This is a genomic window from Shewanella indica, from assembly GCF_002836975.1.
In the GTDB taxonomy this organism is placed as follows: domain Bacteria; phylum Pseudomonadota; class Gammaproteobacteria; order Enterobacterales; family Shewanellaceae; genus Shewanella; species Shewanella indica.
Window position 1 is genome coordinate 57290 of sequence record NZ_NIJK01000007.1, and the last position, 42154, is coordinate 99443.

Annotated in this window: 40 protein-coding genes and 2 tRNA genes (1 of these 42 only partly in view); 27 read left to right on the top strand and 15 right to left on the bottom strand. The window is 51.2% G+C overall.

Annotated features, from left to right (window positions below):
• A protein-coding gene (locus CX650_RS01935; RefSeq protein WP_101094891.1) for a M28 family metallopeptidase crosses the window boundary here: on the top strand, positions 1-598 show its end. The gene continues 992 nt to the left of window position 1, outside the view; the window shows 598 of its 1590 coding nt (coding positions 993-1590); its start codon lies beyond the left edge, outside the window; it ends in the stop codon at positions 596-598.
• Positions 599-686: 88 nt separating this feature from the next.
• On the opposite strand, the gene CX650_RS01940 is transcribed toward CX650_RS01935, so the two are convergent.
• The 4 genes from CX650_RS01940 to CX650_RS01955 all read right to left on the bottom strand — a co-directional run bounded on the left by CX650_RS01940 (position 687) and on the right by CX650_RS01955 (position 4430).
• A complete protein-coding gene (locus tag CX650_RS01940) occupies positions 687-1538 on the bottom strand; it encodes a class I SAM-dependent methyltransferase (protein ID WP_045283748.1) in 852 nt (283 codons plus the stop codon).
• A gap of 310 nt (positions 1539-1848) precedes the next feature.
• On the bottom strand, positions 1849-2700 hold the full coding sequence (locus CX650_RS01945; protein WP_229799972.1) for an outer membrane beta-barrel protein: 852 nt from the start codon (positions 2698-2700) through the stop codon (positions 1849-1851).
• A gap of 327 nt (positions 2701-3027) precedes the next feature.
• Positions 3028-3975 (bottom strand): ATP-grasp domain-containing protein, encoded by a 948-nt coding sequence (locus tag CX650_RS01950; RefSeq protein WP_101094893.1) that lies wholly within the window; start codon positions 3973-3975, stop codon positions 3028-3030.
• 20 nt (positions 3976-3995) lie between these two features.
• Positions 3996-4430 (bottom strand): MaoP family protein, encoded by a 435-nt coding sequence (locus CX650_RS01955; RefSeq protein WP_039033298.1) that lies wholly within the window; start codon positions 4428-4430, stop codon positions 3996-3998.
• Positions 4431-4540: 110 nt separating this feature from the next.
• On the opposite strand from CX650_RS01955, the gene hdfR reads away from it, so the two are divergent.
• Positions 4541-5386, top strand: coding sequence for an HTH-type transcriptional regulator HdfR (hdfR, locus tag CX650_RS01960; RefSeq protein ID WP_039033336.1), 846 nt, complete (start codon positions 4541-4543; stop codon positions 5384-5386).
• Between the two features lie 93 nt (positions 5387-5479).
• Here the strand turns inward: hdfR and CX650_RS01965 are convergent, their stop codons facing one another.
• The gene (locus CX650_RS01965) at positions 5480-5851 is read right to left on the bottom strand and encodes a diacylglycerol kinase (protein WP_071476182.1); all 372 of its coding nucleotides are present in this window, start codon (positions 5849-5851) and stop codon (positions 5480-5482) included.
• 434 nt (positions 5852-6285) lie between these two features.
• Here CX650_RS01965 and CX650_RS01975 point away from each other — a divergent pair, with 434 nt between their 5' ends.
• Positions 6286-7275, top strand: a complete 990-nt coding sequence (locus tag CX650_RS01975) for a DNA ligase (RefSeq protein WP_229799974.1) — start codon at positions 6286-6288, stop codon at positions 7273-7275.
• Between the two features lie 55 nt (positions 7276-7330).
• Positions 7331-7801, top strand: coding sequence for a low molecular weight protein-tyrosine-phosphatase (locus tag CX650_RS01980; protein ID WP_101094913.1), 471 nt, complete (start codon positions 7331-7333; stop codon positions 7799-7801).
• A gap of 128 nt (positions 7802-7929) precedes the next feature.
• Here CX650_RS01980 and ylqF read toward each other — a convergent pair whose 3' ends face one another.
• Together ylqF and CX650_RS01990 are read right to left on the bottom strand one after the other, a co-directional pair.
• Complete coding sequence (ylqF, locus tag CX650_RS01985) at positions 7930-8871, bottom strand: ribosome biogenesis GTPase YlqF (protein ID WP_039033296.1); 942 nt, start codon at positions 8869-8871, stop codon at positions 7930-7932.
• Between the two features lie 76 nt (positions 8872-8947).
• Positions 8948-9787: an isopenicillin N synthase family dioxygenase gene (locus CX650_RS01990; protein WP_039033333.1), complete on the bottom strand. Its 840-nt coding sequence runs from the start codon at positions 9785-9787 to the stop codon at positions 8948-8950.
• 218 nt (positions 9788-10005) lie between these two features.
• Between CX650_RS01990 and CX650_RS01995 the strand changes: the two genes are divergently transcribed.
• Positions 10006-10923 carry a bifunctional methionine sulfoxide reductase B/A protein gene (locus tag CX650_RS01995; RefSeq protein WP_101094897.1) on the top strand — a complete coding sequence of 306 codons (918 nt, stop codon included), beginning with the start codon at positions 10006-10008 and terminating at the stop codon, positions 10921-10923.
• A 58-nt stretch (positions 10924-10981) separates the two neighbouring features.
• On the opposite strand, the gene CX650_RS02000 is transcribed toward CX650_RS01995, so the two are convergent.
• Both CX650_RS02000 and rne read right to left on the bottom strand, forming a co-directional pair.
• Positions 10982-12541 (bottom strand): SulP family inorganic anion transporter, encoded by a 1560-nt coding sequence (locus CX650_RS02000; RefSeq protein ID WP_039033294.1) that lies wholly within the window; start codon positions 12539-12541, stop codon positions 10982-10984.
• A 139-nt stretch (positions 12542-12680) separates the two neighbouring features.
• Positions 12681-16172 carry a ribonuclease E gene (rne, locus tag CX650_RS02005; RefSeq protein WP_101094898.1) on the bottom strand — a complete coding sequence of 1164 codons (3492 nt, stop codon included), beginning with the start codon at positions 16170-16172 and terminating at the stop codon, positions 12681-12683.
• 588 nt (positions 16173-16760) lie between these two features.
• Between rne and rluC the strand changes: the two genes are divergently transcribed.
• Both rluC and CX650_RS02015 read left to right on the top strand, forming a co-directional pair.
• A complete protein-coding gene (rluC, locus tag CX650_RS02010; RefSeq protein WP_039033292.1) occupies positions 16761-17726 on the top strand; it encodes a 23S rRNA pseudouridine(955/2504/2580) synthase RluC in 966 nt (321 codons plus the stop codon).
• A gap of 21 nt (positions 17727-17747) precedes the next feature.
• Positions 17748-18392: an HAD-IA family hydrolase gene (locus CX650_RS02015; RefSeq protein WP_101094899.1), complete on the top strand. Its 645-nt coding sequence runs from the start codon at positions 17748-17750 to the stop codon at positions 18390-18392.
• 95 nt (positions 18393-18487) lie between these two features.
• Here the strand turns inward: CX650_RS02015 and CX650_RS02020 are convergent, their stop codons facing one another.
• Positions 18488-19486, bottom strand: a complete 999-nt coding sequence (locus CX650_RS02020) for a PAS domain-containing protein (RefSeq protein WP_101094900.1) — start codon at positions 19484-19486, stop codon at positions 18488-18490.
• Between the two features lie 215 nt (positions 19487-19701).
• Positions 19702-20349 carry a Maf family protein gene (locus tag CX650_RS02025; protein ID WP_052247969.1) on the bottom strand — a complete coding sequence of 216 codons (648 nt, stop codon included), beginning with the start codon at positions 20347-20349 and terminating at the stop codon, positions 19702-19704.
• Between the two features lie 275 nt (positions 20350-20624).
• Here CX650_RS02025 and yceD point away from each other — a divergent pair, with 275 nt between their 5' ends.
• From yceD to CX650_RS02080, 11 genes are all read left to right on the top strand, one after another.
• Complete coding sequence (yceD, locus tag CX650_RS02030; RefSeq protein ID WP_039033290.1) at positions 20625-21149, top strand: 23S rRNA accumulation protein YceD; 525 nt, start codon at positions 20625-20627, stop codon at positions 21147-21149.
• A 16-nt stretch (positions 21150-21165) separates the two neighbouring features.
• Positions 21166-21336: a 50S ribosomal protein L32 gene (gene rpmF / locus CX650_RS02035; protein ID WP_025009546.1), complete on the top strand. Its 171-nt coding sequence runs from the start codon at positions 21166-21168 to the stop codon at positions 21334-21336.
• 15 nt (positions 21337-21351) lie between these two features.
• Positions 21352-22380 (top strand): phosphate acyltransferase PlsX, encoded by a 1029-nt coding sequence (gene plsX / locus CX650_RS02040; RefSeq protein ID WP_039033289.1) that lies wholly within the window; start codon positions 21352-21354, stop codon positions 22378-22380.
• Between the two features lie 9 nt (positions 22381-22389).
• Positions 22390-23349 (top strand): beta-ketoacyl-ACP synthase III, encoded by a 960-nt coding sequence (locus CX650_RS02045; protein ID WP_039033288.1) that lies wholly within the window; start codon positions 22390-22392, stop codon positions 23347-23349.
• A 129-nt stretch (positions 23350-23478) separates the two neighbouring features.
• Complete coding sequence (gene fabD / locus CX650_RS02050) at positions 23479-24405, top strand: ACP S-malonyltransferase (protein WP_101094901.1); 927 nt, start codon at positions 23479-23481, stop codon at positions 24403-24405.
• Positions 24406-24415: 10 nt separating this feature from the next.
• Positions 24416-25162 carry a 3-oxoacyl-ACP reductase FabG gene (gene fabG / locus CX650_RS02055; protein ID WP_039033287.1) on the top strand — a complete coding sequence of 249 codons (747 nt, stop codon included), beginning with the start codon at positions 24416-24418 and terminating at the stop codon, positions 25160-25162.
• Positions 25163-25325: 163 nt separating this feature from the next.
• Positions 25326-25559, top strand: coding sequence for an acyl carrier protein (acpP, locus tag CX650_RS02060; protein ID WP_006081231.1), 234 nt, complete (start codon positions 25326-25328; stop codon positions 25557-25559).
• 192 nt (positions 25560-25751) lie between these two features.
• Positions 25752-26990, top strand: coding sequence for a beta-ketoacyl-ACP synthase II (gene fabF, locus CX650_RS02065; protein ID WP_039033286.1), 1239 nt, complete (start codon positions 25752-25754; stop codon positions 26988-26990).
• Positions 26991-27148: 158 nt separating this feature from the next.
• Positions 27149-27517 (top strand): hypothetical protein, encoded by a 369-nt coding sequence (locus CX650_RS02070; protein ID WP_101094902.1) that lies wholly within the window; start codon positions 27149-27151, stop codon positions 27515-27517.
• A gap of 70 nt (positions 27518-27587) precedes the next feature.
• Complete coding sequence (locus CX650_RS02075) at positions 27588-28067, top strand: acyl-CoA thioesterase (protein WP_039033284.1); 480 nt, start codon at positions 27588-27590, stop codon at positions 28065-28067.
• Between the two features lie 210 nt (positions 28068-28277).
• A complete protein-coding gene (locus CX650_RS02080; RefSeq protein WP_101094914.1) occupies positions 28278-29156 on the top strand; it encodes an NAD(P)-dependent oxidoreductase in 879 nt (292 codons plus the stop codon).
• Between the two features lie 80 nt (positions 29157-29236).
• Here the strand turns inward: CX650_RS02080 and CX650_RS02085 are convergent, their stop codons facing one another.
• Together CX650_RS02085 and CX650_RS02090 are read right to left on the bottom strand one after the other, a co-directional pair.
• Positions 29237-32545: a DUF748 domain-containing protein gene (locus CX650_RS02085; RefSeq protein WP_101094903.1), complete on the bottom strand. Its 3309-nt coding sequence runs from the start codon at positions 32543-32545 to the stop codon at positions 29237-29239.
• A gap of 279 nt (positions 32546-32824) precedes the next feature.
• On the bottom strand, positions 32825-33211 hold the full coding sequence (locus CX650_RS02090) for a VOC family protein (RefSeq protein WP_039033283.1): 387 nt from the start codon (positions 33209-33211) through the stop codon (positions 32825-32827).
• 558 nt (positions 33212-33769) lie between these two features.
• Between CX650_RS02090 and abiEi the strand changes: the two genes are divergently transcribed.
• The 6 genes from abiEi (at position 33770) to CX650_RS02120 (ending at position 38144) form a co-directional block, all read left to right on the top strand.
• Positions 33770-34294, top strand: coding sequence for a type IV toxin-antitoxin system AbiEi family antitoxin (gene abiEi / locus CX650_RS02095; RefSeq protein WP_101094904.1), 525 nt, complete (start codon positions 33770-33772; stop codon positions 34292-34294).
• Between the two features lie 254 nt (positions 34295-34548).
• Positions 34549-35193 carry a UvrY/SirA/GacA family response regulator transcription factor gene (gene uvrY / locus CX650_RS02100; protein ID WP_025009635.1) on the top strand — a complete coding sequence of 215 codons (645 nt, stop codon included), beginning with the start codon at positions 34549-34551 and terminating at the stop codon, positions 35191-35193.
• A gap of 90 nt (positions 35194-35283) precedes the next feature.
• Positions 35284-37113: an excinuclease ABC subunit UvrC gene (gene uvrC, locus CX650_RS02105; protein WP_101094905.1), complete on the top strand. Its 1830-nt coding sequence runs from the start codon at positions 35284-35286 to the stop codon at positions 37111-37113.
• A gap of 47 nt (positions 37114-37160) precedes the next feature.
• Positions 37161-37709 (top strand): CDP-diacylglycerol--glycerol-3-phosphate 3-phosphatidyltransferase, encoded by a 549-nt coding sequence (gene pgsA, locus CX650_RS02110; RefSeq protein ID WP_039033280.1) that lies wholly within the window; start codon positions 37161-37163, stop codon positions 37707-37709.
• A gap of 163 nt (positions 37710-37872) precedes the next feature.
• Positions 37873-37948: transfer RNA gene (locus CX650_RS02115), tRNA-Gly, on the top strand.
• Between the two features lie 122 nt (positions 37949-38070).
• Positions 38071-38144, top strand: a tRNA-Cys gene (locus tag CX650_RS02120).
• A 210-nt stretch (positions 38145-38354) separates the two neighbouring features.
• Here CX650_RS02120 and CX650_RS02125 read toward each other — a convergent pair.
• Positions 38355-38651, bottom strand: coding sequence for an HU family DNA-binding protein (locus CX650_RS02125; protein ID WP_268248559.1), 297 nt, complete (start codon positions 38649-38651; stop codon positions 38355-38357).
• 197 nt (positions 38652-38848) lie between these two features.
• On the opposite strand from CX650_RS02125, the gene CX650_RS02130 reads away from it, so the two are divergent.
• Positions 38849-40303, top strand: a complete 1455-nt coding sequence (locus CX650_RS02130; RefSeq protein WP_229799976.1) for a L,D-transpeptidase family protein — start codon at positions 38849-38851, stop codon at positions 40301-40303.
• A gap of 213 nt (positions 40304-40516) precedes the next feature.
• Positions 40517-41065 carry a peptidoglycan L,D-endopeptidase MepK gene (mepK, locus tag CX650_RS02135; RefSeq protein ID WP_083399778.1) on the top strand — a complete coding sequence of 183 codons (549 nt, stop codon included), beginning with the start codon at positions 40517-40519 and terminating at the stop codon, positions 41063-41065.
• Here the strand turns inward: mepK and CX650_RS20120 are convergent.
• On the bottom strand, positions 40953-41456 hold the full coding sequence (locus CX650_RS20120) for a hypothetical protein (RefSeq protein ID WP_167388621.1): 504 nt from the start codon (positions 41454-41456) through the stop codon (positions 40953-40955). The genes mepK and CX650_RS20120 overlap by 113 nt on opposite strands.
• Positions 41457-41753: 297 nt before the next feature.
• Between CX650_RS20120 and rplY the strand changes: the two genes are divergently transcribed.
• Positions 41754-42041, top strand: coding sequence for a 50S ribosomal protein L25 (rplY, locus tag CX650_RS02140; RefSeq protein ID WP_039033277.1), 288 nt, complete (start codon positions 41754-41756; stop codon positions 42039-42041).
• The last annotated feature ends 113 nt before the right edge of the window (positions 42042-42154 follow it).

Consider the following 42154-nt stretch of genomic DNA (forward strand, 5'->3'; position numbering starts at 1 on the left):
TAACGCCTCAGGTGTGGCCGGTGTTCTGGCACTGGCAAAGCACTTCAAACAGCAAAAGGGCATTGATGCCCCGAAACGCTCGATTCTGTTCAGCGCCTTTACTGCCGAGGAAACCGGACTCATTGGCGCCCAGTACTTTGCCGAAAATCCCCCGGTTCCCACCAAGCAGCTGGTGGCATTTCTCAATATAGACGGCATGAATATGGGTAAAGGCGTGGATTACATCCTGCGTTATGGTGAGGGTGTGTCAGAGCTGGAGCAGTATTTGAATGATGCCGCCAAAGGGCAGGGACGCAGCGTCAAGGCCGATCCCCGACCGCAAAATGGCTTGATGTTCCGCTCGGACCATTTCGCTCTGGCCAAGGAAGGGGTACCCGGCTTGCTGTTTATGAGTTTGGGGGATACAGACCCGGATTATATTGCCCACAAATATCATAAGGCAGCCGATGATTATGACCCAAGCTGGAGTCTGGATGGGGTTCAGCAGGACTTGGCCTTGATAAGCGATATCCTGGCGCGGTTGGCCAATGACAATGATTGGCCCAAATGGCTTGAAGATTCGGACTTCAAGAAGCGCCGGGCTCAGGATCAGCGCTGAGTTTGGTGGCAGGTGTGACTCAAAAAGGGTTACACCTGTCCATGCTTCTTGTCACTTGAAAGCGTAATTAATGGAAAGCCTTTGTTTTTCATGGCTGCTCGACACAGGCATGCACCAGAAAGCTGGAGTGGAAGTATTTGGGTATGTATTTGGACAGCAGATAATTGAAGAAACCTACTCGTTTCCACTCTTTGAAATCGGCGTAATGCGCGACTGAAATCACCTTTAGCTTTCCATGCCATTGCTCAATCTCCCGTGGCGAGTCGAGCGCCAACTTAAAACCGGCACCGGCATATTTTACGCTGTCGTGGTTATCTGAATTGTCCCTCATCCAGCGACTGATACCGTCGAATAGAATATGGCAACCAGGAAAGCGGCTGGCCAGTTCTTGAAGCAACTGTTGTACCTGACAATTGTCGAAGTACATCAGCAGGCCTTCGGCAATAAAAACAAAGGTTGCGCCCTGATGACGGGCATTGAGTTCATCCATCCAATCGCTATCAAATACAGAAGCACTGATGCATGTCTCACAACTGTCCGCAGGAAGGAGCTGCTCTCTGAGGGCAATCACTTCAGGCAGATCCAGGTTGTAAAACCAGGACTTGTCTTCCATCGTGTTTCCCATCAGCTTTTGAATCCTCTGAAAGCGGGTATCGAGCCCGGCTCCGAGGTTGACTACAACACAGGACTGCGCCGCAGCGATAATATCCGCCGTGAGTCTGTCAAAGTAACCCGCGCGGATGGCGACCCCTACTGAGCTCAATACAGATTGGTCAAAACTTGAAAAGTCATAATCAAATCGTTCGATAAGCGCGCAGGCCCAAGGATCTGAGAAGAAGGCATCTTTCAGTTTGGATTGGCATGACTTCATATAGAGCGGGATAAAAAGTGTTTGGGCGATAGGATCATTTAGCCCTGTGACTGCCAGCTTGTTACTCATCTTTGCCTACTCCATCACCTCTTTTGCTAAATGATAATCATTATCAGATGCGTAACTGTGAGCAAGAGTGGATTTTTATCAAACTCACTTTTTGAGAGGCTTGGCAGGCGAGAGGACTGGAATACTTGGTGATTGTCGGCAAAAGATAGTGGATGACAGCTTTGACTCGAGCTGCCAATAAGCGACTATGGTCAGGGAAAGGGGGCAGGAAAAAGCGTCAGGAAAAAGCGTCAGGAAAAAGCGTCAGGAAAAAGCGTCAGGAAAAAGCGTCAGCAAAAAGCGTGATTGTACCGTCAAGCGGAGAACAAGTTCAGAAACGGTAGCTGATCGATAACATGGGGCCGATAAAACTATAGTAGAGGTTGTAGTCGGCCACTTTTACCGCGGCGTCCGAAGCGCTCTGACGCACATCTACATCCACTTTATAATAGTTATAGGCCAAGGTGATGTCCCAACGATCACTCAGGGTGGTTTTCATGCCGGCTCTGATATCGACCAGTGAGCCCTTGAGATCATCAAGGCGCACGGAAAAATATTGGGCATGTAGATTAAATTGCCAACTGGGTGCCAGCTCATAGTCACCAAAGAGGCCAATATTCGGCAAAGGTGCGGTAACGCTTTCATCCACCAGTCTGGGAATGGGCTGGGCGCTGCAGATATTGCCGCTGAGCTCTGAGGTGGCACAGGCTCCGATTGAACCTTCGAAGCTGCTTTCAATGAACATGGTATGCAGCCCTACACTGACCCCTATGTTATAGCCGTTGCCTTGAAACAGATCATAGCCATAGCCGATGCGGGCGATATCGATATTGAGCGTGGTGCCCAGCTGGCCACCGGCCTTGACGTCATAGACGGTATCGTCAATCTGGATCTGAAATGGCCGACTGACCGCTTGAGTTTCAGCGCTGCGGTGCAGTTGTTTCCAGTCAAAATAGATGTGGTGCCTATCGTTGAAACGGTATCCCAATTCAAACAGAGGCAGAAACTCGTTTTCCGCCAACTGCAGATCAGACTCAAAATCCAGATCGAAATCATTGCCGACCAAGGGATCGGTAACTTGCATATTGGTGTCGGACTGGGAATAGAAACCACCTATATTCAGACTCCACTCGCCGGCCTGAGCACAGTTGGCCGCACAGCAGAGCAGGAGTAGTGTCAACACCAGTCTTGAACCCGAAATGTTAATTGAATGTGTTATCAACAATGGGGTGATCTCTTTTTATTACTCAGATAGTCCAAGTGCCTTCTCAGAGATTCCTTTTCCGGGGTAATTCGGCACATGCGCGGTTTGAGTGCTTTTGGGTTCGCTCTTGGGGCGACACTTCTTGTATTTTCGGATGCTGAAAATCCGCGCGGTTGCAGAGAGTCTAAACCAGAACAGTGCTTTGTGTGAATAAAATGTTTGTAAAGTTATCGATTTTTATGATCCGCAACAAAAAAGCGCTCCGTAATGGAGCGCTTCAGTCTGATATTAAAGCTTGTGTTCGGATCAGGCCTCGGACTCGCTGCTGTCGCTTTTCTTGGAGTCCTTGTTGAACATCCCCAAACGGATACGGATAAAGTGCAGTATTTGTGCTGCAATATCCAGATTGAGGCAGGATTCCAGTCCTTCAAAGCCCGGCGAGGAGTTGGCCTCGCAAATCTTGTAGTGACCATTATCGAACAGCAGATCGATTCCGGCGACATCCAGATCCAAAATATTGGCGGTCTGGGTTGCCAGCCACTCTATTTCAGGCGTCACCGCAAAGGGGCTGGCGGAGCCACCGGCACTGACATTGGCTTTGAAACTGTCCTCTTGGCCGCGTCTCTCATAGCATCCCGCTACCCGGCCACCTATGGTGAAGACTCGCAAGTCCCGACCGTGACTGTTGGAGATAAACTCCTGCAGAATAATGTTGGCATTCTTGTTGGTGGCCTCGATAAGCTGCATCAGATCATCGAACTCGCGCGCCTTATGCGACAGAAACACACCGCTGCCTTGCGAGCCGGACAGTGTCTTGATCACTACAGGAAAACCCAAGTGACGTTCAACCAGGTCAACATCCACCGGGAATTTCACCAGCATGGTCTTGGGAGTTGGCAGATTCTTTTCGGCCAACAGTTGCTGGGAAAACAGCTTGTCTTTAACGGTTTCTATCGCCTTGGAAGAGTTAAGGCAATAAACGCCAAGACGTTCCAGGTGGCGGATAATCGCCAAGGCAAAATAGGTGGTACCCGAGCCCATACGGGGAATAATAAAATCGGGCAACTCGACTGGTTGCCCGTTCAGTAAAATACTCTTGTTGTCCTCTCGGGTCACTGTGAGGTCAAACTCATCGGGAGCATAGACCTCAAGTTCGATATTGTCGGCCTTGGCAGCCTCCAACAATCGGTTAATTTCATACAATTCAGGTTTTAGCTGAGTCGCGGTCTCTTTATATAAAATCCAACCACGCATTTAGTCGCAAACCCTAATTTTCATTGGTCATCCTCTAGTTCAGGCTCATCCTGAACATCGTCATCTATCATATCGTCAAGATACTCAGCATCGGCCTTTTTCACCAAATTGGTGCCGACAACTGCGTAGAAAGGCTTCCCAGAAGCCAACTTGACATACTTTACCCAGATCTTTTCCAACAAGCTACCGGGAGCGGAATTTCCGCGGACAACTTCAACAAAATGACTCTCCTCCGGATTTCGGGGGGCTTGGCGTCCTTCCGCCAGAGCCTGCATGGCAACGCCATGTTTTTCGAGTAATTCTGCTTCGTTGTAAGTAAAATCCCCGCTGCGGCGAAAGCCTTTGGGGAAGTTCTTGTCGTCATAGAAACGGCGTTCGCTGACGAAACTCTCATTGGCGGCTTGTTGCATAGATGCACTCTGCAGTGCCGATGGTGAAGGAGTCGTGGTCAACATGGCGATATTCCTTACAAAATGGTTCTTGAGGAGATTTGCAAGCAGAGTATTGGCTAGTATGATTGATTTATAAATCAAAAAAATTTGTCTATGACGATAAAGAATTTTTTATGGACACGGATTTACTCAAAACATTTCTGGAAGTTTCCCATACCCGCCATTTTGGGAAGGCCGCCGAGAACCTCTATCTGACCCGCAGTGCAGTATCTTTCAGGGTAAAGCAGTTGGAGAGTATTCTCGGCGTTGAGCTGTTTGAGCGGCAGCGAAACAACATACAACCGACCCCGGCCGGGGTGCGGATGCTGGCGCATGCCGAAGCGGTACTGACCGCCTGGGAGCGGGCCAAACAGGATATCTCCTTGAGTGAGCACCAGTCGGTACAATTGGTTATCGGCGCGGCGCCCAATATTTGGGACGCATATCTACAGGGATATATGCAGGGTTTACATCAGGGGCTTGCCGGAGTGGCGCTGCGCACCGAAATTCTGGCGTCGGCGGCGATGACCAAACAGCTGATGGACCGGACGCTGGATCTGGCCATTGCCTTTGATCCCCCTAAGCTGGACGAGTTTGAACTGTTGCAGATAGGGGAGGTGTCACTGCATCTGGTGAGCACTGCTGCGGCGTCCTCAGTGACTGAGTTGGCAGGCAGGCATTACATCAAGGTCGATTGGGGCACGGCGTTTAATATTCAACATGCCAGAGACTATGCCGAGTTACCCATTCCCGTGCTGCATACCGGCTCGGCCCGTATTGCGCTGGACTTTCTGCTCAATAATGGCGGCAGTGCATTTTTGCCGCAAAACATGATAGAACCTTATCTGGCGAAAGGGGAGCTGTTTGTGATTGATGATAAAACACCGCTCAGACGTAATGTCTATGTAGCCTACTTGCCGGGCAATGACCGCCTGGAGCAGATACTGCAAGCGGTCAACTACCTCAGAAGTCAGTTCTAAACTTGACCGGGCATTGAGCGTTTTGCCTTGATGCCCGGTTTCCTTACTGAAGCACTCAAAATACCAAAGCGTGCATCAACATAGCAAAGCGCTTTAGAACACCAGAGGCCAGATAACCACGGCCCAGGTCAGGCCGCATAAACACAGGCTGATAAAGACCGCTGCCGAGGCAATATCTTTGGCCTGGCCGCTCAAGGGATGAATTTCATCGCCCACTCTGTCGACTACGGCTTCAATGGCAGAATTCAACAGTTCGGTAATAATGACGATAAATACCGTTGCTATCAGCAGTAATTTTTCTGTCTTGGCCACATCCAGATATACCGCCAGCGGGATCATTAACAATGCCAGTACGGCTTCCTGACGAAAGGCGGCTTCATGTTTCCAGGCTGAGTTCAGTCCTTTCATGGAAAAGCCGGTGGCGCGGAAAATGCGTTTCAGTCCGTGGTTGTTGGCGGGTTTCATATTCTCTCAATTCTTGATCTGTGGCTATGGCCGGTTGCTGTATAAAGACCCGCTGAACCGTGAAAGGTTCCTGGGTTAATGGGGTTGCAACTTGTCGCTTCCTTTATTGACCTCACGTTAGTCACTCGTGACTAGTTTGGCTATTAGTGCAGTGGCGCTGAGGTTTCCAAGGTGCGGCGGCATTATAGCAGCTCATCTTGCCGCTGATATAACAGTTACTGCACCTATCAAGGGTGTTTGGCCGTTATTATGCCAAGGCGGAAGGTTTGGCAAAGGGGGAGGGTCGTTTCGATAATCGTTACACTAGTTATCACCATAACCGCCAACGACTTTCTATACTCTTTATAGTTTTGGTCTTTATAGTTTTGATCCTTGTAGTTATGGACTCTGCTATAGGATGTAGCAGGCAATTGGCCGATAGCCAGGGAGGGCTTATGCAATATCCGCAATCTTTACCGACAACAGCATACCTTAAGCGTTTTTCGGCCATGCTGTTACTGCTGCAAACTTTTCTGCTGGCCTTGTCTTTTCTGATCTCGTTTCCGGCGGGCGCCGATAGAGAATTGCCGGCCCCGGAGCTGGCCGGTCGTTGGCAACAACAAAAGGCCGAAATCAAGGATTTCCTTGTCAGTGAAAAACTCGATGGTGTCCGTGCCAGATGGGACGGCAGGCGTTTGCTGAGCCGCTCGGGCAGAGTGATTCCTGCACCAGTTTGGTTTGTGAAAGACTTTCCTGCAGTGGCACTCGAAGGAGAACTTTGGGGCGGCTATCACAGCTTTGATACTGCATCATTGCTGGCCAGAGGTTTAGGCGAAGCAGACTCCTGGCGCCAGCTGGGCTTTTATCTGTTCGATGCCCCCGGGCTGACAATGGCGTTTGCCGAACGTTATCAGGCGTTCAAGCAGTATCACCAACTGACCCCTTATCTCTATGTCATTGAGCAGCGGCGTCTGAGCAGCACGCAAGAGTTACATCTGTGGTTACAACAGGTGGTGGCCAAAGGGGGCGAAGGCCTGATGGCGCACCGCATCGATGCCATGTATCTGGCGGGGCGCAGTGACGCCTTGTTAAAACTCAAACCTGTGGAAGATGCCGAGGCGAAAGTGCTGGCGATACTTCCGGGAAAGGGCAAGTATCAAGGCATGATGGGCGCCTTGCTGGTGGAAACCGAGGCTGGGGTAAGCTTTCGCTTGGGAACAGGTTTCACCGATGCCGAGAGGGCTTCACCGCCACTTCCCGGAACCTGGGTGACTTTTGCTTTCTCCGGGCTGACCTCGGGCGGCAAGCCTAGGTTTGCCCGCTTCCTTAGGGTAAGATCCGACTATCGACTCAGTTTCCCGGCAGAGGTTATTGAGGCAAAAGTCTCTGTCGCCGACCCGGCTGCGGAACGCAATCCTGCCGAGTCAGCCAATAAGGAACCTTAAGGTGGAATTTCAAAGCGTGCCAAGTGTCAATGAGGGTGAAATCAACCGTATCTTAATGGTTTGTATGGGCAATATCTGCCGTTCACCAAGCGCTGAAGCTGTGGCCCGGGCCAAGGCTCAGGCCATGGGGCTGACACTGGAGTTGGATTCTGCCGGCACCATAGGTTACCACTCAGGGGAGTCGCCGGACAGGCGCGCCCGCGCCGCCGGTGAGCGGCGCGGGCTGGACTTTTCAGGGCTCAAAGCCAGGCAGGTGTGCGCACAGGACTTTGCTCATTTCGATCTTATTCTGGCGGCCGATCGTGAGAACCTTCAGGCCTTATATGAGGCTTGTCCGCAGATTTACAAACACAAGCTGGCCTTGATGCTGGACTTTGCCGATACCCCCATCAGGGAAGTCCCGGATCCTTACTATGGTGGCGACAGCGGATTTGAGCAGGTTTTGGATCTGTTGGAGTTGAGCATTGCCGGACTGTTTGCCCGGATCCAGGCCGCCAGACAGAAGATTATCCCGCCTGTGCGGTGAGCGGTTCTGCAAAGGACTAACATTAAGCTTATGCGGAATTTAGTTGGATAATTGGTCGGATAAGTGACAAACAAAAACAGGCCACGATTTGTGGCCCGTTTCTGTTAAGCTTGCTTCTTGAGGGAAGCTTAACCCTGATGGCGTTTGCCGGCGCGCTTCAGCTTGTCGGCTTCTTTCTTTGCCTGCTTCATGGCCTCTTTCTCTGCCAGCAGCTTGGCCACTTCCGCCTCTTCTGCCTGGGCCATTTCCGGCGTTTCCAGTGACAGCTGGCCGATTTTCCCAGAGCGGAATTCATGCAGCAGCAGTTCCGAGGCCTTGTGCAAATCGATATGACCGCCGCTTCTGAGGGCGCCGCGCCTGCGGCCTATCTCTTCGAGCAATTCGATATCGGTGGCGGGCAGGGAGGTCAGCTTATAACGCTCCATCATCGCCTCCGGGTAAGCATGCAGGAAATAAGCTGCAGCAAACAGGGCCACATCCTCATATTCCATGGCGGTGTCCTTGATGGCACCTGTGACCGCCAGACGATAACCCGAGGCTTCATTGTCCACCTTGGGCCAAAGGATCCCCGGCGTGTCGGACAGCACTATGCCGTTTTTGAGGTTGATCCTTTGCTGCGCCTTGGTCACCGCAGGTTCATTACCTGTTTTGGCAATCACCCGGCCGGCCAGGGTGTTGATGATGGTGGACTTGCCCACATTGGGGATGCCCATGATCATGGTGCGAATATCCTTGAGCGCACCTTCGCTCACGGGAACCAGTTTGCGGCACAGCTCGGGGATCTTTCTGACCATGGCAGGTTGCAGGGTAGTGATGGCTTGTGCCCGCACTCCTTGTTCCTGCTCCAGGTACTCAATCCAACGATTGGTTATCTCGGGATCGGCCAGATCAGACTTATTCAGCAACTTGATACAAGGCTTGTCCTGGCGCAGCTTGGCCACCATGGGGTTTTCACTGCTGTAAGGTATTCGGGCGTCCAGCACTTCGATCACCAGATCTATCTGAGGCATCACCTCTTCTATCTCTTTGCGGGCCTTGTGCATGTGTCCCGGATACCATTGAATCGCCATCTATTGCTTATCCTGCTGAAAACTGAAAAAAGAGCGCTATTGTAGCATTCCGAACTGAAAAAAGCGCCCGCAGGCGCTAGATAACCCCAAGTTCGCGCAGGCGCTCCATCAGGTAGCTGTCGGCGGTATAGCGCTCTGACAGCACAACGTCGGGACGAGGATGCAGGAACAGCGGCAGTGAGATCCGCGACTTGCTCATATCGGCGCCTTCCGGGTTGATCACCCTATGAGTGGTCGATGGGAAGTAACCGGCGGAAGCCTCCTGGAGCATATCGCCTATGTTAATGATAAGGTTGCCAAAATCGCTGGGAACATCCAACCATTCTCCGTCGAGGCTCTTCACTTGCAGCCCGGGCTCGTTGGCGGCGGGCAATACCGTGAGCAGGTTGATATCCTCATGGGCAGCGGCACGAATGGCGCCTGGGGTCTCATCGCCAGTCATCGGCGGATAATGCAGTACCCGCAGCAGCGTCTTGTGGCTATTGGCTATCATTTGCGACAGCGCTGTGCGGTAGTTGGCTGCCACCTCGGCAGGCGAGTGCACCTCGACCCAGTCCAGAAGCTCGGCGGCCAGCGCATTGGCTTCTTGGTAGTAGGTGAGGATATTGTCCTGCAATTGCTCAGGAATGCGGCCCCAGGGGTAGACGTGAAAGTACTCTTTGATGTCTTTGACCGTATGGCCTTTGGCGGTTTCTGAAATGCTCGCCGGAAAGAAACCATCCTGGGTTTCCGGCTTGAACATGAAGGCCTGCTTCTCTTCACTGTTGAAGAACTCCTGCCAGTCGCGGTAGATATCCTGCACCAAGTGTTGTGAAATAGGGTGGTTGCTCAACACGCCAAAGCCTGTGCTGCGCAGGGATTCTACAAAGCGCTCGGCAGCATCTGCGGCGCGATAGTCTATGGTTTCCAGTTTCATCATCATCTTTCTTGGTTATTTTTTATTGACCCGATACTTGTGTCTCTATGGACATTTTGTTGGCAGTCGGGTGACCCGGGCGCAAGTCTACCTTGATGTCTTTATAGGGGCAACGTAAAGTGATCCAAGTCACTTTTATGGCTCTGTGTAACTAGAGTGAAGGGTAACCGCTGCAATTTGGGTCTTATGGGTTACGCAGAGTAATCGAGGAGCGTTAAATGAAACCCCTGAACGAGTTTGAGCGTTATGTCATCGAGGAAAAAGGCACAGAGCGCCCTTTCAGTGGAGAGCTGTATCAACACAATGCCAAGGGGCGATATCTTTGCCGCAAATGCGGCGCCCCATTGTATTTGTCCGAGCATAAATTCAATGCCCATTGTGGCTGGCCCGCCTTTGACGATGAAATTTTTGGTGCTGTCACCCGGATACCCGACGCCGATGGTCGCAGAACCGAAATTGTCTGCAGTCAATGTGGTGGTCATCTGGGACATGTGTTTGAAGGAGAGGGGTTAACCGCCAAGAATTTGCGACATTGCGTCAATTCTGTCTCCATGGTCTTTGAGGCCGTAGATGATGCCGAGGCTTTGCAGCCGGCAACTGAAAAGCGTTTGGAGACAGCCACCCTGGGCGGCGGCTGTTTCTGGTGCTCAGAGGCGGTATTTTTAAGCTTGGCCGGGGTTACGCAAGTGACTTCCGGCTATGCCGGCGGCGCGGCAAAAGATGCCAACTACAAGGCGGTATGCAGCGGCGCAACCGGCCATGCCGAAGTGGTGCAGATAGTTTTTGACCCCACAGTCATCAGCTATGCCGAGCTGTTGGAGGTGTTCTTTGCCAGCCATGATCCCACCACCTTGAATCGCCAGGGTAACGACGTGGGGCCTCAGTATCGTTCGGTGATTTTCGCGCACTCGGATAAGCAGCTTGAGGTGGCGTCCTCCATGATTAAAGCGCTGGATGAGGAAGGCTTATTCGGCGCACCTATAGTGACAGAGTTGACCGCCTTTGATGGTTTCTATCCGGCGGAGGACTATCATAACGACTATTTTGCGCTTCATGGTGAGCAGCCTTATTGTGCCTTGGTGATCAAACCCAAGCTGGATAAGGTACGACGGCGTTTCAGTGCCAAGCTGAAGTAGAATAGAAAAAACGGCAAGCCTCAGCTTGCCGTTTTTTTAAGGTCTGGACAGTGTTAAATTATGAGTCCAACTTGTCGTCGGCAATCTTGTATCTGGGATCTTCAATCAGATTGACTTCCACCAGATCGCCGGCCTTGTGCAGCAACTGTTTGCAGTCGTTGGAAAGATGACGAAGATGCAGGCGTTTGCCTTGATTCACATAGCGCTCGGCCAAGGTGTCTATGGCATCCAGAGCCGAGTGGTCACAGACCCGGGATGACTGGAAGTCGACCACGACATCCTTGGGGTCATTGTTGGCATCGAACAACTCAAGGAACGAAGCCGCTGAGCCGAAAAACAGTGGGCCATTGAGACGGTAAACCGCCCAACCGTTGGCATCTATGCTCTTTTGAGCACTGATTTGTTTGGCATGCTCCCAGGCAAATACCAGCGCAGATACTATCACCCCGACAAATACCGCAATCGCCAGATCGGTAAATACCGTCACCACAGTCACCAGCACAATAACAAAGGCATCGTGCTTGGGCACCTTACGCATCACTTTAAAGCTGGCCCACTCAAAGGTTCCCAGCACCACCATAAACATGACCCCGACCAAGGCGGCCAGCGGGATCATCTCGATAAAGGCGGCGGCAAACAGAATAAAGCACAGCAAGGTGAGAGCGGCGGTGATCCCGGAAAGACGACCGCGGCCCCCTGAGTTGATGTTAATCATCGACTGACCAATCATGGCGCAGCCACCCATGGCACCGAAAAAGCCACTGGTGACGTTACCCACGCCTTGGCCGACACATTCCTTGTTGCCACGGCCGCGGGTCTGGGTCATCTCATCGACCACAGTCAGAGTCAGCAGAGACTCAATCAGGCCAACAGCAGCCAGGATAACGGCATAGGGCGCTATGATATAAAGGGTTTCCAGGTTGAAGGGCACGGCCGGAATGGCAAAGCTTGGCAGTGTGCCGGCGATAGTTGCCTCAGGATTACCGCTCATATTGCGCAAATAATCAAGCACGTTGCGGGTATCCAAATCCAGGCCTACCACCAGAGCGGTTACTGCCAGTATGGCCACCAGGGATGAAGGCACGGCTGTGGTCAGTTTAGGCAGAAAATGTATGATGGCCATCGTCATGGCTATCAGCGCCAGCATCAGCCAGATATCTGCACCGGGCAACCAGGCCATCTCCTCTTCGCCGACTTTGACTTGAAATTGCCCCAGTTGCGCCAGGAATATCACTATGGCTAGGCCGTTGACGAAGCCTATCATCACAGGATAAGGCACTATGCGGATGAACTTGCCAAGACGCAGTGCTCCGGCGGTAATTTGAATTACCCCGGCCAGCACCACGGCAGCAAACAGATAGCTGACGCCGTGAGACACCACCAGGCTGGTCATGACCACGGCCATCGCGCCGGTGGCGCCTGAGATCATGCCGGGACGGCCGCCGATGAGGGCCGTGATCAGTCCCATGATAAAGGCGGCATAAAGGCCCACCATAGGTTCTACTTTAGCAACGAAGGCAAAGGCTACCGCTTCGGGCACCAGCGCCATAGCAACCGTTAGGCCGGAGAGTATATCCGCCTTGTGACTGCTGGTTTTATGGCGTATCAGTTCAAACATTCAGCTTGGGATCCCATCTTGAGGGTTAAAAACAAAGTTGCGCATACTAGCAAAATTTCTGTTGTGACAGAAGTGTGAAGCAGATCAAAATAAAAAAACCATGCCCGAGGGCATGGTTTTTTCTCAGCAACACTTAGGTTCAGGGACGGGCCATATCTGACTCGGCGCTGTTACCATGGCTCTTGCGTGGCGCGGTTTCGCCATTGGCCAGATACTCTCGGCCTTTGGGCACTTCAACGTGAGCACGTTGATCCACCTGTGGCTTGGTTGTATCTGAGCCAACCATGGTGCTGAAGCGACTGACTCTTGGTGCGGCACTTGCCTGGGTTGTTGCAGGTGCTGCTGCCGGGCTTTCCTTGGCTTCATTGCTTGCCTGACGCGCAGGGCGGCTGATAGCAGCCGGCTTGGCCATAGGGGCTGAGGCGGCGACGCTTGCCGATGCAGTTTCTGCTTTGGGCTTGGCTGCTGCGACTTCAACAGTTTTAGCCTTGGGTGCTTCGCTCGCTTTCTCTACCGCCTTTGATGGCGCAGCTTCGACGGGCTCAGCTTTTGCAACTTCAGCTTTTTCAGCTTTGGCTTCAGGCGCTGGTTCGGCTTCTGCTGTTTTGGGCTCAGCCTTTACCTCTACTTCGGCGGCTTTTGCATCGGCAACGGCTTCTACCTTGGCAGCGACCTCGGCTTGAGGCTTTGTCTCAACCTGAGCTTCGGCTTTGGTTTCCGCTTTGGCTTCAACCTGAGGAGCCGGCTTGGCTTCAACCTGAGGAGTCGGCTTGGCAACAACTTGAGGTTCAGCTTGTGCTGGCTCTTGAGCTTTGTCGGCAGGCTTTGCTTGCTCGGCATCGACTTCAACGGCAGCAGTCGGCGCTGATGCCTCGGTAACAACCACTTCTTTAGCGTTATTTGCTGCTTCAGTGGCTGCTTTTTCAGTGCTTACCTTTTCAGGGCTTTCGGACTCTTCGCCTTCCTGTTCGGTACGGCGGCGACGCTGACCGGCAGCACGCAAATGACGAGGGCTGCGGCGGCTACGGCGTTGTCCTTCGCGCTTGGGCTTATCGTCTTCTTCAGCGCTCTCGATGGCTTCGGCATTACTTTGAACACCACTATCTTGAACACTGGTTTCAGCGATTTGCTCAGCATTGACAACAGGGCTGACTTCGGCGCTTGCCTGAATGTCTTGTGAAACCTCTGTACCTTGGGCTTTAGTGGCAACCTGAGTTGACTCTTCACCCTTCAGCTCGGTAGTGGTCTCGTTCTTGGCTTCAGACTTGGCTTCAACTTTGGCCTGAACTTCCATTTCCTTGGACTCAGCCTGAGCTGCGGCAGGCTTACGGCGGCTGCGACGTGGTTTGTCGGCTTGCTCGGCGTTATCCTTGTTACCTGTCTCTTTGGCGCGAGTCGGCTTGGTCTCGGTTTTTGTCTCGACCTTTACTTCAGGTTTGGCCTGGGCGCTAGCTTTCACTTCGGCGCTGGTTGCCTCTGCTGTGTTATCAACGGCTTCCTGTGCATCGTTGGCCTCAATGCGCACTTTACGACGCAGGTTGCGACGTTGGCGACGCTCACGGGCGGCTTCCTGTTTTGGTTCCTGCTCGCTTTCGTCACGGGCCTTGCTGCGGCTCTTGCGTTCATCCAAAGCTTCAGACTTGGGAGCCTTGTCGCTACGGTCATTACGGGTTGGTTTACCGGAGTCGTTTGCCTGGCGCTTGTTGCCTTGTTCGTCCTTATCACGGGCAGGGCGCTCGTTAGCGGCCGATTTGCGGTTGCGGCTGCGTGAATCGCGGTTAGCGTCTTTGTCATCACCACTCTTGCGACGTCTGTCGTTGCGGTCATTGCGACGGTTACGGCGGTTGTTCTGGCCGTTGCTTTCCTGATTGTCTTTAGTGCTCTTTTCCTGCTTCTTGTCGGCTTGTGCCTCGGAAGAGGAGAAGAGGGCACCCAAGGCGGCAAAGAAACGGGAAATTATCCCGGGCTTGGCCGCTTCAGTCGCTGCGGCTTTGACCGCTGGTTTGGCTGTCTGCGGTGCTTCGGCAGTTTCCTGCTTGAGAGGTGTAGCAAAACCACTCAGTGCTGGCTTGGGTGCAGCAGCACGTTCCAGTTTACGTGGTTCATACAGTTTGTTCTCCGGCTCTTCCACACGCTGGTAGCTGACTTCAGAGATCTGGTCGTCCTTGCGATGACGCACCACACGGTAGTTCGGGGTCATCATATGTGGATCCGGGATCACATAGACTTCAACTTCATGGCGCTGCTCTGTGATGCGTATGGCCTTGCGCTTTTCGTTCAGCAGGTAAGCTGCGACATCCACGGGCACTATGGCCTCAATCTGAGAGGTATTTTCCTTGATGGCTTCTTCTTCCATCAGGCGCAGAATCGACAGTGCCAGTGACTCGGTACCACGAATGGTGCCCTGACCGTTACAACGAGGGCAGATGTGAGCGGCTGACTCTTCCAGAGACGGACGCAGACGCTGACGGGACATTTCCATCAGACCGAAGCGGGAAATACGGCCCAATTGCACTCGGGCACGGTCATGGTGAACGGCATCACGCAGACGGTTTTCCACTTCGCGTTGGTGTCTGACCGGAGTCATATCGATGAAGTCGATAACCACCAGGCCGCCCAAGTCGCGCAGACGCAGCTGACGGGCAATCTCGTCGGCGGCTTCCAGATTGGTATTCAGTGCGGTTTCTTCGATATCGCCGCCCTTGGTGGCTCTGGCTGAGTTGATATCGATAGAGGTCAGCGCTTCGGTGGGGTCGATAACGATAGAACCGCCGGAAGGCAGTCTGACTTCGCGCTGGAATGCAGATTCTATCTGTGACTCAATCTGATAGTGGGTAAAGAGCGGCACTTCAGAAGAGTAAGGTTTGACTCTGTCGACAAAATCAGGACGTACCAGGGCGATATGCTGCTTGGCATCGGCATAAATTTGTGGGTGATCGATTAGAATTTCGCCTACATCACGGCGCAGGTAATCACGGATGGCGCGAACGATAACATTGCTTTCCTGATGAATAAGGAAAGGAGCAGGGCGACTCTCGGCCGCTTCCTGAATCGCTGTCCAATGGTGCAGCAATACCTTCAAGTCCCACTGCAGATCGGCGGCAGCCTTGCCAACACCTGCGGTGCGAACAATCAGCCCCATACCGTTGGGCACTTCCAGGTTTTCCATGGCCGCTTTCAGCTCGGTGCGCTCATCACCTTCAATCCGGCGGGAGATACCACCGGCGCGAGGGTTATTGGGCATGAGTACCAGGTACGACCCGGCCAGACTGATAAAGGTGGTCAAGGCAGCGCCTTTGTTGCCACGTTCCTCTTTATCTATCTGAACTATGACTTCCTGGCCTTCGCTGACCACTTCTTTAATACTGGGACGCCCCTGGAAGGAATAACCTTTAGGGAAGTATTCTCGGGCGATCTCTTTCAGTGGCAGAAAACCATGACGCTCGGCGCCATAGTCAACAAATGCCGCTTCCAGAGAGGGTTCTACGCGGGTGATTTTACCTTTATAAATATTGGCTTTTTTCTGCTCATGGCCTGGGCTTTCGATATCCAGATCATAAAGCTGTTGCCCATCAACCAGGGCAACGCGCAACTCCTCGGATTGAGTCGCATTGATTAACATCCGTTTCATGATGACGTAATTCTTCTTAATAAGAGGTCATCAAACGTACAGGTCGCTGCATTACGGGCCTGGTCTCATTCGGGCGACGCCTCTCGGCGTTCCTCCAGGCAGGGAGGTGCGCATTGCTGTTAGACGCATTCGCTGCGTGTCGCATCCTATTTATGGCTTATTTTTCAATGATTACAAAAACAAGGAATTCGTTGTAAAACATCAACCAACCCCATAAATTCTTCAATAATAATCCGGTAATGCCGAAGTCGAGCCTTGTCGTTTGATGACGAGTTAACATTAACTTTCGAAAACAGCATAGTGGCGGCTTGAAAGTGGTCTGAATTTCGTGTTTCCGTCCAGGTTTAACCGTAAAAACAATTTTTTCAGTAGTGTTCTTTTATATACAGTTTGCAAATCAATTATTTGCGACCTCGGAGGTCAGACATCGCTCAAGCGCTTTCCACCGTTCGAACCGTTCATAGATTGAGCAAAGGCTCATCAATACGCAGGGTTCGCCGCTGAAATATAGCCGAATTCAAAAAAATCGGCAATCAAAAGCCTCAACATGTTGTACAATAGCGCGCCCCGAACCGCAACATAAGTGTTATGAATACCGAGACGCCATCACCCAATCAGCAAGTTCGCCTGGTGACCATTGATGAAGACAATGTTGGCCAGCGCATTGACAATTTTTTGCTCAGCAAACTCAAGGGCGTGCCCAAGAGCATGATCTATCGCATAGTGCGCAAGGGCGAAGTCAGGGTCAACAAGAAGCGGATAAAGCCCGAATATAAGTTGGCCGAAGGGGACCAGGTACGCATTCCACCGGTTCGGGTCAGTGAAGATAACTATCGCACTGCGCCTTCTGCCAATCTGGAGCGGGTATCGCGCCTAGAAGACAGAATTCTGTTTGAAGACAAGCATATTCTGGTACTGAACAAACCTGCCGGCATCGCCGTACACGGTGGCAGTGGTGTCGATTACGGCGTGATTGAAGCGCTGAGATCGCTGCGACCGCAGCAAAAGTTTCTTGAGTTGGTGCACCGTTTGGATAAAGACACCTCAGGAGTGCTTTTGGTTGCCAAGAAGCGCAGCGCGCTAAAGCACCTGCATGACCAACTCAGACATAAGCAGATGCAAAAAGACTATCAGGCGCTGGTTCGCGGTGAGTGGCAAAAGCACGACAAGGTGGTTAAGGCACCATTGCTGAAGTTGACACTTAAGTCGGGTGAACGCATTGTACGGGTGAATACCGAAGGCAAGGCCTCGGAAACCCGTTTCAAAATTTTGCAGCGTTATGATGGTGCGACACTGGTGCAGGCGAGTCCGGTAACCGGCCGTACTCATCAGATCCGGGTGCACTGCCAGTATGCCGGTCACCCCATCGCCTGTGACGAAAAGTACAGTGAGCAAAAGTTTGATGACAGTATGCGGGCACTTGGGTTGAATCGCCTGTTTCTGCATGCGGCGCAACTTAAGTTCACTCATCCTGACACAGAGACTGAAATGACAGTGCAGGCCCCCCTGGATCCTGTACTGCTTGAGTTGTTGGACAAACTCACTCGGGTATAGAAAGAAATAAGGAAACCGCCCATGAAGGCATATGAGCTACTGATATTCGATTGGGACGGTACCCTGATGGACTCGATAGGCAAGATTGTCCGCTGCATGGAAAATACGGCAAGGGCTATGGCATTGCCTATCCCCTCGGAGCAGGCTGTACGTGACATTATTGGTCTGTCTATGACAGAGGCCTTACAATGCCTCTATCCAGCGGGAAGCGTTGGCGAATATCAGGCGCTCAGAGAGGAATATAAGCAGCAGTTCCTGATGCTTGATACCACGCCGACACCGCTTTTCAGTGAAACTCCGGCACTGTTGTCACAGCTTCGCAGTGAGAAGTATCTGCTGGCGGTGGCGACAGGTAAGGCAAGGGCAGGTCTTGAACGTGTACTGCGGGAAACCGGACTTGGACATTTCTTTCATGCCAGTCGTAGCGCCGATGAGGCGAGAAGTAAACCCCACCCGGATATGCTGCAACAGTTATTGGTTGAATTAAAGATAGCGCCTGAAAGGGCCCTGATGGTGGGGGACTCGGTGCACGATCTCAATATGGCTACCGGTGCCGGTATGGATGCCATTGGGGTCAGTTATGGCGCCCATAGCCGCGAACGCTTACATGAAGCGGCGCCAAAGGCCATTATCGATAGTCCATTGGGGCTGTTGCACCATCTGTGATTTTCATTGGAACCTTTCCCTAAGCACATCCTTGAAAGGCCTGCAGATGCAGGCCTTTTGCTTGCTGTATTCTGTTAAAAACGTGGCGTGCAATTTCAGGAATTGGCGGTTTTTAACTCAGGGCATAATTTTGGGCTCAGGTTCTCTGCGTTTAGGTTCTCAGGGCTTAGGTTCTCAGGGCTTAGGTTCTTTGTACTAAGGCTCCCGGTGTTAAGGTTCAATGCTTCAGTGCCCAGACTGGACAATGCCAGCGCCGACAGGCGGGTGATGTCGTGGCACGAGACTATGACGCCGCAAATTTCGCCAGCATCATTGATGCAGGGTGAGTGTCGTACACTCATCAGCAGCGGCGCTGTTAGATGCGGTGGATGCAACCAATGATTGGCTTCCGGTGTTTCGCCGTTAAAGGCCCGTTCAAGTAGTGGTCGGATCTTCTTCTCAAATGTCTTTACACCATGTAGCTCAGCTATCTGCTTACCTATTATCTCCTCTTGGGTGCGGTTGAAAAGCTGCTCATACCCTTTGGAGACCATATGGTAGCAGTAGTCTGTACCGATAAATGCCAGCAGATGATCTGTGGTGGCTATCATCTGCTTGTGCATGGTGAGCTCGCGACTGACCAACATCCTGTGATATTCGAGACCGATACGTTGGGCCAAGATCCGAAAAAACTCTTTTGACTTTGCACTTTCGGCCTGGGGCAGGGTATCTAGCACAAAAATATGGCCGACCGGTTTGCCATCGCTGCCGAGGATCAGCTCGGCCTGATAACTCTGGGCGCCTATCTCGCGGAACAGGCTAAAGTGGGGAAAACGTTTTTGCAGATCACGGGCGTGGAGTAGATGAGTGCAGATTTCCTGTTGTTGATAGAGAGACTCACAGGGAGAACCCGCCAGTTCATAATCAAACCCAGGGAGGGACTGTTTGTTGTCACAAAAGGCAATGACCTCACCTTGTGCGGCGTTTTTAAGTCGGCCAAAACCTGCCCAGCGACATTGGGTCACCAAGGCGAGTGCGCGCAGTGCCCGTTGAAAAAAACGCTTATCTGTACAGGGAGCAGCCAGTAGAGCCAAGGCTTCTTCGGTATCTGTCATCTTTTCACTCTACAGGGGGTCATCAAAAGAAATATGTTGATTAATTGTTATTATAGTAGAGTGAAAGCCCCGTGGTCGCACGTAAATTTACCTTGTTGAGATAAGATTCAGACGCATCCGACATCTATATCATATTGTTTCAATATGGCGCATGTATCTTGGCGAGCGAGCTACAAGCAAAGAGAAGCAAGAGTGCAATTCAGTGTTTGAATGCTTTAGCTTCCGGACGATGCTGTATCTCCCAATACTTTAATCCCCTGACGGGAGAGCATTTCGATAAGCAGGATTAAGGGTAAACCTATTAGTGTATTGGGATCCCGTCCTTCGAGGGCTCGGAACAGGGCGATGCCCAAGCCTTCACACTTAAAGCTGCCGGCACACCAGAGTGGTTGCTCGCGGCGAACATAATCGACGATTTCATCTTGGCTCAGGTTTCTGAAATGCACAATGAAAGGTTCGACTTCCACCTGAGTTCGGTCGCTGCGGCTGTCATAGAGTGCCAGCCCGGTATAAAAGGTAATACTTTTCCCCGAGGCGGCCTGCAATTGCTGGCAGGCTTTCTCTTCAGTCAGTGGCTTGCCGACGATTTGACCATCAATCACGGCAACCTGATCTGAACCTATCACCAGTGCGTTGCTTAGCTGCTTTGCCCCGGCCTGTGCTTTGACTGCTGCCAGACGTCTGACCAAATCAAAGGCGGTTTCATCAGGCCGGGGCGTTTCATCTACTTCGGGAGCCACACACTCAAACGCCAAACCTAATTTTGCCAATAGTGCCTTTCGATAGCTTGAGGTTGAGGCTAAAATCAACTGAGGTTCTGTGGGGGAAACCGCAGCCTTGGTATTGTCATCTTGGTGGGTCATATCTTGGGTTCCAAAGCGTTGTGAGAGCCGGATATTGTCGCCAAATTTGCCAATGCCTGGCAAGAGTGGCTTTGAGATGAGATGACTGGCTTTATTTTGCGCGGCAACGGCTTGTGAAGAGTCCTGTGCTTGGGTAGAATTCGGCGTCCGTCAATTTCGAACCCGTTGGAACAGGCCTATGATGGCGAGGACTGCACAGGTTTTATTTCCTTTGCGAGCCACATCATCATTTTTCCTTTGACTCCGGCGGTTTCAAACTATAATATGCGCGCCTTATGCAAACAGTAAAGATACCGGTTTCAATTGATCCCATTCGTGCTGCGACCAGTCGCCTTAGCTATCAAGGTGTTGTTCCTGGTACGCAACTGAAGCGATTGAATGAATTATGTGCCGGCGACTGTTCCGATGTGACAGTGTCAATTGAGTGTGGTGTGGATTTACAGGGGATAGTCTACCTGAAAGGGAAGGCTGTGACGGAGCTCACTCTGCTATGTCAACGCTGCATGACACTATTTACCACAGAGGTTACGGTCGAGTTTAGTTTCAGTCCTTGCCGGAATGAAGCTGAAATCGATGAGCTCCCGGATGCGTATGACCCTATTGAGTACAATGAAATTGGCGAAGTTCGTCTGCATCAATTGATTGAAGATGAATTGATACTGGCTATGCCCTTGATACCGACCCATGACATAGATAAATGTTATACAGGTTCCAAGGATGTGGCCATAGGCGAGATTGAAGCCGCTCAAGAGGAGCGTCCAAATCCGTTTGCAGTGTTAGAAAAACTGAAGAGCAAGTAATCCAGGAGACAGATCAATGGCTGTACAACAGAATAAAAAATCTCGTTCAAAGCGCGGTATGCGCCGTTCACACGATGCACTGAGCACTGCTCAGCTGTCTGTAGACGCTACCAGCGGTGAACTGCATCGTCGTCATAATGTGACTGCTGACGGTTTCTACCGTGGCAAAAAGGTAATCAACAAGTAAGTTGTTGATTGTCTTATGACGAGTCTGACGCTTGCGTTAGATGCGATGGGTGGCGACCATGGCCCCCACGTGACTGTGCCTGCAGCCCTGCAGGCACTTAAATTATATCCGGATCTCAGGTTTATTCTGGTTGGTGATCAAGACCAGATACAACCATACCTGGCCCAATGCGGGCAAGACATTACCGATAGAATTGAACTTAGACATACCACTGAAGTGGTCAGTATGTCTGACAGGCCAGTGCATGCTTTGCGTTGTCGGCGTGACAGCTCCATGCGTCGGGCGCTGGATGCTGTGCATAAAGGTGAGGCTCAGGCGTGTGTCAGCGCAGGTAACACCGGCGCGCTGATGGCGATGGCCAAGGTGGTACTAAAGACGCTGCCGGGCATAGACAGACCCGCGTTGGTCAGTTGTCTTCCCACCATCAACCATAAGCCAGTCTATCTGCTGGATCTCGGGGCCAATGTGTCTTGTGATTCAGATACTTTGTTCCAGTTTTCCGTCATGGGTTCAGTACTCTGCGAAGCCGTGACCAAACAACCCAGACCCAAGGTCGCGCTGCTCAATGTCGGCAGCGAAGAGATCAAAGGCAACGACCAGGTGCAGCAGGCTGCCCAGTTGTTGCAACATACTCCTCAAATCAATTATCAAGGTTTTATCGAAGGGGATGAGATTTACCGCGGCAAAGTCGATGTGATTGTCTGCGACGGTTTTGTCGGTAATATTACCCTGAAAACTTCAGAAGGCATTGCCAGACTGTTGATCCATCAGCTTAAGGAAGGGCTGACCCGAGGCTTTTTTGTACGCATGTTGGCCAAATTATTGGCTCCCAGTATTCAAAGCGTGCTCAAACAGATGAACCCCGACCACTATAACGGAGCAAGTCTGATAGGATTGCGCGGAATAGTCGTCAAGAGCCATGGGAATGCGGATGAAACTGCCTATTTACAAGCGATTAGCTTGGCAGTCACTGAAGCAAGACGTCGACTCCCAGAGATGATCAAGCAGCGTCTCGAGTCGATACTTTTAGATATAAACAGCTGATTTCTCCTTATGCATACAAAAATTCTTGGAACTGGCAGTTATCTGCCGGCGCAGGTGCGTAGCAATCAGGATCTGGAAAAAATGGTGGAAACCAGTGACCAGTGGATTGTTGAGCGCACGGGTATTTCTGAGCGTCGGATCGCTGATGCCAGTGAAACGGTTGCCACTATGGGTTATCAGGCGGCGTTGAAGGCCATTGAAATGGCAGGCATCGAAGCCGGTGAACTCGATATGATTATCTGCGGCACAACAAGTGCGGCAAACGCTTTTCCGGCTGCTGCCTGTGAAGTGCAGGCCATGTTGGGGGTTCATACCATCCCCGCATTTGATGTCGCGGCCGCTTGTTCCGGCTTTGTCTATGCGCTGTCGGTTGCCGATCAGTTCGTGAAAACCGGTGCGGCCAAGAAAGTGCTGGTAATAGGCGCCGATGTGCTTTCCAGGCTCTGTGAGCCGGAAGACAGAACCACCATTATTCTCTTTGGTGATGGTGCCGGTGCCGCCGTGGTGGGCGCCAGTGAAGAGCCGGGGATCATCTCTACCCACATCTATGCCGACGGTCGTCATGGTGAACTGCTCAAATGCGCCTTTCCGCCCAGAGCCGGAGAAACCTCCGAGGCTGTAGGCTTTATGACCATGAAGGGCAACGATGTCTTCAAGGTCGCCGTCACTCAGTTATCCCATGTGGTGACAGAAACCCTGAGATTGAATAACGTCGACAAGTCAGAAATAGATTGGTTGGTGCCACACCAGGCCAATTTCCGCATTATTAATGCCACAGCCAAGAAATTGGACATGAGTCTTGATAAAGTGGTGCTGACGCTGGCCAAACATGGCAATACTTCAGCTGCCTCAGTGCCGATTGCACTGGATGAAGCGGTGCGCGATGGCCGCATCAAGCGCGGGCAACTCCTGCTGCTTGAGGCCTTTGGTGCCGGTTTTGCCTGGGGTAGCGCTTTGGTTCGCTTCTGATACTCAGTGCCTACTTGCTTCGCACAAGTGAGTAGGACGTCTCAATGCATACTAGTTGATCTGCCGGGCAGATCAGTAGACTCGGGCAGCGGCATCAGCTTTGCTGCCTGCAATCATAGGTAAATGAATATGGAAAATTTTGCTTTCGTGTTCCCGGGACAAGGTTCTCAGGCTGTAGGCATGCTTGCTGATCTTGCTGAAGGCTATCCGGTCGTGACCGAGACTTTTCGTGAAGCCAGTGAAGTGCTGGGTTACGACTTGTGGCAGCTTGTCCAGCAAGGTCCGGCCGAAACTCTTAACGAGACTGACAAGACCCAGCCTGCCTTGCTGAGTGCCAGTGTCGCTCTGTATCGCGCCTGGCAAGCAGCCGGCAAAGCCGCGCCCAGCGTGATGGCGGGTCATAGCCTAGGTGAATACTCGGCGCTGGTATGTGCCGGGGTGCTCAAGTTTACCGACGCCGTTAAGTTGGTTGAGCTGCGTGGTCAGTTGATGCAACAAGCCGTTCCTGCCGGAACCGGCGCCATGTTTGCCATCATAGGCCTGGATAACGACGCTATTGCCAAGGCCTGTGAAGACAGTGCTGAAGGCGCTGTGGTTAGCCCGGTTAACTACAATAGCCCAGGCCAGGTGGTGATTGCCGGTGAAAAAAACGCAGTTGAGCGCGCCGCCGCAGCCTGCAAGGCTGCAGGCGCCAAAATGGCGGTTGCCTTGCCTGTGAGCGTGCCTTCCCATTGCGCTTTAATGAAGCCCGCTGCCGATAAATTGGCCACTGCTCTGGGTGATATCGAATTTAGCCAGCCGCAAATCCCCGTAATCAACAATGCGGATGTCGCCCAGCCTCAAGATGCTGCTGATATCCGTGATGCCTTGGTTCGTCAGCTATACAGCCCTGTGCGCTGGACCGAAACCGTGGAAGCCATGGCTGTCATGGGCGTCACCGAGCTCTATGAGGTGGGTCCGGGTAAAGTCTTGACCGGGCTTTGCAAACGCATTAACAAATCCCTTACTGCCAAGGCAGTCAACGATGCTGCTTCTTTAGCTGCATTGATCGAATAAGGAGCTTTTCATGAGCGTAACATTAGACTTAACCGGCAAGATTGCCCTGGTTACCGGCGCCAGCCGTGGTATTGGCAAGTCGATTGCAACGACTCTGGCCGAAGCCGGTGCTACAGTATTCGGTACTGCAACCAGTGAGCGCGGCGCCGAAGCCATCTCGGCTTATTTGGGCGATAAGGGCCAGGGTTTGGTGCTGAATGTCACAGATCCACAATCTGTTGAAAATTTATTTGCCTCGATCAAAGAAAAAGCCGGCGATGTTGATATTCTGGTGAACAACGCTGGCATCACCCGTGACAATTTATTGATGCGGATGAAAGAGGATGAGTGGCAGGATATCCTGGACACCAACCTGACATCTCTTTTCAGGTTATCCAAGCCAGTGATGCGCTCAATGATGAAGAAACGTCATGGCCGTATCATCAATATTGGTTCTGTGGTAGGTACCATGGGCAATGCAGGCCAAGTAAATTACTCTGCGGCCAAAGCGGGTTTGATCGGATTTACAAAATCTCTCGCCAGAGAGGTTGCATCTCGTCAAATTACAGTTAATGCTATTGCTCCTGGTTTTATCCAGACAGATATGACGGATGAGCTGACAGAAGATCAGCAACAGGCCATCATGTCCCAGGTTCCAATGGAGCGCTTGGGTCAGGCACAGGAAATTGCCAACGCCGTGCTCTTTTTGGCCTCTGATGCTGCTGCTTACATCACAGGGGAAACCTTGCATGTAAATGGCGGGATGTATATGGTTTAAGGGCGAATGGCAGGGATACTGTCGCAATTGGGTGGTGATCTGCAGCAATTGAGGGCTTAAAATCGTGGTTAGACCACAAATTCTAGGCTTGCAATGTTGGTCAAATCTAATAAACTACTCGCAATCTTACGCAAGTGCGTAATTTGAATAGGAAAGAAAACTAATGAGCAACATCGAAGAACGTGTAAAGAAAATCATCGTAGAGCAACTGGGCGTTAAAGAAGAAGACGTTAAGCCAGCAGCTTCTTTCGTAGACGATCTGGGTGCAGATTCTCTGGACACTGTTGAGTTGGTTATGGCTCTGGAAGAAGAGTTTGATACCGAGATCCCTGATGAGGAAGCTGAGAAAATCACTACCGTTCAGGCAGCGATCGATTACGTTTCCAAGAATCAGTAATCCAGAATTCCAGAAAACAGGCGGCATAATTGCCGCCTGTTTTTGTTTTCGCCCCGTCAGTTTCTGGTTGTACCAGTATCAGCCGATGCATTATCGTGTCTTGTGACCATTCGGCTGCTGGCCGGAGGCAATGGTAGGCTGCAACAGCCTAGCCTATCATGGTAACTCACCCGTTAATCTAAGGTGGACACAGTGACTAAACGTCGAGTTGTTATCACTGGCCTGGGTCTGGTGACCCCGGTCGGCAACACAGTGGACAGCACCTGGCAAGCCTTGCTGGCAGGTCAGAGCGGTATCGCGCCTATCACCAAGTTTGATGCCAGCGAATTCAGCACCCGTTTTTCAGGCTCAGTCAAAGATTTTGACGTAGAGCAGTATCTGTCCCGTAAAGACGCCCGCAAGATGGACCTCTTTATTCAGTATGGTATGGCTGCCGGCATTCAGGCCATGCGTGACTCCGGATTGGAGATGGATAAAGAAGATCCCAGTCGAGTCGGAACCGCTATCGGCGCCGGTATGGGGGGGATGTGGTTGATTGAACAAAACCACAGCGCCTTGATGGCCGGTGGCCCACGTAAAATTTCCCCCTTCTTTGTGCCCAGCACCATTATCAATATGATTGCCGGTCATTTGTCGATCATGTACGGCATGACTGGCCCTAACTTTGCGGTGACAACCGCCTGTACCACTGGGGTGCACAACATAGGTTTCGCAGCCCGAACCATAGCTTATGGCGATGCCGATGTGATGGTGGCCGGTGGCGCGGAAGATGTCACTTGTCCTCTGGGCGTCGGTGGCTTTGCCGCGGCCAAGGCCTTGTCTACCCGTAATGATGACCCTCAGGCGGCTAGTCGCCCATGGGATAAAGACAGAGACGGCTTTGTTATCGGTGACGGCGCCGGGGTGTTAGTCCTGGAAGAGTATGAGCGCGCCAAGGCTCGCGGTGCCAAGATTTATGCCGAGCTGGTTGGTTTTGGTATGAGCGGCGATGCATTCCATATGACCTCGCCGCCAGCCGATGGTGCCGGCGCTGCGTCTGCCATGAAAAATGCGCTGAGAGATGCAAACCTGGCCCCCGAAAGCATAGGTTATATCAATGCTCACGGTACTTCTACGCCGGCAGGCGATAAGGCCGAAGCGGCGGCAGTGAAGTCTATCTTTGGCGATCATGCCTACAAGCTGATGGTGAGCTCCACCAAATCAATGACGGGGCATTTGCTCGGTGCTGCCGGGGCAGTGGAAACCATTTTCTCCGCGTTGGCTCTTAAAGATCAGGTGGTTCCGCCTACCATCAACTTGGACAACCCGGACCAAGGTTGCGATCTGGACTTTGTTGCCCATACCGCGCGTCAGGCCAAAGTGGAGCATGTGCTATGTAACTCTTTTGGGTTCGGTGGCACCAATGGCTCCTTGCTATTGAAGCGAGTTTAAGGTTACCACTTGTAAAAGCGCCTGATGGCGCTTTTTTTATCTTTAAAATCAGTTAGTCATATTTTAAAGCTAAATCCAGAATTAACCTTTGTTCATCTCTATTGGCATTCTTTGAATATAGCGCCAGAATCCCGCCAAATAATTCTGGAGTTTTCATTATGCTCAATCCTGCAATGTTTCCTGTTATGGCCATGCTTGGGGCGATTGCTGCCAATTTGACCGAGTTGGTACGGGGTGAAAACAGTCGGTGGCAACCAGCGATGGAGATTGGTGTTCGCACTTTTAGTTTGGCCATAGCCGCCTATACCGTGCTTTGGTTTGCCTTACTGACAGCGGCGGTTTATGCCGGTGGCGATGTCGATGTGATGGCCGGGGTAGAGGTGCTGGGCACCTTCCTGGTGGGGATGGGAATTTACTCACTGTTTCATTTGTCCCGTTTTATCAGCAGCAAATTGCAGCTTTGGATCTATCGGCTGGCTTTACCTCTGGTGATTGGCGGAAGTTTCCTGGTATCTAAGTTTGGGTGATCGCGAAATTTTCGCGTACACTCTCAGCCAAGTGCGGTCAGCAGACCGCCAAGCCTGATGAGAGGATCCCATGGCAGGAACAGAGAGACAGATAACCCTGAGGTTTTTGGCCGAGCCCGCAGACGTCAACTTTGGCGGCAAGGTACATGGCGGCGCCGTAATGAAGTGGATTGACTTGGCTGCCTATGCCTGTGCGGCCGGTTGGAGTGGTAAATACTGCATCACGGTTTACGCCGGGGGGATCAGGTTTGTCAAACCCATACATGTGGGCAATATAGTGGAGGTGAGCGCCAAGGTGATCTATACCGGCAGTACCTCCATGCATATAGGTTTGGATGTCAGAGCCGGCGATCCCAAGGATTCAGAACGTCAGTTGACCACTCACTGTATTGTCATCATGGTGGCGGTAGACGATGAAGGTAAACCAACGCCTGTGCCTGAATGGCAGCCGACATCGGCAAGAGACATAGAGCTTAGGGACTCGGCAATCAAGTTGATGGAGATGCGCAAGAAAATCGGTGCGGAAATGGAAGCGCATGTTCATCCTTGAGTGATGATTTCAAGAGCCACATTCGTGGCTCTTTTCTGTATGCGGGATGCTGAGTTTGCCCGTATCAACTTCTCCTTTATGCTGCCTCATGGCAAAATGCGGCTTAAACATCGGCTTGAATTGTCACTCTTGGCTTTACGCCAAAGGCTTTGCAGCATGGTCGGCAATTGGGCCAATCTGTTCCCGCGCATAAATAATCAAGGAAATATCATGGCGAATGTCGCATTTCTCGGTCTAGGTGTTATGGGATATCCCATGGCTGGGCATCTACAAAAACAGGGGCACCAGGTCACTGTTTATAACCGTACTTTCTCCAAGGCTGAAGCCTGGGCGGCAGAGTTTGGCGGGCGCTGCTGCGCGACTCCGGCCCAAGCCGCCGAGGGACAGGATATTGTTTTTGCCTGTGTCGGTAATGATGATGACTTACGCCAGGTCGTACTGGGTGAAGAGGGCGCTGTGCATGGTATGGCTGTGGGCAGTATCTTTGTCGATCACACCACTGCCTCATGCGATGTGGCGCGGGAGTTGGCCGCATTGCTGGCCGAGAAGGACATCGCTTTTATGGACGCGCCGGTTTCCGGCGGTCAGGCTGGTGCCGAGAATGGAGTGTTGACCATTATGGCCGGCGGCTCTGAGGCGGTATTTGCGCGGGTAAAACCTGTGATGGCTGCCTATGCCCGCTGCGCCGAACTATTGGGAGATGTTGGCGCTGGGCAGTTGACCAAGATGGTCAATCAAATCTGCATCGCCGGGGTGGTACAAGGTTTGGCTGAAGCCATGCATTTTGCCAAGAGCGCCGGGCTAGATGGCGAGAAGGTAGTTGAGGTGATCAGCAAAGGCGCGGCCCAGAGCTGGCAAATGGAAAATCGTCACAAGACCATGCTGAAGGGTGAGTATGATTTTGGATTTGCGGTGGACTGGATGCGCAAAGACTTAGGCATCGCCCTCAATGAAGCTAGACGCAATGGCTCACATCTGCCGCTGACCGCCATGGTCGATCAATTTTACGGTGAAGTACAGGCCATGGGCGGTAACCGCTGGGATACTTCCAGTCTGATGGCTCGTCAGGAAAAGTGTCGCAACAAGTAATCCCCTGATAAGAAAGTCTGAGCTCAGATCCGGGTAAAAAGGCGCGCGTGCGCGCCTGGTTCCGGGGTTATCGCTATTGGTTAATCGGCATTCAGCGACAAAATTGCCTGAGAAGCATCCTGTTTCATCTCTGTCTTGCTGTCCAGCAGGAAGACTCTTTCGGGGGCAACGGCAGCACTGTCTACCAGGAAGGCCTTGATGGCCTGGGCCCTGGCCTGAGCCAGATTGGCCAGCTCATTATTGCTTATCTCTTGGGCGCTGAGCAGTTGGTTGTAAAGGCCCATATGCCATACAGTCAGCAGAGCGTCTTCATCGACTGTTTCACTGCCGGCTTTTTCGGCAAGCTTTTGCTTCACTTTGTCTTTTTCCGCATCGGCATCCTGTTTGAGCTGCTGCTCAAAAAGCGCTACCAGGGTATCAGCAAGCTTACCTTTGGTAGGGAAGCGACTGGCGCTCAGCTCGTCCGGCAGGGCCGCAAGCTTGCTGGCCTTGAGCAGTTGCTGCTGCAGTTTTTGTTCTGCCAGCGCCTCACTGTCTTCCCGCAATGCTACGCCGCCTTCAATGCTCAATTGTAGCTTGGGTCGGTCATCCAGCGCCTTGGCCAGCTTGCTCAGCTTATCTTCGGCGTCAGCGTCCAGCGTGGCTATACCGGGTTGGAAAGCGACCAGATTCAGCTCTTCATCGCTGCCAACCAGACCGGCCAGCAAAGAGAAGGGGGCGGTGACCGCCTTGGTGATGACGTTGGTGATGGCGGTCATCACTATGCTGCCGAAGCTGAAACTTGGACTGTCGAGATCTCCTGAAACCTGTAAGCCAAGATCTATTACCCCATGTCTGTCTTGCAAAAGGGCGATAGCCAAGGTAATCGGCAAACTGGTGGCCAGATCGGAATCACTGGGTTTACCCAGCTTGAGCTGATCTATCACCAGATGATTGTCTCCCTTCAGCTGGTTGTCTTCCAATTGATAGTTGAGCGCCAAAGACAGCTGGCCCTTGTCTATGTAGTAACCGGCATAGGTGCCCGAATAGGGATTCACCGAGGTCAACTCGACACTCTTGAATACTAAATCCAGATCCAGATAGGGTTTTTCCAGCAGCGGATTCACTTCACCTCTAAGGGTGACTGGAGCATACTTGTCTATCTTGCCCTTGATATCGACACTGGCCTTGGTTCCCGGGGTGGAGGATAGGTGGCTTATCTTGCCTTCCAGCCCTTCGATACCGGAAGCAAAGTTAGGGGTGAGGGAGTTATCGGCAAAATAGGCCGAGCCGCTTTTGATGGCAATGCTGCCGATATCCAGTTTAAATGCCTTATCTGCAGCAGTCTTGGCGGTGTTTTTTTCCTTGGCGGCGGTTTGCTGCGGCGCTTCGTTTGCCTGGCTTTGTTTTGTCTGCGACTGAGCCGCTGAGTTATCACCAAGTGGTTCGGCGCGGATCAGCTCGCCGATATTAGTGCGCTGATCTTCGGTGATCATCACCTTGGCGTATGGCTGTTCCAGCAATATATTGCTGATTTTCAGGCTGTTTGCTTCGGAATCAAAGTTCATCGCATCTATCGTCATATTCTGCCATTTCAGCAGAGGCTCAAATGCCAATCCATCCTTGATAAGCAGTTTGCCAATTGCGGCTTGTCCTTGAAAATGGGCCTTACCCTCGGCGTTGGCAGTGAACTTGCCCTGAGTGCTCAACTTGCCGCTTTCAAGTTGCATATTGAGGTAGGGCGCCAGATAGGGCTGGAACTGTTGCAGCTCCAACTCGGTCAGCCTCAGCTCGGCATTGACAGTACGTGCCTTGGCATCTATTGCGCCGGTGGAGCTGAACTGGCCCTGGCTGGTCTCTGGCTGTTTTTGGGCATCAGAACTCAGTGCCAGTTGCACCTGGTAGTCTATGTTTCCTTCGAGATCGGAACGCACAGGACCTGTGGTGATATCCAAAGGGTAAACACGCCAGTGGACACCATTGCTTTGCTGCTGCTCAAACAGATTGAGATCTGTATCCTTGAGACTGATTTTGCCAATACTCAGTAGCCATTGTTTGTCTTGCTCCAGAGTTTTGTTTGGCTCTTTGGCTGTATGCGCTGTGGCCTTATCTTGCGCTGTGGCCTTATCTTGCGCTGTGGCCTTATCTTGCACTGTGGCTTTTTCTTGCGCTGTGGCTTTTTCTTGCGCTGTGGCCTTATTTAGTGCCTCGGTTTCAGTTGCCGTCTCTGGTTGGGCTAGTGCTGGTTCCACTTGCGCATTGGCCGCTATGTCATTCGGCTTGGCATGTGTGGCAGGCAGGGCGGGCATAAAGAGCTGTTGTAGATCCAGGCCTTGCTTATCCAGGCGGGCATAGGCCCACAGGCCTTGCAGCGCCAGTTCGTCGACATTAACACTCTGGTTGTCGCCGTCCACCCGAATGTTATCCAGTGCCAACAGTGGCAGCTTGACTCTGGCTTGCTGTTGGTCGGAGAACAGCAGGTTTTCCAGAATAAACCTGCCCTTGTGGGTACTGTAATGCAGTTGGTCTTGTTGCTGTTTCAACTGGTACTGGCTTTGGAAGCTGAGTTCACCGTCACTGAGTTTGGCGGCAATAAGCCCATCGGCAAACGGCCAGAAGGGCAGCAGGGAAATTTTGGCCAGTTGCAGCTCGCCGGTGATTTCGAGAGGCTGCAGCTGAAACTGGCCTTGAGTCTGCAATTGTCCGTTATCGCTGCCGGTCAAGGACAGGGCATAGCGGTTGGCATCTTTCGCCAGTACCGGTTTGTTCTCGTCTTCCGGCAGGCTGAGGCTATAGGCCTTGGTATCCAAAGCTTGCAGGCTGAAATTAAGCTTGTCGTAACTGAGCTCTGTATTGGCGATCTTATCCATATAAGCGAACTTACCCTCTGTCACCCGGATATCCCGGGCAATGACTCTGGGCAGTTCAGAGGCGTCTTCTGTAGCCTCGGCTTGCGGTGTTTGCTTGGCTTCAAGGTGGGCGAGTATATCGCTGAAGTTGAATTGAGCTTGGCCATTCTTTGACGCAAGCCTTTGCAGCTTCACTTGTGGATAAGCGAGGTGGATGTGATCTATGGCTATGGCCCCTTGGGTCAGCGAGCGCCAAAATGCCAGCTCCAACTCAAGCTGCGTGAAAGACATAAATACTTGCTGTGGGTCGCTCTCCTGCAGGGCGAAATTATCCAGGCGGACTCTGAGAAGGAAAGGGTTGATGCTGATATCGCCCAGGCTGGCCTGACGGCCGAGCAGCTGTTGCAATTGCTTTGGGGTTTGCGACTTTATTACCCAGGGAGCAAGCCCACCAAGCAGCAGAGCGTAGAGGCTATACCCGAGGAGCAGATAGACGCTTGTCTTGATGGCGAGTGGTGCCCGGCGAAAGCGGGAAAAGAGCTGAGTCAGCACATTGGGCATAACGGTGTGAGATCCCTTGAAGCAGGTTTACAGCAAAAAGTTGGCGTTATTCTAACGCGTATTCGGCATGCTTTGTAAGTCACTTCTGAACCTATAATCTCTGTTATCCTGCCTGATACATGCATGATACAAAAAGAAAACATTGCTAATTAAAGCTGCAATAATCAAGAATTTTTCGCTGAACATTTCATTCGTAAAAGGACGATATTCAAGTTTGGAAATATTCGGGATGTTGCGGGTCAACATCGTAAACCCCAAACCATAGCTGCTGTTCGTTACCTATCCTTTGGTGCTGTTGTAAGTGATGGCAGCGATAATGGCGCCGCAGGGATCCTTGATCCAGCAAAATCGGCCTACTTGGGGAATATCTTCCGGACCATAAAGAATATCGCCTCCTAACTCTTTGGCCTTGATGGCGACGGCGTCGACATCTTTCACGGTAATATAGCCGGTCCAGTTGCTTGGCATGGCCGGCGCCGGGCTGTCAGTGATGCCACCTATGCTGATGCCGTCATTTTCTATAATGTGGTAGGGGCCTTGTGGTAACTGCATTTTTTTGAAACTCCATCCAAAAATCTCACCGTAAAATCGCATCGCCTGTTCGGAGTCACTGGCGGTCAGCTCGTGCCAGCTTAAGGCTCCATGGGTGGTAAAAGGGGAGTTCATCGATAGGTTCTCCTGAAGCAGAGAGGCTGAAATCGCGCTTTTTTAGCGATTAAACCTAGTTTATCAAACCTGTGGTGAGTTCAGTTTTGAGTGTAGCCGAATCAACCGTATTTTGTGGTTTTCTTCGATATGACGCCGTAAATGTATTAGGCATCAATGCCTTTAAAGTGAGTAACAGTGGTTGTGATACAAGTCCTGAAAGCAGATTTGAATATGATGCTCCTCAGCCTGGGGTTATTTTGAGACTGGTTTGCACCTTTCTTAACCATTTAATAGCGGATAGCTTTCTTGCCTTTGTGAGCATCAATAGCGCCTTGCTCATCAAATAACAGGATTCTTTCTGGTGTCGGTTGGGATAACTAGCGTTTTTGCTGCGCATCTACGCTGGCGGATTCCTGCGCCATTATTCAAAGGCTGATTTAGGCTGTTCCGGGCAAAGGATTGCAACGTTCAGCGCTATAAATAGGGCCGTTTAGTCAGACAAAGTCAGTTATCAATAGGTATTAAGTGGACACTTAGGTATTCTATTATTAACTTTTAAGTTGACTTGGTGGCGTTATGGATATCAGTACAGCTTTGCAACGGCTACATCGTTTTGACCTTCAAGGTATCTATGTTTACACCAAAGGGAATCTCAGGCGGGTGTTTTTCGATGATACCCAGGAAGCATTCAAACAAAGCCTGTCGAGGTTGATAAAGCAGGGGATCCTGGAAAGACCTTGCCGCGGTGTATACCTGTTTGCGCTGAGTCGACGAGATAGTTATGCGGTGGAGCATATCGCCTGTGCACTGCGGCGCGGTGAGTATAACTATGTTTCGCTGGAATCGGCTTTGTCTGAATACGGGGTGATTTCGCAGATCCCCATCAGCTATATTACTGTGATGACTACGGGGCGAAAGGGTATCTTCAAGACTCCTTATGGCACTATCGAATTTACCCATACCAAGCGCGATGACATGGATATTTTGTACAATACCATCAAAGTTCAGCAAAGGCCGCTGCGTATGGCTACACAAGCAACTGCCCTGAGAGATCTGAAACGAGTTGGCCGAAACTTACATATGTTGATAGATGAGGATTGAACTTCATTTGCTTAGCTGGATATGACACTGTTTTGGGTGGTGTTTCATCGCCTTTGCAAGCAAATTCTTCGGCAACAAAAAACAAGATTGTTGCACACTGACGACAATTGGTACCGATATACGAATGAGTTTCTTTTATAATCATAAAGTTAACTTGCGCTTTTCTATTGTTGGCAGATCGGCTAAATTATCCCAAAGGCTTCGAAGAAACAGAGCTACACGATAAGGCCGACAATAATTAAGGTGGGTTGAAGTTGATATCCGTATATTTGGTGGATGACCATGAGTTGGTCAGAACCGGGATCCGCCGGATCCTTGAAGATGAAAAAGGCATTAAAGTTGTAGGAGAAGCCGGTGATGGTGAAGCTGCTGTGCAGTGGAGCAGGCAGAATGAAGCCGATGTGATTTTGATGGATATGAATATGCCCGGAATAGGGGGGCTTGAAGCTACCCGGAAAATTCTGCGTTATCAGCCTCATGCCAGAATCATAGTATTGACTATCCACTCAGAGGATCCTTTCCCGACCAAGGTGATGCAAGCCGGTGCTTCCGGTTATTTGACCAAGGGAGCCAAGCCGCCTGAGGTGATTCAAGCCATTCGGCAAGTTGCTCACGGTCAGCGATATTTGTCACCGGAAATTGCTCAGCAGATGGCCTTGAGCCAGTTTGATCAGACTGATGAGAACCCCTTCAAGTCGCTGTCAGAGCGGGAACTGCAGATCATGATGATGATCACCAATGGTGAGAAGGTCAATGATATCTCCGAGCAGTTGAACCTCAGTCCCAAGACGGTTAACAGCTACCGCTATCGCTTGTTCGCCAAACTGGGGATCAGCGGCGATGTGGAGCTGACCCGATTGGCGATTCGGTATAAAATGCTCGACACCGGGCAGTTCTGATTTACATAGGGAGCCACGGCTCCCTCTTTCTTTGTTGTTTTCTGTCCCTGAAATCTTTATCTCTTCAGCCGTTATTTATAGAGTGGGTTCATGCCGCAGGAATTCAATCCCAAGCTTTTTCTTAAAAATCTGACCTCAGCACCGGGCGTCTATCGTATGTACGACAGCGGCGGTAGCGTGATTTATGTGGGCAAGGCCAAAGATCTCAAGAAACGGCTTGCGTCTTATTTTCGCAAGAATCTGCCTAATGTGAAGACTCAGGCGCTGGTGTCCCATATCGCCAATATCGATGTGACACTGACTCACAGTGAAACTGAAGCACTGATACTGGAAAATGATTACATCAAGCAGTACTTGCCGAAATACAATGTGCTGCTAAGAGATGACAAGTCTTATCCCTTTATCTTATTGAGCCAGCACCGGCATCCCAGGCTCGCCTATCACAGGGGGCCACAGCGGGAGAAAGGGCTGTATTTCGGGCCTTATCCCAATGGTGGTGCGGTGCGTGAAAGTCTGCATTTGATGCAGAAGCTGTTTCCTATTCGTCAGTGTGACGATCTCTATTACAAGTCGCGCTCGCGTCCCTGTTTGCAGTACCAGCTCAAGCGTTGCAGTGCCCCTTGTGTCGGCAAGGTCTCTGATGAGGAATATCAGGAGCAGGTCAAGCTGGCGACCCTGTTTCTCAAGGGCAAGGATCAGCAGGTGCTCAGCGCCTTGGTCAAGAAAATGGAACTGGCGGCCGAGTCCATGGCTTACGAGCAGGCGGCACGCTATCGGGATCAGATCATGGCGCTCAGACGAGTGGCCGAGCAGCAGGAAGTATCATCCAGCCATGGTGACCTTGATGTGATTGGGGTGCACTACGCCTCAGGAGTTGCTTGTTTCCACCTGTTGTTCATTCGCGAGGGCAAGATTTTTGGCAGTCGCAGTTATTACCCTAGCGTGCCGGCGCAGACTGAAATGGCCGAGGTACTCAGAGCCTTTATGCTGCAGTTTTATCTCAACGTCGATATTCAACGTACTATCCCGCGGGAAATTCTTCTGAGTGACAGCTACGAGGAGTTGGAAGAGTTGGAACAGGTGCTGATGGAAGCGCTGAACAAGAAAGTGGCCATCCGCACTCGGGTCAGGGGCGACAGAGCCGGTTATCTGCGTCTGGCCAAGACCAATGCGACCAATGCGGTCAATACCAAGCTGGCTCACCGCAATACGGTAGAGCAAAGATTTCTTCTTCTTGAAGAGGCGCTTGAACAAAGCACCCCGATTAAACGTATGGAGTGCTTTGATATCAGTCATACCATGGGGGAGAGTACTGTGGCCTCCTGCGTGGTGTTTAATCGCGAAGGGCCGGACAAGAGCGAGTATCGGCGTTACAACATCAAGGGCATTACCCCAGGCGATGATTATGCGGCGATGAAGCAGGCCTTGACTCGCCGGTTTGATAAGGTCAATGCACAGGGCAAGATCCCGGATATCGTTTTTATCGATGGTGGCCTTGGGCAACTCAGGATGGCCCAGGAAGTGGTCAATGAAAAGTTTGTCGGCATAGAGGCCGTACCCACGCTTATCGGGGTCGCCAAAGGTGAAAGCCGCAAACCTGGGTTGGAAACCCTGATCTTCGGTGATACCGAAGAGAGCTTTTCACTGCCGGATGATTCGCCGGCGCTGCATCTTATTCAACATATTCGCGATGAATCCCACAGGTTTGCGATTACCGGTCATAGGAATAAACGTCAAAAGACCCGCAACACCTCAAGCTTGGAGTCTATTCCTGGGATTGGCCCGAAAAGACGCAAGGCTTTGCTGCAATATCTGGGCGGATTACAACAAGTGAAGGGGGCAAGTGTGGCAGAACTGGCAAAAGTGCCCGGGATCAGTCCAGAAATGGCTCAAACGATACACGATGCATTGCGGGGGTAGTAAAAATCAGGCAAGATTGGCGCTGCTTTTGATTATTTGGTTTTATCATGCCGTTTAATATACCCATCGCCCTTACCTGGTTTAGGTTGTTCTTACTGCCTGTTTTTGTTCTGGTATTTTACTTTCCGTACACTTGGGCACCGTTTGTTGCTGCATTTGTTTTCTGGCTTGCAGCTATTACTGACGCCTTGGATGGGTATGCGGCCCGTAAACTGGAGCAGTCCACTCGTTTCGGCGCCTTCCTTGACCCAGTAGCCGATAAGCTAATGGTGACCACGGCTTTGGTGCTATTGGTCGAAGATTACAACACTATCTGGCTGACCCTGCCGGCGATGTTTATGATAGGACGTGAGTTGGTGATATCGGCACTGCGTGAGTGGATGGCAGAGATAGGTAAACGCGGTGCTGTGGCGGTATCCTGGATTGGCAAGTACAAGACTGCTGCTCAGATGGTGGCAATTATCGGCCTTATCTGGAAGCAGGGTGATTGGATGATATATGCCGCTTACGCCTTGCTGTATGTGGCGGCTTTTTTAACCTTCTGGTCGATGATCAGCTATATCAAGGCCGCCTGGAAGGATCTGATAGCCGGTTAAAAGGCGCTAATTTGTACCTGGTTGCACAATAATGTTTCGATAAGATTATTTAGTGTTCAAGCAAACAGTTAAGCACTAATTCTTCGTTGACAGTCGGGGTTAAAAGCGTAGAATGCCAATCCGTAGTCAGGGCTGGCTCTGAATACAAAGCAAGAAAAGTGATGCGACATTAGCTCAGTTGGTAGAGCGGTACCTTGCCAAGGTACAGGTCATCGGTTCGAACCCGATATGTCGCTCCAATCTTACATGGCACTCAGATGCTGTGATCCCAAGAAGGCGCGATGGCAGAATGGCTATGCTGCGGATTGCAAATCCGTCGATCTCGGTTCNACATGGCACTCAGATGCTGTGATCCCAAGAAGGCGCGATGGCAGAATGGCTATGCTGCGGATTGCAAATCCGTCGATCTCGGTTCGACTCCGGGTCGCGCCTCCAAATTTAGTCCCCCTCATTGAATTCCCTTAAAGTCACTCCAAGCAAACTTATTACTTGTTTTCAAGCCAAGCTTACGTCCGTAATGGCGGCTGACTTATATCAGATCTAATCCCGGCCCAAACTTCAGATACAAGCGTCAGTATCGTTACCTTTGGCTGAAAACAGGCATCGCCTTTTGTGAAGGGGCAGAGATCCTGCCCCGAGAACGGATTAATCTTGCTGTAGTGCCTGTTTCAGTGATGGGGAAGCTTTAAAGCTTGGCTGATTGCTGCCGGCAATCTCCAAGGGTTCGCCTGTTTGTGGGTTACGACCGTTGCGGGGAAGGTGGTATCTGAGTTCGAAAGTGCCGAATTGCGGCAGATAAACCTTTTCACCTTCACTGAGAGCCTGGGTAAGGCTGGCGAGAATATGTTGCAGTTGTACTTTGGCCTGAGCCTTTGAGATCTGTTGTCTTTCGGCCATCTGCCGAATGAGCATTTGTCTGTTCATTATATTGCCTGTTACCACTTTGGCAGGATTTTATATCAGAATAAGCTCTATGATCACAGGCTTGTGCTGATAACTGGTTAATTATCAATCGCTAATAATAAGTTGCCTGTTAATGCCCCATGTTAATCAACGGCTATTCAGCCCGTTGTTTGCAAAATATCATCGAATCACGGCGCATATTTGCCATAATTGAGTTTATGTCCCGGGAGGCCGATATGACAAAGTGCGTGTTAATGCCTTTACTGATCATTGTGCTCCTCTGCAGTGCGGTCTTTACAGTGAAAGCCGATGATGCCGCGCTCAGGACCCTGAATAATCAGTTGCAGTTGCTGGCTCTGCTGCCAGAAGGGCAAGAGTTCGCCGAAGATTTACGTTCCATGAGCCGTGGTGATCTCAATCTACAGTTGGAGTTGCGTGAGGGCATAGAGCAGGATATTGCGTATTTCTGGAAGCGCCGCGGCGTTCCTTTGGCCTTCAACACGCTAGCTTCTGATGCGGATACGCTCAGCCGAGCGCTGGCGCTGGAACCTCAGGGGGATGATTATCTGGCAACCAGCAGCCGGATACGCTATTTGATCTGGCTCGCAGAGCGGCATCAATGGCCTAGGTTGGATCCCGGAGGTTGGTTACGCCCAGGTGATAGCCATCTGCTGATCCCGACGATTGCCAGGCGTTTATATTGGCTTGGCGATCTTGAGGAAACTCCGGGAGAAAACAAGGTTTATTCGCCGCAGTTGGCTTCGGCGGTAGAAGTGTTTCAGTCCCGCCACGGGCTTAAAACTGATGCCATCATAGGACCAGATACACTGCGTTGGCTCAATACTGAACCATTGCAACGTGCCCGCATGCTGGCCAGCAATTTCGTCGCTCGCACCGTTTATAAACAGCAGTTGGGGAAGCGTTACCTGTTGGTGAATATCCCGGCGTTTGAGTTGACTCTGGTGGATGACAACCAGGTGCAACTACGATCCAAAGTCATAGTCGGTAAACCTTATCGTCAAACCCCACTGCTCAGCAGTGAGATATCCAACATTGTTTTGAATCCAACCTGGACTGTGCCAAGGGGCATATTGAGGCGCGACTTACTGCCGCAGATCCGTAAAGACGGTGAATATCTGCAGCAGCGGCATTTCAATGTCTATGATTATCAGGGCAATAAAGTTGAAGAGAGTGCTGAAGCCTGGCAAAAAGAGGCGAGAGGCCGTTTCCCTTATCGGTTGGTGCAGCAACCGGGTGCCGATAATGCCCTGGGGCGTTACAAATTTCATTTCAGCAATGGCTTTAGTGTCTATCTGCATGACACACCGGACAAGCATCTGTTTGCCAGGGCCAATCGCGCCCTATCTTCAGGTTGTATTCGGGTCGACAAGGTGGAAGAGTTGGCGTCCTGGATGGCTAATAATCTGGTACGGGATAAGAGAAGCTGGCAACGGATGCAGAGTGATTATCACACCACTCAATGGTTTGCATTTGAACAGCGCCTGCCTGTTCATCTGGTTTATTGGACAGCCTGGATAGATGAGCGGGAAAGAGCGCAATTTCGCAGCGACATCTATCAGTTGAGCCCGGGGGTTAAGGTGGCTACTGAGGCACAGACGAGATTGGATACTGAATGGGCTAACAAGCCAGAGCTACGGTCGGGGAGTGAAGCGCATTTGTTAGGCCCTTGAGGTATACCGGCATTATCATCAACTGATTTTTTTGCCGCATTGACCGAACGTTAAGCCTGTCGCATTAACTTAATATGGCACAAGGAATTATCCCATTTTTCGCCTGCTCCCCGAGAAAAGTTTACCTGCGCTGGGGCCAAATCGGCGCTTGACCTTGGCGTTAATCCCGTATAATTTGCCGCCTTGTGGTTGTTTTTTGTGCAAGGTGAATAAGTGTCAGTAGTATGTCCTGCCCGTAGGCAGTTGTTGATGGGTCTTGGTGGCGCGGCAATGGTTTCTATGCTTCCTTCAAAAGCGATGGCGAGTCGGTCTACCAAAGGTAGTCGATACCTGAGTTTTTATAATCGCCATACAGGGGAACGTGGTGATGGGACTTATTGGAAAGACGGTCATTATCAGAGTAGCACTCTGTCTCAGTTCAGCCATCTGCTTAGGGATCATAGGCAGAACCTGGCGGCTCCCATGGATAAACGTCTGTTCGATCTTCTGTTCAATTTGCAGCAGACGTTGTCGATTTCTGAAGAGATCCACGTGATTTCAGGTTATCGTTCGCCTAAAACCAACGCCATGTTGGCCGGTAAGAGTAACGGTGTAGCCAAGAAAAGTTACCATATGCGGGGTATGGCGATGGATATCGCGATACCCGGTGTTAAACTTCAGACTTTGCGTGAGGCTGCCCTGTCATTAAAACTAGGGGGAGTCGGTTATTATCCGAAGTCGGGATTTGTCCACATTGACTGCGGGCCGGTGCGCAGTTGGTAGGTTTTTCTACCATAGAAAGATCGGTTTCTGCCCTGCGGATAAAGCTCTGTTCGCGGGGTTTTCTGTCTTCCAGCAGTGCCATCAACTCGCTGAATTGGAATCTGAGACGTAACAGTTCGCGAGTTTGTTGCCAGTCGGCGACCAAGGTGTTGAGTCTGTCATAAAAAAGGGCATCTGAGCTCAATTGCTCGATAAGATCCGGACAACTGAAGGCACGCATCAGGTGTAACAGATGGCCGCTTTTCTGCTGATTACAGGCGAGAAACTCCAATAAAATCAGGTCGAGCTTCTCTTGTTGAAAGGGAGCATGTTCGATCAGGTAATGGAGTTCCGCGGCTAGTTTATAGCACAGGCTATCATCCCGTATCAGTTGCTGCAGATTGGCGTTCATCGGCCTGCTTCATGTAATAAAACCAGATTACTGAAAGCAGGGTAGCAGCAGCTGGATGGAAAAATTGTGATCTCGATCAGGGTAAAACTTCTGCTAAGCAATGGCTTTTCGTAATGATTACAGATGTTACAGATGAGCAACAGCAGGATAGTGGGGAAGTAGGTTTTGCTTTTACCTTTAAAGGCCAAATCAACTTGTTTGTTTTGTTGTCTTTGTGCTAGTATTCGCCCGCTTTATATGAAGGCAGCTATTGGTCGAAAATAGTTGCCAGTTATTGACTATTTAAAGAGTATTATTATGTCTTACACTATTCCAGCACAAACCCGCACTGAGATTGGGAAAGGTTCGAGCCGCCGCCTGCGTCGTGACGGGAAAGTTCCAGGTGTTATCTATGGCGCCGGCAAAGAAGCCGTTGCTATCGTGTTTGAACACAAAGATATCATCAACATCCAAACCAACGAAGACTTCTATACCAGCGATCTGACTATAGTTCTGGACGGTAAAGAAGTTAAAGTACGTGCCCAGGCTATGCAGCGTCACGTATTCAAGCCAATGATTGAGCACGTAGACTTCGTTTACGCTTAATCGATAATTGGATGTTGAAAAAGCGCCCTGAGGGCTAATGCCGTTCACTTAGTGTGAACGGCATTTTTCTTAGGCTTAATGGGATACTTGTTTTTACTCATTTTTAACGCACG

Excerpts from the sequence above, each read along its gene's own strand:
- CX650_RS01940 (WP_045283748.1), bottom strand. The coding sequence starts at position 1,538 with ATGAGTAACAAGCTGGCAGTCACAGGGCTAAATGATCCTATCGCCCAA.
- CX650_RS01950 (WP_101094893.1), bottom strand. The coding sequence starts at position 3,975 with ATGCGTGGTTGGATTTTATATAAAGAGACCGCGACTCAGCTAAAACCT.
- CX650_RS01955 (WP_039033298.1), bottom strand. The coding sequence starts at position 4,430 with ATGTTGACCACGACTCCTTCACCATCGGCACTGCAGAGTGCATCTATG.
- hdfR (WP_039033336.1), top strand. The coding sequence starts at position 4,541 with ATGGACACGGATTTACTCAAAACATTTCTGGAAGTTTCCCATACCCGC.
- CX650_RS01965 (WP_071476182.1), bottom strand. The coding sequence starts at position 5,851 with ATGAAACCCGCCAACAACCACGGACTGAAACGCATTTTCCGCGCCACC.
- CX650_RS01975 (WP_229799974.1), top strand. The coding sequence starts at position 6,286 with ATGCAATATCCGCAATCTTTACCGACAACAGCATACCTTAAGCGTTTT.
- CX650_RS01980 (WP_101094913.1), top strand. The coding sequence starts at position 7,331 with ATGGTTTGTATGGGCAATATCTGCCGTTCACCAAGCGCTGAAGCTGTG.
- ylqF (WP_039033296.1), bottom strand. The coding sequence starts at position 8,871 with ATGGCGATTCAATGGTATCCGGGACACATGCACAAGGCCCGCAAAGAG.
- CX650_RS01990 (WP_039033333.1), bottom strand. The coding sequence starts at position 9,787 with ATGAAACTGGAAACCATAGACTATCGCGCCGCAGATGCTGCCGAGCGC.
- CX650_RS01995 (WP_101094897.1), top strand. The coding sequence starts at position 10,006 with ATGAAACCCCTGAACGAGTTTGAGCGTTATGTCATCGAGGAAAAAGGC.
- CX650_RS02000 (WP_039033294.1), bottom strand. The coding sequence starts at position 12,541 with ATGTTTGAACTGATACGCCATAAAACCAGCAGTCACAAGGCGGATATA.
- rne (WP_101094898.1), bottom strand. The coding sequence starts at position 16,172 with ATGAAACGGATGTTAATCAATGCGACTCAATCCGAGGAGTTGCGCGTT.
- rluC (WP_039033292.1), top strand. The coding sequence starts at position 16,761 with ATGAATACCGAGACGCCATCACCCAATCAGCAAGTTCGCCTGGTGACC.
- CX650_RS02015 (WP_101094899.1), top strand. The coding sequence starts at position 17,748 with ATGAAGGCATATGAGCTACTGATATTCGATTGGGACGGTACCCTGATG.
- CX650_RS02020 (WP_101094900.1), bottom strand. The coding sequence starts at position 19,486 with ATGACAGATACCGAAGAAGCCTTGGCTCTACTGGCTGCTCCCTGTACA.
- CX650_RS02025 (WP_052247969.1), bottom strand. The coding sequence starts at position 20,349 with ATGACCCACCAAGATGACAATACCAAGGCTGCGGTTTCCCCCACAGAA.
- yceD (WP_039033290.1), top strand. The coding sequence starts at position 20,625 with ATGCAAACAGTAAAGATACCGGTTTCAATTGATCCCATTCGTGCTGCG.
- rpmF (WP_025009546.1), top strand. The coding sequence starts at position 21,166 with ATGGCTGTACAACAGAATAAAAAATCTCGTTCAAAGCGCGGTATGCGC.
- plsX (WP_039033289.1), top strand. The coding sequence starts at position 21,352 with ATGACGAGTCTGACGCTTGCGTTAGATGCGATGGGTGGCGACCATGGC.
- CX650_RS02045 (WP_039033288.1), top strand. The coding sequence starts at position 22,390 with ATGCATACAAAAATTCTTGGAACTGGCAGTTATCTGCCGGCGCAGGTG.
- fabD (WP_101094901.1), top strand. The coding sequence starts at position 23,479 with ATGGAAAATTTTGCTTTCGTGTTCCCGGGACAAGGTTCTCAGGCTGTA.
- fabG (WP_039033287.1), top strand. The coding sequence starts at position 24,416 with ATGAGCGTAACATTAGACTTAACCGGCAAGATTGCCCTGGTTACCGGC.
- acpP (WP_006081231.1), top strand. The coding sequence starts at position 25,326 with ATGAGCAACATCGAAGAACGTGTAAAGAAAATCATCGTAGAGCAACTG.
- CX650_RS02070 (WP_101094902.1), top strand. The coding sequence starts at position 27,149 with ATGCTCAATCCTGCAATGTTTCCTGTTATGGCCATGCTTGGGGCGATT.
- CX650_RS02075 (WP_039033284.1), top strand. The coding sequence starts at position 27,588 with ATGGCAGGAACAGAGAGACAGATAACCCTGAGGTTTTTGGCCGAGCCC.
- CX650_RS02080 (WP_101094914.1), top strand. The coding sequence starts at position 28,278 with ATGGCGAATGTCGCATTTCTCGGTCTAGGTGTTATGGGATATCCCATG.
- CX650_RS02085 (WP_101094903.1), bottom strand. The coding sequence starts at position 32,545 with ATGCCCAATGTGCTGACTCAGCTCTTTTCCCGCTTTCGCCGGGCACCA.
- CX650_RS02090 (WP_039033283.1), bottom strand. The coding sequence starts at position 33,211 with ATGAACTCCCCTTTTACCACCCATGGAGCCTTAAGCTGGCACGAGCTG.
- abiEi (WP_101094904.1), top strand. The coding sequence starts at position 33,770 with ATGGATATCAGTACAGCTTTGCAACGGCTACATCGTTTTGACCTTCAA.
- uvrC (WP_101094905.1), top strand. The coding sequence starts at position 35,284 with ATGCCGCAGGAATTCAATCCCAAGCTTTTTCTTAAAAATCTGACCTCA.
- pgsA (WP_039033280.1), top strand. The coding sequence starts at position 37,161 with ATGCCGTTTAATATACCCATCGCCCTTACCTGGTTTAGGTTGTTCTTA.
- CX650_RS02130 (WP_229799976.1), top strand. The coding sequence starts at position 38,849 with ATGACAAAGTGCGTGTTAATGCCTTTACTGATCATTGTGCTCCTCTGC.
- CX650_RS20120 (WP_167388621.1), bottom strand. The coding sequence starts at position 41,456 with ATGAACGCCAATCTGCAGCAACTGATACGGGATGATAGCCTGTGCTAT.
- rplY (WP_039033277.1), top strand. The coding sequence starts at position 41,754 with ATGTCTTACACTATTCCAGCACAAACCCGCACTGAGATTGGGAAAGGT.